General features: G+C 68.8%; 19 protein-coding genes (1 of these 19 running past the window's edge). 6 read left to right on the top strand and 13 right to left on the bottom strand.

Annotated features, from left to right (window positions below; translation table 11 throughout):
• From uvrA to AC6LJ5_RS10595, 3 genes are all read left to right on the top strand, one after another.
• Nucleotides 1-3,387, top strand: the 3' portion of a protein-coding gene (gene uvrA, locus AC6LJ5_RS10605; protein ID WP_498140438.1) for an excinuclease ABC subunit UvrA. It extends 2,385 nt beyond the left edge of the window; the window shows 3,387 of its 5,772 coding nt (coding positions 2,386-5,772); the start codon falls outside the window, past its left edge; its stop codon occupies nt 3,385-3,387.
• Between the two features lie 6 nt (nt 3,388-3,393).
• Nucleotides 3,394-4,530, top strand: a complete 1,137-nt coding sequence (locus tag AC6LJ5_RS10600) for an aminodeoxychorismate synthase component I (protein ID WP_498140437.1) — start codon at nt 3,394-3,396, stop codon at nt 4,528-4,530.
• Nucleotides 4,531-4,604: 74 nt separating this feature from the next.
• The gene (locus tag AC6LJ5_RS10595; RefSeq protein WP_498140436.1) at nt 4,605-5,237 is read left to right on the top strand and encodes an aminotransferase class IV family protein; all 633 of its coding nucleotides are present in this window, start codon (nt 4,605-4,607) and stop codon (nt 5,235-5,237) included.
• Nucleotides 5,238-5,274: 37 nt separating this feature from the next.
• Here the strand turns inward: AC6LJ5_RS10595 and AC6LJ5_RS10590 are convergent, their stop codons facing one another.
• From AC6LJ5_RS10590 to AC6LJ5_RS10580, 3 genes are all read right to left on the bottom strand, one after another.
• Nucleotides 5,275-6,852 (bottom strand): BCCT family transporter, encoded by a 1,578-nt coding sequence (locus tag AC6LJ5_RS10590; protein WP_498140435.1) that lies wholly within the window; start codon nt 6,850-6,852, stop codon nt 5,275-5,277.
• Nucleotides 6,853-6,961: 109 nt separating this feature from the next.
• Nucleotides 6,962-7,948 (bottom strand): dipeptidase, encoded by a 987-nt coding sequence (locus AC6LJ5_RS10585; protein ID WP_498140434.1) that lies wholly within the window; start codon nt 7,946-7,948, stop codon nt 6,962-6,964.
• A gap of 12 nt (nt 7,949-7,960) precedes the next feature.
• Nucleotides 7,961-9,391 carry an aldehyde dehydrogenase family protein gene (locus tag AC6LJ5_RS10580; protein ID WP_498140446.1) on the bottom strand — a complete coding sequence of 477 codons (1,431 nt, stop codon included), beginning with the start codon at nt 9,389-9,391 and terminating at the stop codon, nt 7,961-7,963.
• 104 nt (nt 9,392-9,495) lie between these two features.
• Between AC6LJ5_RS10580 and AC6LJ5_RS10575 the strand changes: the two genes are divergently transcribed.
• The 3 genes from AC6LJ5_RS10575 (at nt 9,496) to AC6LJ5_RS10565 (ending at nt 13,021) form a co-directional block, all read left to right on the top strand.
• Nucleotides 9,496-10,395, top strand: a complete 900-nt coding sequence (locus tag AC6LJ5_RS10575; RefSeq protein WP_103272621.1) for a LysR family transcriptional regulator — start codon at nt 9,496-9,498, stop codon at nt 10,393-10,395.
• Nucleotides 10,396-10,571: 176 nt separating this feature from the next.
• Nucleotides 10,572-12,290, top strand: a complete 1,719-nt coding sequence (locus AC6LJ5_RS10570; RefSeq protein WP_498140433.1) for a hypothetical protein — start codon at nt 10,572-10,574, stop codon at nt 12,288-12,290.
• Nucleotides 12,290-13,021 (top strand): DUF3726 domain-containing protein, encoded by a 732-nt coding sequence (locus tag AC6LJ5_RS10565; RefSeq protein WP_103272619.1) that lies wholly within the window; start codon nt 12,290-12,292, stop codon nt 13,019-13,021. Before AC6LJ5_RS10570 ends, AC6LJ5_RS10565 begins: the two co-directional genes overlap by 1 nt.
• Nucleotides 13,022-13,057: 36 nt before the next feature.
• Here the strand turns inward: AC6LJ5_RS10565 and AC6LJ5_RS10560 are convergent, their stop codons facing one another.
• The 10 genes from AC6LJ5_RS10560 to AC6LJ5_RS10515 form a co-directional block, all read right to left on the bottom strand.
• Complete coding sequence (locus AC6LJ5_RS10560) at nt 13,058-13,849, bottom strand: efflux RND transporter periplasmic adaptor subunit (protein WP_103272618.1); 792 nt, start codon at nt 13,847-13,849, stop codon at nt 13,058-13,060.
• A gap of 12 nt (nt 13,850-13,861) precedes the next feature.
• Nucleotides 13,862-15,844: a preprotein translocase subunit SecA gene (locus AC6LJ5_RS10555; protein WP_498140432.1), complete on the bottom strand. Its 1,983-nt coding sequence runs from the start codon at nt 15,842-15,844 to the stop codon at nt 13,862-13,864.
• Between the two features lie 154 nt (nt 15,845-15,998).
• The gene (locus tag AC6LJ5_RS10550; RefSeq protein WP_498140431.1) at nt 15,999-18,152 is read right to left on the bottom strand and encodes a hypothetical protein; all 2,154 of its coding nucleotides are present in this window, start codon (nt 18,150-18,152) and stop codon (nt 15,999-16,001) included.
• 10 nt (nt 18,153-18,162) lie between these two features.
• Nucleotides 18,163-19,986 (bottom strand): efflux RND transporter periplasmic adaptor subunit, encoded by a 1,824-nt coding sequence (locus AC6LJ5_RS10545; protein ID WP_498140430.1) that lies wholly within the window; start codon nt 19,984-19,986, stop codon nt 18,163-18,165.
• Nucleotides 19,979-51,862, bottom strand: a complete 31,884-nt coding sequence (locus AC6LJ5_RS10540) for a DUF4347 domain-containing protein (RefSeq protein ID WP_498140429.1) — start codon at nt 51,860-51,862, stop codon at nt 19,979-19,981. The genes AC6LJ5_RS10545 and AC6LJ5_RS10540 overlap by 8 nt, the downstream gene beginning before the upstream one ends.
• Before the next feature lie 100 nt (nt 51,863-51,962).
• Complete coding sequence (locus AC6LJ5_RS10535) at nt 51,963-53,525, bottom strand: TolC family outer membrane protein (protein WP_498140428.1); 1,563 nt, start codon at nt 53,523-53,525, stop codon at nt 51,963-51,965.
• 34 nt (nt 53,526-53,559) lie between these two features.
• Nucleotides 53,560-54,414, bottom strand: a complete 855-nt coding sequence (locus AC6LJ5_RS10530) for a hypothetical protein (RefSeq protein WP_498140427.1) — start codon at nt 54,412-54,414, stop codon at nt 53,560-53,562.
• 14 nt (nt 54,415-54,428) lie between these two features.
• A complete protein-coding gene (locus AC6LJ5_RS10525) occupies nt 54,429-55,220 on the bottom strand; it encodes a SapC family protein (protein ID WP_498140426.1) in 792 nt (263 codons plus the stop codon).
• A gap of 239 nt (nt 55,221-55,459) precedes the next feature.
• Complete coding sequence (locus AC6LJ5_RS10520) at nt 55,460-56,137, bottom strand: LuxR C-terminal-related transcriptional regulator (protein ID WP_392410083.1); 678 nt, start codon at nt 56,135-56,137, stop codon at nt 55,460-55,462.
• Nucleotides 56,138-56,655: 518 nt separating this feature from the next.
• Nucleotides 56,656-57,573 carry a LysR family transcriptional regulator gene (locus AC6LJ5_RS10515; RefSeq protein ID WP_498140425.1) on the bottom strand — a complete coding sequence of 306 codons (918 nt, stop codon included), beginning with the start codon at nt 57,571-57,573 and terminating at the stop codon, nt 56,656-56,658.
• Nucleotides 57,574-57,671 lie beyond the last annotated feature (98 nt).

Raw genomic sequence — 57,671 nt, 5'->3', positions numbered from 1 at the left:
CAGTTCCTGTCGGACGTCTACCTGCGCTGCCCCGACTGCGACGGCAAGCGCTTCCGCCCCGAGGTGCTGGAAGTACGCGTCGAGCACCTGGGCAAGAGCGCGTCCATCGACGAAGTGCTGGAAATGACGGTCAGCGAGGCGCTGGACTTCTTCAAGGGCCTGCGCGACGTGCAGACCGGGCTGGCGCCGCTGGGCGACGTGGGCCTGGAATACGTGCGCCTGGGCCAGCCCGTGCCCACGCTGTCCGGCGGCGAGGCGCAGCGCCTGAAGCTGGCCGGCCACCTGGCCGAGGCCGCGCGCAGCGGCATCTCCACCGCCAAGGTCGCCAAGAAGGGCAGCCTGTTCCTGTTCGACGAACCCACCACCGGCCTGCACTTCGATGACGTGGCGCGGCTGATGCGCGCCTTCCGCAAGCTGCTGGCCGCCGGCCACACGCTGCTGGTGATCGAGCACAACCTGGACGTGATCCGCGCGGCCGACTGGCTGATCGACCTGGGCCCCGAAGGCGGCGACGCCGGCGGCCTGGTGATCGGCACCGGCACGCCGCAGGACCTGATGGACAACCCCAAGTCGCATACCGGCGCGGCGCTGCGCGATTATGAAACCAGCATCCTGCCGACGCCGGTCGCCGACGTGGCAGCGTCCAGCGACATGGCCGCGCAGGAAGCCGAACAAGCCGGCCTGAGCGCGCGCATCGCCGAGCCGGACGCGCCCTATGGCGCCGGCGAAGGCACGCCGCTGCAATCGCTGATGCGCGCGCGCCGCCAGAGCGCCATGTCCATCGAGATCCGCAACGCGCGCGAGCACAACCTGAAGAACGTCAACGTCGAGATCCCGCGCGACAAGTTCACCGTGATCACCGGCGTGTCCGGCTCGGGCAAGTCCACCCTGGCCTTCGACATCCTCTTCAACGAAGGCCAGCGCCGCTACCTGGAATCGCTCAACGCCTACGCCCGCGCCATCGTGCAGCCTGCCGGCAAGCCCGACGTGGACGCCATCTTCGGCATCCCGCCCACGGTCGCCATCGAGCAGCGCACCAGCCGCGGCGGACGCAAGTCCACCGTGGCCACGATGACCGAGATCCATCACTTCCTGCGCCTGCTCTACGTCAAGCTCGGCACGCAGTACTGTCCCGACTGCAACGTCGCCGTCGAGCCGCAGAACACCGACCAGATCGTGGCCCGCCTGCTGCGCGAGCGCAGGGGCGAGCACATCGGCCTCCTGGCCCCGCTGGTCACCGCGCGCAAGGGCTACTACACCGACCTGGCCAAGTGGGCCGGCGCGCGCGGCCACTCGCACCTGCGCGTCGACGGTCAGTTCATTCCCGTGGCGCCGTGGCCGCGCCTGGACCGTTACAAGGAACACACCATCGAGCTGCCGGTGGCGGACGTGGTGGTCGATCCGGCCAACGAGGCCGAGCTGCGCGCCGCGGTCAAGAGCGCGCTGGAGAACGGCCAGGGCGTGATGTCCGTGGTCTGGCCGGTGAACAAGCTGCACGAGGCGCTGGACAGCGACCTGCAGCAACAGCACTTCTCGGTCAAGCGCGCCTGCCCGTCCTGCGGCATCAGCTTCCCCGAACCCGATCCGCGCCTGTTCTCGTACAACTCCAAGCACGGCTGGTGCACCGGCTGCTTCGGCACCGGCCTGCAACTGCAGGGCTTTGACGAGGAACAGACCGGCGAGGAAACCGCCTGGAACGCCTGGTACGAAGGCGAGGCCAAGGTCTGCACGCAGTGCGACGGCCAGCGCCTGAACCGCGTGGCCCGCGCCGTGCGCTGGCGCGACAAGTCGATCGCCGAACTGGCCTCGCTGCCGGTGTCGGACGCGCACACCTTCTTCACCGGGCTGGTGGCGCGCGGCCGCGAGGGCGAGATCGCCCGCGACATCCTCACCGAGATCCGCGGCCGCCTGAACTTCATGCAGGAAGTCGGCCTGAACTACCTGGCGCTGGACCGCGCCGCGCCCACGCTGTCCGGCGGCGAGGCGCAGCGCATCCGGCTGGCCGCGCAGCTGGGCTCGAACCTGCAGGGCGTGTGCTATGTGCTGGACGAGCCCACCATCGGCCTGCACCCGCGCGACAACCGCATCCTGCTGGACGCGCTGGCGCGGCTGGAAGGCAACGGCAACACGCTGGTGGTGGTCGAGCATGATGACGACACCATCCGCCGCGCCTCGCACATCATCGACATCGGCCCCGGCGCCGGCGTGCGCGGCGGCCGCGTGGTGGCCCAGGGCAGCGCCCAGGACCTGATCGACGCCCCCGAATCCGTCACCGGCCGCTACCTGGCCCATCCGCTCAAGCACCCGCTGCAGGGCCGCCGCCCGGTCGAGGCCGATACGCCCATGATCCAGATCCGCGGCGCGCGCCTGCACAACCTGCGCCATGTCGACGCGCAGATCCCGGTGGGCCGGCTGAGCGTGGTGACGGGCGTGTCCGGCTCGGGCAAGTCCACGCTGGCGCGCGAAGTGCTGCTGGACAACCTGATGCAGGCCGTCTCGCAGGGCAAGGCGCCCGGCTGGGCCGGCTGCGACAGCATCACCGGCTGGGAGGCCATCGACCGCGTGCTGGAAGTGGACCAGACGCCTATCGGCAAGACGCCGCGCTCCTGCCCCGCCACCTACGTGGGCTTCTGGGACGACGTGCGCAAGCAGTTCGCCGACACGCGCGAGGCCCGCATGCGCGGCTGGACCTCGGCGCGCTTCTCTTTCAACACCGGCGACGGCCGCTGCCCGATCTGCGAGGGCCAGGGCATGCGCACCATCGAGATGAACTTCCTGCCGGACGTGAAGGTACCCTGCGACGCCTGCAACGGCGCGCGCTTCAACCAGGACACGCTGAGCGTGCAGATGCGCGGCAAGAACGCCGGCGAGCTGCTGTCCATGGAAGTGGACGACGCCATCGGCTACTTCGCCGCCCATCCCAAGATCCACCGACCGCTGCAGCTGATGCAGGACGTGGGCCTGGGCTACCTGACGCTGGGCCAGCCCTCGCCCACGCTGTCCGGCGGCGAGGCGCAGCGCATCAAGCTGGTGACCGAGCTGTCCAAGGCCCGCCTGACCGACGGCCTGATCAAGACCGGCCGCGCCTCGCGCATCCCGCACACGCTGTACGTGCTGGACGAGCCGACGGTCGGCCTGTCGATGGCGGACGTGGAGAAACTGATCCACGTGCTGCACCGGCTGGTCGAGGCGGGCAACACCGTGGTCGTGATCGAGCACAACCTGGACGTGATCGCCGAGGCCGACTGGCTGCTGGACCTGGGCCCCGAGGGCGGCACCGGCGGCGGCCAGCTGGTCGCCCAGGGTTCGCCGGAACACGTGATGACCCTGAAGGACAAGTCCCACACCGGCCGCGTCCTGACGGAATTCCTGGCTCATCAGCAATAGGCAAGCATGCTTTGTCGCTTTGAAGACCGGCTGGCCGGCCGCGCCCTGCGGCTGGACGGCTTGCGCCGCCGCATCGAGGCGCGCGCCGCCGCCGAGGTCGGCCCGGCGCTCCAGGCCATCGAGGCCGAGCGCCGCCAGGGCCGCTGGGTCGCGCTGATGCTGGACTACGAGCTGGGCGAATGGCTGCTGCCCGAGGCCGCGCGGGCCGCGCCCGCCGGCCCCTGGACGCCGCCGGCCGACGACGGCCGGCCACGGCTGCGCGCGCTGGTCTTCGACGGCAAGACCGACGAAGCGCCCTGGGACTCGCCTGGCCCGGACGCGCCCGCCGCCACGCTCACGCCCGCCGCGCCACGCATGGCCGAGGCCGACTACCTGCGCCGCATCGACGAGATCCGCGACCTGATCGGCGCCGGCGAGCTGTACCAGGTCAACTACACCCAGCCGCTGGACCTGCGCCTAGCCGGCGATCCGGCCACGCTTTACCGCCGCATCGCCGCGCGCAATCCGGTGGCGCACGCCGCCTTCATCCAGGACGGCGAGCGCAGCGTGCTGTCCTTCTCGCCCGAACTGTTCATCCGGCGCGACGGCGAGCGCCTGACCACCCGGCCCATGAAGGGCACGGCGCCGCGCCATCCCGACCGGACCGAGGACGAGCGCCTGGGCCGCGAGCTGCTGGCCAGCGAGAAGAACCGCGCCGAGAACCTGATGATCGTGGACCTGCTGCGCAACGACCTGGGCCGGCTGGCCGAGCCCGGCTCGGTGACGGTGGACGCGCTGTTCTCGCTGGAACGCTATCCCACGGTCTGGACCATGACGTCCACCGTCTCGGCGCGCGCCCCCCGCGCCTCGCTGGAAGACGTGCTGCGCGCGCTGTTCCCCTGCGGCTCCATCACCGGCGCGCCCAAGATCGCCGCCATGCGCCGCATCCGCCAGATGGAGATCGCGCCGCGCGGCCTGTACTGCGGCAGCATCGGCTGGCTGGCGCCGGACGGCGATTTCTCGCTGAACGTGGCGATCCGCACGCTGGTCGTGGACGCGGCCGGCGCCGGCGTCTACGGCGTGGGCGGCGGCATCGTCCATGACTCCGATCCGGCCTCCGAATGGCAGGAATGCCACTGGAAAGCCCGCATTCTCAAGGCCTGAGGGCCCAAATTCCCCGGGCCGGTAGTAGGATAGAACGCGGCCCGCGCCCGTCCCCCCTTCCCCAGGAGCGTCCCATGCAACCCGAACTGATCGAGACCATCCTGGTCGATGCCCAGCGCCGCATGCCGCTGCTGGCGCGGCACCTGAAGCGGCTGGAAGCCTCCTGCAAGGCGCTGGACTATGCCTGGGCCGGCCCCCCCGTCGAGGCCGACATCCTGGTCGCCGCCCTGGCCCTGTCCGCGCCCGGCCCGCACCGGCTGCGCCTGCTGGTGGCGCGCGACGGCGGCCGCAGCATCCAGACCGCCCCCCTGCCGCCGCTGCCGGCCGTGCAGGAAGTGATGCTGGCGCCCGAGGCGCTGCGTTCGTCCGAACCGCTGCTGCGCTACAAGACCACCCACCGCCCCTGGTACACCAAGACCATCGAGTGGCTGCCGTCCCACCCGCACCTGTTCGACCTGCTCTACCTGAACGAGCGCGGCGAGCTGTGCGAAGGCAGCCGCAGCAACGTCTACCTGCGCCTGGGCGCGCACTGGTACACGCCGCCGGTCGATTGCGGCTGCCTGCCGGGGGTGCAGCGCGCCGAGCTGCTGGAAGCCGGCCAGGCGAAGGAAAAGGTGCTGACCCTGGCCGACCTGCACGCGGCGGACGGGATCCGCCTGTCCAACGCCTTGCGCGGCTGGATCGACGTGACGCTGCGCGCGGCCTGAGCCGACGCCGGCGCCAGTCGTCCACCCGGACGGCACACTAGACCGCCTCGCCCACGCCGCGCCGCTGGCCCAGCTGCTCGCGCGCCATGGCCAGCGCGATGCGCGGCGCATCCCACAAGGCCGGCAGGATCAGTAGCGAGACCGGCACGGCGGTGATCACAATGAACGATTGCAGCGCGCTCACGCCTCCCGCTCCGATCGTGATCAACACCACGGCGGCCAGTCCCATGCCGACGCACCAGAAGGCGCGCAGCCATTTCCTGGGCGTGTCGTTGCCGGACATGGCCATGGCCACGGTATAGGCCATGGCGTCGCCATTGGTGGCGACCGAGATGAAGCTCAGGAAGATGAACAGCGCGGACACCAGCCCGGCCCAGGGCAGATTCTGCGTGATGCCCAGCAGCATCGCCTCGGGTTCGCTGCCATGGGCCGTGACGCTGCCCGGATTCTGCAATTCGAGCCCGATGCCCGCGCCCCCCACCACCGTGAACCAGAACATGGTCACCAGCGGCGCGACGATGGACAGCGTGCCGATGATCTGGCGTATGCTGCGGCCGCGCGACACCTTGGCGACGTACAGGCCCATCATCGGCGCATAGCCGATGAACCAGCCCCAGTAGAAGATGGTCCACCAGTCCAGCCACTTCGGATCCGCGCGATACGTCGTCATCGGCAGGAAGTACTCCAGCTGCAAGCCGAACGCCGTGGGAAAGGCCGACAGGATGAACAGCGTCGGCCCGGCCACGATCATGAACAGCGCCAACCCGATCATGAGCCAGACATTGATCTCGCTGACCACGCGGATGCCATTCAACCCCACCAGGCAGGACGTGGTGTACATGGCCGTCACCAGGACGATGGTGATGGACTGCGTGGTCAGGTCGTTCGGCAGGCCCCACACGGCGTGCAGCGCATTGCTGATCTGCAGGCCCAGGAAGCCGATCGGGCCGATGGTGCCGGCCACCACCGCGATGATGCAGGCGGCGTCGACCAGGCTGCCGATCATCCCCTTGAGCGCGCGCTCGCCCAGCAGCGGATACAGCAGCGTGCGGGGCGCCAGCGGCAGGCCCTTGTCGTAGTGCAGGTGCATCAGCACGATGGCCAGCAGGCTGCCAAGCACGGCCCAGGCCAGGAAGCCCCAGTGCACGAAGGACTGCGCCAGCGCCACGTGCGCCGCCATTTCGGTCTTCGGCTGCACCTGGGCAAACAGGGGCGGCGGACTGGCGAAGTGCATCAAGGGCTCGGCGGCGGCCCAGAACGCGCCGCCGCCCGCCAGCAGCGCGCACATGATCACGGCGATCCAGTTGAAGGTGCTGATGTCGGGCCGTCTGTCCACGCCGCCCAGGCGCACGCGGCCGCAGCGGCTGAAGCCGATGCCCAGGCTGATGACGAAGGTCGCCAGCATCAGGATCTGCCAGTACAGGCCGAACACCTTCGTCGACCAGGCGAACAAGGCGCCGACCAGCGCCGACACGGCGTCGATGTCCACCAGGGCCGCCGCCAGGAAGCACAGCAGGAAGCCGCCGCTGACGGCCAGCAGCGGCCAGTCCATGCCCTGCATAAGCGCGGGCCGCGCCTGCTCGCCGCCCGCTGCGCGGGCCGGAATCTCGTTCATGATTGTCTCCTCGTTATTTTTCCCCAAAGCCGCCCCAGACCTCATCGGGGGGCTGCCAGCCCGCGTGAACGGGCGTGGCGTGGGGTTTTCTTCATGGCCCCGCCGGCTCTCAAGGCCGTGGCGCGGTGCCCTGCTCCAGCTGATGCAGCCAGTTCAGCCCCATGATCCTGCGCAGTTCATCATCGACGAAGCCCCGCTCGCGCAGGCCCGCCGCGATCACGGGAAAGTCCCGGCTGTCGCGGAACCATGGCAGGGGCGCCGGCCAGTCCGCGTTGGCGGCCGATCCCTCGCCATAATCCTTGGCCTTGCTCCAGCGGCCGTTGCGCATCCATTCCAACACCTGCAGCGGCTGCTGCTGGCACAGATCGGTGCCGATGCCGATGTGGTCCACGCCCATCAGGTCCGCCGTGCGCGCCACCATGTCGCAGAACTCGTCCAGACGGCAGGCCGGGCCGCCGCGCAGATGGAAGGGATAGGTGCTGAATCCCAGCAGCCCGCCGGATTGCGCGATCGCGCGCAACACGGCATCGGACTTGTTGCGCCGGGCAGGATGGAAGCTGCTGGGGTTGGCGTGGGAAATGATCACCGGCCGCACGGACAGTTCAATGGCCTGCAGGGTGCTGCGCTCGGCGCTGTGCGACATGTCGATCAGCATGCCGACGCGATTCATCTCGCCGATCACCTGCCTGCCGAAGCGCGAAATGCCGTTGTCCTCGCTTTCGTAGCAGCCCGAGGCCAGCAGGCTCTGGTTGTTGTAGGTCAGCTGCATGACGAAGACCCCCAGCTGGCGAAACACCTCGACCAGGTCGATATCGTCCTCGATGGGCGAGCAGTTCTGGAAGCCGAAGAATACGCCTACCCGCCCCTCCCGTTGCGCCAGCGTAATGTCCGACGCCTGCCGCACGGGGCGGATCAGCCCGGGCCAGGCCTCGAAGCGGCGATTCCATTCCCCGATGCGCGACAGTGTCTCGCGCGCGGTCTCATGGTAGGCGATCGTCGCGTGCACGGCGCTCAGGCCGCCCTCGCGCATCTGGCGGAACAGCGCCTCGCTCCAGTTGGAATATTGCAGGCCGTCGATCACCAGCATGTCTTGCATGATCATGTTTCCTCAAGGACGGATGTAGACGGTCTTGACCGCCGTATAGAAATCGCGGGCGTACTGCCCCTGCTCCCTGGGGCCGAAGCTGGAATCGCCACGGCCGCCGAACGGCACGTGGTAGTCGGTGCCGGCGGTGGGCAGGTTGACCATGACGCAGCCGGTGCGGGCGCGCCGCTTGAAATCGCTGGCGTGCCGCAGCGACCGGGTGACGATGCCGGCCGTAAGGCCGAAACGCGTGTCGTTGAGCATGGTCAGCGCATCCTCGTAGTCGCGCGCCTTGATGACGCAGGCGATCGGACCGAAGACTTCATCGCGGTTGATGCGCATGTCATTGCGCGTGTCGACGAACAGCGCGGGACGCATGTAGTACCCGGGGCGCTCATCCTCAATGCGCTCGCCGCCGCAGGCCAGTCGCGCGCCCTCGGCCCGCGCCAGCTCGATGTAACGCAGGTTCCGCGCCAGCTGGCCCTCGTCGATCACCGGACCGATGTGCACGCCCTCGCGCAAGGGATGGCCGACCTTCAGCTGCCCGATGCGTTCCACCAGCGCCTGCACGTAGCGGTCGTGTATGCCCTCGGTCACGATCAGTCGGGATGAGGCGGTGCACTTCTGCCCGGTGCCGAAGAACGCGCCATTCACCGCGCATTCCACCGCCAGGGGCAGATCGGCGTCGTCCAGCACCACCAGGGCGTTCTTGCTGCCCATTTCCAGTTGGCAGCGCACGAAATTGGCGGCCGTCGCGGCCGCGACCCGGCGGCCGGTCTCGACCGAGCCCGTGAAGCTCAGCGCCTGGATCGCCGCCGACTGGATCAGCCGCTCCCCGACCTCGGCGCCGCTGCCCATGACCAGGTTGAAGGCGCCTGCGGGCAGGGGCTGGCGCGCGATGATCTCGGTCAGCGCCCAGGCGCTGGCAGGCACGGCGTTGGCGGGCTTGAACACGACCGCGTTGCCAAAGGCCAGCGCCGGCGCGATCTTCCAGGCCGCCGTGGCCATCGGGAAATTCCACGGCGTGATGATGGCGACCACGCCGACCGGCTCGCGGCGCACCTCGATTTCCACGCCCGGACGCACGGAGTCCGCCGTCTCGCCCAGCTGCCGCAACACTTCGGCCGCGTAGTAGTGGAAAAACTGGCCCGAACGATGCACTTCGCCCACGCCCTCGGCCAGCGTCTTGCCTTCTTCGCGCGACAACTGCTCGCCCAGTTCTGCCTTGCGCGCGATCAGCTCGTCACCGATCGCCATGAGCACGCGCCAGCGTTCCTCCAGCCCGCTGCGCGCCCAGGCGGGCTGGGCGGCGGCCGCCGCCGCGATGGCCCGGTCGACCTGATCGGCGTCCGCCTGCGCATAGCGTCCCACCACGTCTTCGGTGTCGGCGGGGCTGCGATTGACGATGCTGGAAGCGCCCTCGACCCAGGCGCCGTTGATGTAGTTGCTGAATATGCTGCTGGCCATGCCTGCCTCCCTATGCTGTTGATCGCATGGTAGGAGCCGGCACATATAAAATAAAGTTAGTTCCAACTATTGTTTGATAAGTGAAACTTACCATGCTGCCAGACCTCAGGATCGTCCAGTTGCGTCATTTCGTCTGGGTCGTGGAACTGCAGGGGTTCCATGCCGCCGCGGAACGGGCGCATCGCACCCAGCCCGCCATATCCCTGTCCATCCGCGACCTGGAAGACAAGCTGGGCCAGCCCCTGTTCGAAAAACGCAATGCGCGCGTCGTCAAGCCGGACCTGACGCCCTTCGGCCAGCAGTTCCTCGCCTACGCCAGGGAATTGATCGACCATCACGACCGCGTGATGCGCGAGATGAACCTGGTGGCGCAGAACAAGTCCGGACATCTGCGCATCGCCTCGGTGCCATCGGTCGCCAGCCGCCTGCTGCCGGATATCCTCACGCGCTTCATCGGCCAGGATGCCGGCCTGCATGTCAGCCTGTTCGACGACAGCTCCGAGGCGGTGCTGGCCATGGTGAAGAACCGCCAGGTGGATTTCGGCATTTCCAGCGTCTGGGAGCCGGAAAGCGATCTGCGCTTCACGCCGATCTGGAAGGACAGCATCGGCGTGGTCTGCCACCGGGACCATCCGCTGGCGGCCAGGAAAAAGCTCGACTGGCAGCAGCTGCGCGGCCACCGGCTGATCGCCAACGGCACGTCCCGGCTGCTCGCGGGGACCAGCGCCGGCGAGCTGATCGCCGAATCGCAGATCTACATCTCGAACATGATTTCACTGCTGGCCATGATCGAGGCCGGCATGGGCATCACCACCCTGCCCCGCCTGGCGTTTCCCGCCGAGCCCGGCGCATTGCGCTTCATTCCGCTGGCCGCGCCCCTCGCCAGCCGCGACATCGGCCTGGTGCGCCTGGCCAATCGCTCGCTGCCGGTGGCCGCCCAGGCGCTGTTCGACTTCATCCTGCGCGACAACGGCCTCGCCTCCCGGAACTGAGCAGCCCCACTCATCAAAAACAGTCTCTCCATAAATTCCGCTTATCAAGCAATAGACCGATCTGAATTGCGCCGCCGGTCAGCCTGTCCCAATATCGACGGCACATCGACGCCTCGCATCCTGCTGTCCGCCATGCTGTCGCGGACGCACGGCGCCATTCCATTGAGAGTCCGAGTATGAACACGCTTAGCACCGGGGAAGCCAGCCAGGCCGAAGCCGCGACCCTGCCCATGCGCCCGGCCGGCCAGGTCATGGATCTGGAACGGCTGGGCAGCCTGCATCAGAGCCGCCTGAGCTTCATGCGCGCCCTGGTGCGCCGGATCATGCGCGAGCGCTGGCGGATCGACGCCTCGCGCTTCGAGCTGGACGCCGATGGCCACGGCACCGCGATCTACCGCATCCACACACCCAACGGCCTGTTCAGCTTCGTGCTGTTCTCCCAATACCTGGCGCCGGAAAAGCGCAACGACCGCGTCATCGCCAGCGAATGGGACCTGACCATGGCGCTGTGCGAAGGCGAGGTCGATCCGGACCAGTTGGACAGCCTGCGCCGCAACGTGCCCTTGCAGGAAGCCGGCAGGCTGGACGCCCGCACGATGGTGCTGTCGCGCGCCAACCGGAGCGTGCGCAACTTCGACTATGTCGTGGACGCGCTGGCCCGAGGGCGGCAGCCCGACGCGGCCCGGATCACGCGCGTCGGCTACCTGTACCGCACCACGGCGGTCTACGGCAGCGGCAAGCTGGGCATGGCCGACTGGGAAAAGATCCGGGACAGGCATCCTGATTTCGCCCGCCCCTTCGCCGCGGAAATGTTCACCTGTTTCATGCTGCGCAACTTCAGCCTGCGGCAGGCCGAGCATATCGCCCGCCATCGCGCGCCCGCCACGGCGGTGGCGCTCGAACCGGCGCTCAAACGCTACTTCGGCATCGGCAATTCGACGGGCCTGGGCATGGCGCCCTACCTGATCAACCATCCGCAGCTCATCAGCCGCTGGGTCGAGATGCGCGAACTGGCGCTCGCCCGCATCGTCGCCGCGCCCGCCCCCGCCGCCGCGCGCGCACGACTGCCGCAGCTGCTGGACCGCGCCATCCGCCATCTCCGGGAGACCCATACCGAGGACGAATGGCAGACCGGCAACAACCAGCGCACCCTCGCGGACATGCAGGCCCTGTCCGGCTGGCTGGAAGGCGCGCGGCTGGAATCCTGGAATCCGCTGCTGGAGTGGGCGACGCGCCATTGCAGCCTGCAGGGCCAGGAACTGCTCAACTGCATCCTGCTGGAACTGCACCCGGAGCGGGTGGATGACCTGGATGAACGCCTGGCGCTGCCCGAACGCCTGGAACTGAGGCCGGACATGCCGGCCGCCGAGCTGCGCGCGCTGATCGAATCCGCCTACCGCTGGGCCCTGGAGATCGACTTCGACGCCGACGGCGCGCAGGCGACATTCTGGTACCGGTCGCAGGAAAAGCAGGAACCCCGGCTCGGCCTGTGCGGCATCGACGCGGGCCGCGAAAAACAGATGCCGCTGGGCATCGCCCTCTTGGCGCAGCAATGCCACCGGCGGCTGGTCCGTGACCTGGCCACGCATCCTCACGACCGGGTCGCGGATTTTCTCTTCCGCCATCCCGAGGATCGCGGGATCGTTCGCCGCATCCAGACCATGGCGGCGACGCGCTACGGCGAAATCCGCGCCAACCTGCTGGACCGCGACGTGCTGCCCATGCACCTGCTGCGCTGCAAGCTGTCCTTCTTCGGAGTGAGCAAGTTCGACCCGCGCTCGCGCCTGTGGGTCCGCAACACCATGTTCCAGGGGGCTCCCTTGCTGGAAGATATCGGACACCCCTTTGACGACGACTGGTTCCTGCCACTCGCACCCGCCCAGGAAACCGCCTGATGCTGATCTCCGCCAACGAACTGGCCGCCCTGCTCAAACGCGTCTTCGAAGGGCTTGGCTACCCGCAAGGCCAATACGAGGATGCCGCCGCCATGGCCGGCTGGCTGCCGCTGCATGGCGAAGACGGCCTGGACGCGCTGGCGTGGCAGGCCGACCCCGCGCTGCCCGCCACCGAACTGAGCGTCCCGGCCCCCGGCCGCCTGGTAGCACGATGCCATGGTCGCAGCGCGCTGGACGCCCTGCCGTCCCTGCTGGACCTGGCCTGCCTGCGCGCGTCCCGGCAAGGCCGGATCCAGCTGGAAATCCTGGACTGCCGCGATCGCAAGTGCGTCCTCAAGCTGCTGGCGGATTGCGCCCGCAAGGGCTGCTGGGCCCAGGCGCGATGGGACGACGGCGATGCGCCAGCGCATCGCCACACCGCCTGGATCGAAAGCGGCGCCGATTATCCGAGCTACCAGACGGCGGCCCTGCCGGAACGCGGCGCTGCGGAATCGCCACGCTCCCTGACGCTGACGCTGGATATCGAGCCCCTGCCTGCTCCCGCCCTCGAGGCCGACGCCGCCCGGATCGCCCGACGGGTCACGCCGGCGGACTACGCACAGGCCGGCCGGCGCGCGCTGGAACACGGTACAGAGGTGTCCCCGACGCTGTGGCAACGCCTGAACCGGCTCGCCGAAGCGGTCTTGGTGGAGAACTCGGAACAGTCGCGCAGCGGCGCGGGCGGTCGATGAGCCTGTAGGCCGGGGAGCGCGAAGCCTTCCTGGTTCTCAGAACCGGATCGAGCAGCGTATCCCCGCCGGGATGGCGTTGCCCTTGTTCTCGACCTTGAGCAGCACGGTGAAGGTGCCGCTGGCGGCGTCCATCACCCGGTCGATGCGCCAGACCTTGGCCTGAAGCGGCTTGTCGCTGATGGCCGCGTTGACCGTGACCTGGGCGCCGGCATCGGCCTTGATCTGGCCGTAAAGGCCGTCGGGCACGACCACCTTGACCACCAGCGGATCGATCTGCGCGAGCTTGACGATCTTGTTGTCGTTGATGCGGTCGCCGGGGCCGGCGTAGCGCTCGGCCACCACGCCGTCGAACGGGCTCTTGATGCTGCGCTCGGCCAGGATGGCCTGCTGCAGGGCGACCTGCAGCTGCGCCTGACGGCTGCGCGACGTCATCTCGTCGTAGTCGCCGGCGGGCAGCAGCTTGCGCTGGTACAGGTCGGCGTTGCGCTCCACCACGCGGCCCAGGTAGGCGGCCTCGGCGCGGCGCAGTTGCAGCGTGGCCTCGTCCACATTGGTGTTCAGCTCGGCCACCACCTGCCCCTTCCTGACCTCGTCGCCGCGCTGCACCAGCACCTTGTTCAGCACGCCGGCCGAGGGACTGCCCAGCTCCGACACCTGGAACGGCTCGATCAGGCAGGCCATGGGATGGCCCAGGCTGTCCGCCGGCGCGCCCAGGCCGGTCAGCGGCGGCAAGGCGGCATCGGGCGGCAGGCCCTGGGCCTGCGCGGCGCAGGCCAGCGCGGCGGCAAGGCCAAGGCAGGCGGGACGGAATGCGGCGGAAATCTTCATCTTCGACGGACCTCAGTCTCCCTGTCCGGAAAATGACAGGGAATTCTCCAATTCTTCGTCCGCGGACACCATGCTGCGGCGTTCGCGGGCCAGTTTTCTTTCGGTGCGCGCCTGCGCGTGGCGCAGCCAGCGCGCCGCGACGGCGCGCCAGCCGGGGAAGCTCATCGCCAGCAGCGCGTCCATCGGCCGCGACCAGAGGCTGTTCCTGACGCTGTCCAGCACGGCGTCCTCCAGCGACAGGATGGCCTCGGCATGGCCGGGATCGCCCTGGCGGCCGCTGCGGCCTTCGAGCTGGCGGTCGATGCGGGCGGACTCGTGCCGCTCGGTCAGGATGACGTGCAGGCCGCCGGCCTCGCGCGCGGCGTCCGACAAGGGAATGTCGGTGCCGCGCCCGGCCATGTTGGTGGCGATCATGATGCTGCCGATCTCCCCGGCGCGCCCGACCAGCGCGGCCTCGTCGGCGTCCTGCTTGGCGTTGAGCACGACCGCCGGCAGCGCCGCCTCGGCCAGCACCCGGGCCACCTCCTCCGACGCCGCCACCGAGCGCGTGCCGATCAGCACCGGCACGCCGCGCGCATGCAGCGCGCGACAGCGTTCGCGCACGGCCGCCCATTTGTCCGCCATGGTCCGGTGCACGCTGTCCGGCGCGTGGATCCGGCGCGACTTGCGATGCGTGGGAATGCGGACCACGGGCAGGTTGTAGACGCGGCCCAGCTCCGCCCGGATCTCGGCGGCGGTGCCCGTCATGCCCGCCAGCAACAGGTAGTGCTTGAAGAAGCGCTGGTAGCTGATGCTCTTGAGCGTGGCGCGCGGATCGCTGAGTTCCAGGCCTTCCTTGTGCTCGATCATCTGGTGCAGGCCCTGGCCCCAGGAACGGTCGGGCATGACGCGTCCGGTGAACTCGTCCACCACCATGACCTTGCCGTCGCGCACGATGTACTGCTCATCGAGCCGGTACAGGTGCAGCACGGTCAGCGCGCTCAGGATCAGCTCTTCGCGCCGGAACGGAATGCCCCAGGGCGCGGGCAGGGCCGCGCAGGCCAGGCGCAGATGCTCGCGCCCGGACTCGGTGAGCGCGGCCCGTCGATGCTCCCGCTGGATCAGGTAATGTTCCTCGCGCATGCCCGCCGCCAGCTCCATGGCCTGGGCGGTGACGGCGCCGCCGTCCTCTTCCTGCACGCCCGAAATGATGAGCGGCGTGCGCGCCTCGTCGACCAGCACGCTGTCGGCCTCGTCCACGATGGCGAAGCACAGGCCGCGCAGGAACAGCTCGCCGACGCGCCCCTCGCCGCCGCGCAGCCATTCCAGCCGCAGCCGGTCCTCGTCCTTGTCGTCGTCCAGCACGATCAGGTCGCGCAGATAGTCGAAGACGAGGGTCTTGTTCGAGCAGTACACGATGTCGGCCCGATAGGCCCGCCGCCGCTCGGCAGGATCCATTTCCATGCTGACCCAGGCCACGCTCAGGCCCAGCGCCTGATACAGCGGCGTCATGATCTGCGCGTCGCGCTCGACCAGATAATCGTTGGTGGTGATGACATGCACCGGCAGCCCGGCCAGCGCCGCCGTGGCGGCCGGCAGCGTGGCGGTCAGCGTCTTGCCCTCGCCCGTGTTCATCTCGGCCACCATGCCCTGCAGCATGGCCCAGCCGCCCAGCAGCTGCACATCGAAATGCGCCTTGCCCAGCGCCAGCCGGCCCGCCTGCCGCACCAGCGCGAAGGCGCGCGCGGCGCCGGCCTGGGTGATGCCGTTGCAGCGCAGGTCGAACGCCACCTCGTCGGCGCGCGCGCGCACACCGGCAAGATCCAGCCCGGCCAGCCGGCCGGCCTCGCGATGCACCTGCGCCAGGATGCGGCGGGTGCGCCACAGCGGCTGACGCCGCTTGCGCGCCAGCCAGCGCAGCGCCGCCGTGCCCCAGGCCTCCAGCTTGTTGGCGTGCCGCTCGCTCTCCCTTTCGGGATAGAGCGGGTCGGGCGCCAAAGCAGCACAAATATCCATTTCAGTCATATCCACGAAGTGGAACGTCACAACTTGGCAAAACCGTCACGACCAGGGCCACACGGATCCGGCTATGCCGGTCCGTAGTGGCGCCCCCTTGAGGGGGGCCGCCCAGGTGGGAAGCGCGCAGCGCTGCGGGGGTGGGTTTCCTCCATTAGAGTTTTAGCTGGCGCAGCACCATCTGGCGCACCATATCGTAGGCCTGCAACGCGATCGGCCGGGGCTCGTGGGAGAACTTCACATAGACGCGCGCGCCCACGTAACCGCGCGGCGCGTCCGGCGGCAATTGCAGGTCCATGACGAACAGGTTCTCCGCCGACTTGGCCCGCCCTTCCTGCGACTTGCGCGGATCCACGCCGATGCTGCCGCCGCCCTGCAGGCTCAGCGCCATGCTGGGCAGCTCGTCGGTGGCCGACGGCACCTCGCGCAGCACGCGCGCCTCGAACTCGCGGCCCGCGTCCTGCACCAGCCGCACGCGCACGCCTTCCAGCGAGCGATGGATCCGCTCCAGGCTGGACTGCGGCACCACCACGCGCACCGTCTCGGCCTCGGTCAGCACATAGCCCAGCAGCTCGCCGCGCTGGACGTAGCGGCCGGTCATGTCCTCGGGCTGGGCCGAAACGTAGCGGCCGGCGTGCCGGCTGCGCACCTGTTGCGACTGCACCTGTTCATCGACCGCGCGCTTCTCGGTCAGCAGGCTCTGCCATTGATGGCGCGTGATGGCGGCCTGCACCGGATTCTGGGCATGCGCCTGCACGTAGCGCGCCTGGTACTCGTCGACCTGGGCGGCCAGCATGGCGTCGCGCCGCTGCAGTTCGTCGTTCTCCAGCGCCAGCAGCGGCGCGCCCGCCTCCACGAGCGCATCGTCCGCCGCCTGGCGCTCGCGGACGAAGCCGGCCACCGGCGCGCGCACCTGGGCCGACGGCGGCACCCAGACCACGCCCTCGGTATCGGTCGAGGACGGCATGGGCACGGCGCCCGCCAGTCCGGCCGCCGCCAGCACGCAGAGCGCGGTGATGGCATAGGACCGCCCCCGGCGCGCCTGGATCTGCGGGTCGGTGAACAGCTGCCGCGCCAGCCGCCACAGCGGCATGACAATGGTGTTCAGGATGGCCCAGCAGGCCAGCAGGACGCCGAAGAAAAAGAACTGCCCCGCCACCAGGAAGATGGCCAGGAACATGATGAACATGCGGTAGACGAAGGACAGCAGCGCATAGCCCACGAACCACCACTGCTCGCCCCGGCTGGCGCGCGGCGCCTCGACGGCGGCCAGGCCCAGCACGTAGCGCTTGAACAGATACCCGAGCCAGGCATTGGCGCGCTGCCCCAGGTTGGGAATCTCGATGGCGTCCGACAGCACGTAGTAGCCGTCATAGCGCAGCAGGGGATTGCCGTTCATGAAGAGCGTGGACACGCCGCACAGGATGATGACGTTGTAGGCCACGGACCGTCCCAGGCCCGGCTCCAGCTGCGTCCAGGCGATCATGGCCAGCGCCGCCAGGAACAGCTCCACCAGGATGCCCGCCGCCCCCACCAGCATGCGCCAGCGCTTATCGGCGAAGCCGGCCGCCGCCGACGCGTCCACATAGGGAATGGGCACCAGCAGCAGGAACATCAGCCCGATCTCGTGGACCTCGCCGCCGCGCGCCTTGACCGCGCAGGCGTGGCCCAGCTCGTGGACGGCCTTGACCAGCGGATACACCAGCGCCATGGCCAGCACATTGCCGGCCGAGAACACCTGGTCCCAGACGTTGTGCGTCAGCGCCTTCCAGTGCATGGCGCCCAGCGCAGCGCCGTAGAGCACCACGGCCAGCCACAGCAGCCCACCCACCCAGGTAAACAGCCAGCGGTAGTACGGCAGCGCGGCGCTCAGCCAGCGGTCGGGATCGAGCAGCGGCAGCTTGAGCGCGCTGGGATTGCCGACGTACTGCTTGATCTTCTGCGCGCGCTGGCGGCGGCGGCGCTGCACCAGGTCGCGCACGTCCGGCGCGCGATCGGTCATCAGCACGTCGGCGCGGTGCAGCTGGGACATCAGGCGGATGACCTCGTCCTGCGGCATGGCGTCGTCGTCCAGCTGCGCGCAGGCGATCTCCCAGATCTGCTGCACGCTGCGGCGTCCGTCCATCAGGCTGATCAGCAGGTTGGCCTCGGGCGTGTAGCGGTGGAATTCGCCGTTGCTCTGGTCCTGCATCACATACCAGACCTGCCCCCGATAGGTGTGGCGCTGGATGTGGATGTGCGAGCGCAGGCGCGGCCGCAGCGCGCTGACGCGGTGCCAGGAATTGCTGTAGAGGGCGGTGGCCGTCATGTTCCGCTTCCTACCCGAACCAGGCCCACCACTTCAGGCGCAGCCAGTCCATGAAGCCATGGGTCCAGATCCAGGCGTAGCGGCGCTCGCCGATGTCGATGCGCCCCACGCCCTCCATGCCCGGGCGCAGCGTGGCGCTCTCGCCCGGCGTCAGGCTGGCCTCCAGGCGGAACACCGTCTTGCCTTCCTGGACCTGGGCCAGCGGCACGATGCGCGTGACCGTGAAGGGGATCTGCCGGTCGGGCATGGCGGCCAGCGCCACCCTGCCGGTCTGCCCCACCGCCACGTCGTCGATCTGGCGGTCCTCCACGTCCAGCCACAGGCGGTAGCCGTCCAGCGGCGAGAGCTTGAACAGCTCCTGACCGCGCTTGACCGCCTCGCCCAGCTGCTGGCTCAGGTCGCCGCTGACCAGCACGCCGTCGAACGGCGCGCGCAGGCTGGAACGCTGGATCTGCTGCCGGTAGAACTGGATCTGGGCCATGGCCTGGCGCGCCTGCGCCTGAGCGATGGCGGCGGCGGCGCTGTCGCCGCGCGCCATGGCCTCCTCGCCCTGGCGGCGGTACTGCACCTCCAGGTTGCCGGCGCGCAGCAGCTCCAGCTCGGTCTCGCGGATATCCAGCACGGCCAGCACATCGCCCTGCCTGACCTCGTCGCCGGCGCGGCGGGTGGCCTCGGCGATATAGCCCTCGAACGGCGCCGCGACCACGCGCTGCACCACGCCCTGCACGGTGGCGGACGCGCCGACGCGATAGGGCCCGTGGGCCAGCGCGGCGAACAGCGCCAGCGCCGCCACCGCCAGCACCAGCAGCTTGCGGCCGATGTAGCGCGCGCCGAACAAGCGGCCCGCTTCGCGCAGCAGCGCGTCGCGGCCCTTGCGCCACAGGGGCCGTTCCTGGCGCAGCCGCTGGTACAGCACCCGGCCCGCCAGCAGCGCCACGCTCTGGCACAGCTCAATGTCCTGGCGGTCGAAACCGCGCCCGTCCGGCCGCTCGAACAGCAAGGCGCCGCGCGCCTCGGCGTCGGGCGCGAAGGGCACGGTCAGCACGTGGCGGTTGCCGAACTCGCGCGCCAGCTTGTGGTGGGCGCGCAGCTGGATGGTGCGGCCCTCGTCCTGGGGCAGGCAGAGCGTGGTGTTCTGGTCCACGGCCTCGTCCATGGCCTCGGCCACCGCCTGCACCAGGTTCATGTTCTGCACCAGGCGGCTGCTGTGCGACAGCGCCTGCACCTTGATGCGCCCGTCCTGACGAAAGCCGATGCTCACGCGGTCGCATTCCAGGCGGGTCGCCAGGTCGGTCACCAGCGTCAGCGCCACGTCCTTGAAGCGGCCCTCCTTCAAGGCGCGCGCGACGCTGTTGACGACGTACATCAGCCGCTCGATGGTCAGCGCGCTGTCGTTGCGCTCGCCCTGCAGCAGCCAGGCCTCCAGCACGCCCGCGCCCCAGCGCAGGGCCTGCACCACGGGCTCGGGCGGCTGCGGCGCGGTCTCGAAGGCGGCCACGCCATGCAGGCGGCCGCCCAGCACGATGGGATAGGCCACGGTCAGGGCGCGGCCGTCGGCGGCCACGGCCGTCTCGCGGCCCTGCAGGCAATCATCCACCAGGTTGTAGAAACCCGGCCCGGGACGGCTGCCGGCGGGCGTGGCGGCCGCCACCTCGAACGGCCCGGTGTCCGGCTCGCCCAGGATCAGCGCGCCATGGCGCAGGTCCGCGAGCTGGCTGGCCTGCAGGGCCACCCAGGCTTGCAGGAACGCCTGCCGGTCGGCGCTGGAAGACAGCGCCGCCCCCCAGGCCAGGTCCGCGCGCTTCACCTGCGCGGCGACGATCGGATCATTCATCCTCGCTCAGGGCCTGCGCCTCCTCCAGCGGCATGTCCTGGCGGATCATGCGCACACCGGTCTTGCGACGGGCCTTGTTCTCCCATGTATTGGTTTTGGAATTGAACACCACCGAGCCGGTCGCGCCCAGCGCGCCGGACAGGCCCAGCACGCCCACGCCCGCCGCCAGGGCCGCGCGCTCGTCAGGCGCCCGATCCGGCGCGGCGAACGGCTGGAGCGCCGCCTCGCCGGCGGACGCCCGCGGACGCGGATCCTGCTCCTGCCCGTCGGCCTGCCGCCCTTGCTGCTGCTCCTCCTGATCCTGTTCCTGATGCGAGCCGTCCCCCGGCGCTTCCGTCCCGGCCGGGCCGGACGGCGCCATGCTTCGGCCCGCGTCCGACGCGTCCGCGCCACCACGCATGCTGACTACGCCAGGCGCGGCATCGCCGGCAGCATAGAGCGAAATGCCGCCATCGTGGCGTTCGATGACGATATCCGGACGCTCCGGCGCCACGCTGACGCGGCCGCCATCCTGCGCGGCGTGGCCGGCGGACAGGAAGGCCACGCTGCGTTGCGTCCAGGCGCGTTCGAAAACCGGATGCGGCGCATGCCCCAGCGTGCCGGGCCAGGAATACAGCGCTTCCAGCGAGCGGGTGATCAGGTCGGGCGAGTTGCCGCCCGGGCCGAAGCGCGTCAGGTTGACGACGCGGCTGCCCGACAGATCGAAGTAGATGGCCGCGAAATCGCCCACCATCACGTCCTTGGAGAAGCTGCCTCGGAACATGTCGGAACCACGGCCGCCCAGCATGAAATTGCCGCCGGTGCCCGCCAGCAGGATGTCGTCGCCGCCATAGGCGATATCCAGTGTCTCGGCGACGCTGAAACGATCGTTGACGAAGGTCACCCTGCCGTTGTCGCCGAACATGACGTTGGATCCCGCGCCGCTTTCCAGCACGTCGTTGCCGACGCCGCCGATCATCACGCCTTCGCCATTGTTGTAGAGCGAATTGTTGCCGCCCTGCGATGGGAAGGTGGAAGCGAAGGACAGGATGCGCCCCGCCGCCGTGTACAGCGCCTGCGCCGCGTTGCCGGCCATCAGGTTGAAGCCGCCGGCCGCCCGGATGCTGTCGTCGCCCATGCCGCCGAACAGCACGTTGCGCCCGCTGCCGACCGAGATGGCATTGCGGCCCGCCGTCGGCACATTGATGGTTTCCAGCGCGAGCAGGCCGGCGCCCGCCAGGTAACGGGCCTCGCCGCCCGGCGCGGCGGGATCGATGAAATCACCCCGATCGCGCAGGTAGTTGACCGGCGTCACCGTCACGATGCGGCCGAAGTTGGCAAACACGATGTTGTTGCCGTCGCCCGCGGTGATGGTGTTGCCGCCGACGGCCAGCCGGTCCGCCGCCGCGCCCACCGCCTGTCCGGCGGCCTGATCCGGACTCAGCACCAGCGTCAGCGCGTACAGCGAACGCAGGTCCGGCGAGCTGCGCATGTCCATGGGCGTCCCCAGGTCGATGTTCAGGCCGGCATTGCCGAACACGATGTTGTTGCCCTGGCCGGCATGGATCGTGTTGTTGCCGCCGCCGCCGGCGATCAGGTCCTTGCCCGAGCCGCCGTAGATCAGGTCGTCGCCGGCGCCGCCGTACAGGATCACGCCCTGGGTCGCCCCGCGCGCGTCCAGCACGTTGTTGCCCGCCCTGCCGAAGGCCAGCGCCTGGCCCGCCACCCGGTGGCCGGGCGTGGCGGTGTAGTAGCGGTCGTCCTGACTGGTGGAGCCGAACAGCAGCACCGGCCGGCTGGCGCCGCCCACGGTATCTCCCTGGACCACCAGCGTGTTGCTGCCGCCGCCGCCCTGCACCAGGGTCACGGTGCCCACGGGCGCATGGCGCACGGTGTAGGTGTCGTCGCCCTGGCCCAGCATGGTGTTGACCGACTGCACGCCGTGGAAGACGATGCCCCGGTCATAGCCATGGATGCCGGCTTCGCTGGCCTGGAAGATGCTGCCCGCCGCCGCGCCCACGCCCGGCGTCATGCCCAGTCCGGTGATGCGGCCGAAGTCGCCCGCCTGCGGGTTGTTATACAGCCTGCCCAGGCCGCTCAGCTGCGCGGCCATGTCCTGCATGCCCACCTGGCCGGTGAGCGTGCCGTCGTCGAACAGGCGGATGCGGTTGTTGGCCGCGGCCGTCGGCGCCTGGCCGGTATTGCGCGCGCCCAGCGGCGCGTCGGTCTCGCCGGGCAGGCCCACGCCGGCGCGCAGCGCGCCGTCGTAGTCCGGCTTGTCCAGCGCGCCGCCCTCGATCAGCAGGCTGCCCTGGATGCCGGACACGTCGTGCGGCTGGTCGGGATAGTTGGCATAGCTCACGCCCGTGACCGGATCCACGACGATCGTTGGCTGGTCGGTGGCGCGCGGCGCGCGCACCTTGCCCGGATCGTTGGGCGGTCCGGCGTGACCCGGATCGGCCACCGGCACGACGATGGATGGCAGGGCCACATCGTGCATGCCGGGCAGCGTGGTGAACAGCGTGGCCGACAGCCGCAGGTCGCGGCCGGCCAGGCTCACCGGCGGCAGGCCGATGCCCGGGCCGTCCTCCAGCTTGACCAACACCTGCCGGGTCGTATCCCAGCCCTGCCCGCCGACGCCATTGGCGTCGAACGCCAGCACCACGCTTTCATGCCAGGTCTGACCGCCGTCGGTCGACAGCAGCAGGCCACGGCCCTGCAGGCCCTGGCGCACGGCCGCCAGCCCATCGGCGGCGGACAGGCCCGTGCCTTGCGTCAGCGAGCCGTAGAGCGCGGACGCCAGCATGGCGCTGGTCAGCGACACATAAGCCTGGCCGCTGGCCGGACGCGGCAGGATGCCCATGTCCAGGCTCACCGACAACGCCAACGGCGCGCCGCCGCTGCCGTTCAGCGCGCCCGGCTGGGCGGTGACGACGACGGGCTGCTTGCCGTCCAGCACGCCGCGCGAGCCGTCGCGGCCGCTGACGATGGTATTGCCCGTCACATCGCCCGACAGGTCGAAGGTATTGCTGCCGCTGCCGCCGATCAGGGTGGTGATCACGTTGCTGCGCGTGGACAGCACATAGATGTGGTCGTTGCCCTCGCGCGCGTCCAGGTTCACCCTCTGGATATTCTGGTAGCGGGTGTTCAGCCCGGCGCCGCGCAGCCCTTCCTGCGTCAGCACGAAGGCATCATCCTCCTCCGTGCCCAGCGTGGTGTACGTGTTCACGCCCTCGCCGCCATCGATGGACAGTTCGCCGTTGAGCACGTAACCGCGCGCGCCGCCCGCCTGCGCCTGATCCTGCTTGAAGGCGTAGACCATGAAGGCGTCGTCGCGCTTGCCGCCATGCAACGCCAGCGGCGCGGCATTGCTGTAGATGCGGAACACGTTGACGCTGTTCTCGGCGCCGTAGATCGTCATGCCATGGCTGTTGCCGCGCGACAGATAGCCCTGCGTGGTGCGCACGGTATCGATCCGGTCGCCCGCCGCCACACTGGGCGGCAGCCGGTCCAGCCCGTACAGCTGGCCGATCTGGAACTCGTTGCGCTTTGCCGGATCGCTGCCGCGGCCGCCGTCGATGACGACCTGCGTGCCGGTGTCGTCGATGTAGAAGCGATTGCCGCCGTCCACCGCGTTCAGGCGCAGCCCGCCCGTGCTGGTCCGGTCGTAGTTCACGCGCTGCACCGCGTCGGCGTAGCCCGCGCCCTGCGGCGTCAGCTTGGCCAGATAGCCGGCGCGCAGCAGGAAGGTCTCGTCCTGCGCGGTGCCATTGATGGTCAGCTGGTTGACGCCCGCCAGGTTCTCGCGGCCCTGCCCGTCGGAATGATGGACATTGATCAGCACGGAGGTCAGCGCCTCGGCCAGATTGACGATGACGCGGTTGGAGCCCGCGCCGCCGTCGACGTCGACGCGATCGACCTGACCGGGAACGGTCTGCCGGCTGGTCAGCGACGGCAGCTTGTCCAGCACGATGAGGTCGTTGCCCGCTCCCCCGGAAATCGACACGCCGCCCGCCAGCGCCCGCGCCGACAGATAGATGTAATCGTCGCCATCGCCGCCCAGCACCGTCGCGCCAGCCCCCAGCAGGATCTGCGACATCCAGATCTTGTCATTGCCGGCGCCGGATTCGACGTGCAAACGGCCCAGGAAGTCCGCCATCGACAGGCTGATGAGATCCTGGCCGTTGCCCGTCAGGATCGTCGTCGCGCCATGCTGGACGGTCTCGGACAGCAGCACGCGGTTGTCGCCGTCGCCCGCGTCTATCCTCAGCATGCCCTGGCCGACGGTCCGCGTCAGCGTGATCTGGTCGGCATCCCTGCCGGTGACGATGGACGTATCGCCGCCCACCGTGACCGTCTCCAGCGCGACGACGTTGCCGCCGTCGCCGGCGTCGATCGTCAGGCCGCCGGTCAGGCCGCCGTTGACCAGCGTGATCTGATCCGCGTCCTTGCCGGTCGTGATGCGCGTATCACCGCCCACCGTCACCGTCTCCAGCTTGACGACATTGCCGCCGTCGCCGGCGTCGATCGTCAGGCCGCCGGTCAGGCCGCTGTTGACCAGCGTGATCTGATCTACGTCCTTGCCGCTCGTGATGCGCGTGTCGCCGCCCACCGTCACCGTCTCCAGCTTGACGACGTTGCCGCCGTCGCCGGCGTCGATCGTCAGGCCGCCGGTCAGGCCGCTGTTGACCAGCGTGATCTGATCCGCGTCCTTGCCGGTCGTGATGCGTGTAGCGCCGCCCACCGTCGTGGTATCCAGCCTGACGACATTGCCGCCGTCGCCGGCGTCGATCGTCAGACCGCCGGTCAGACCGCTGTTGACCAGCGTGATCTGGTCCGCGTCCTTGCCGCTCGTGATGGACGTGTCGCCGCCGACCGTCGCCGTGTCCAGCGTGACGACATTGCCGCCGTCGCCGGTCAAGATGGACAATCCGCCGCCGACGCGCGTGCCGATCACGGATACCGTGTCGTTGCCCGCGCCCGTCTCGATGCGCACGCCGCCCGAGGTTTCGGTCGACTGCAACACCACGCGGTCATCACCGTCCTGCGTGGACACCGTCAGCAGCTGCTGCGCGATCAGGCGCGCGCGGATCTCGATATCGTCCTGGCCGGACCCGCCCAGAATCTGCATCGTGTTGCCCTGGGTCAGCAAGCCGTTGCCGTCCAGCGCGCCGCCAGCGTCGGCGGTCGCGCCGAAGCGGACGGTGTTGGCGCCGGTCTCGCTGCCGTGGATGACGATTTCCGGCGCCAGCAGGCGGCCGTCTATCGTGATGGCCGAGGCCTTGCCGTAGGCGCCGCGGTCATCGCGGTCCACACGCAGGTTCATGCGCTGTCCGGCCGAGATCAGGCCGCCGGGCTGACCATTGGACGGAGCGGCGACATACAGGTTGTTGCCGGCCAGCAGGCTGGCCACGCCCACGGCGCTGAGCGCCGAGCCGGCCGCCACATGAATGTCCCCGCCCACGCCAGCCGCGCTGGAACGCGCCGCCAGCCAGACGTTGCGCGCCTCGATCCGGCCCACGTTGAGCGCCAGCGTCTGCGTGGCGCCCAGCGCATCGTCAGCCTGGGCCACCTGCACCAGCGCGACGTCGCCGCCGGCCGTGGCGTTGAGCGTGGCCTGCGGCCCGATGGCCGCCACGATCAGCGCGTCGTTGACCGCCGCGCCCGCGGCGTCGGACTGGCCGTAGCCGCCGACCGAGCCGGCCGCCGTGAAATACAGGCTGCCGCCGATGACGACCGGATCGGCGCGGCCGGCGGACAGGCCCGGATGCGCGGTCTTGTCGTTGACGATACTGGCCTGGCTGCTCAGGCGGATCTCGTCGCGGTTGCGCGATTCCACGTGCGCCAGCGCCAGGTCATGCGCGCCCAGCTGGCTGATCGCCACGGCCCCCTGGGCCAGCGCGATCAGATAGCCGGACAGATCGGTCAACAGCGGCTGCGCCGCCACGCCGATGCCGCCGGACAGGGTGCCCAGCCAGGCATTGCGCGCGGTCAGCGCGGCCTGGCCCGGCGCCGTGCCGTTCAGGATGTCTTCCAGCGCGTAGATCCGCGCGTCGCCGCGCAGGCCATTGCCGTCCGCCACCGTCACGCCGCCCAGGCGCAGGCCATGCAGGCCATAGACGTTCAGGCTGGTTCCGGCCTGCGCCTTCAGCACGGCCTGACTATCGCTGGCCGACAGATTGACCAGCACGGGCGACCCGTCCGCCGACAGGTCCGCGCCCAGCTGGCCGACGGACTGCCCCGCGATCAGGACCACCTCCCGCGCATAGCCCAGCGCCGCAAGCGCCTGCGCGCTCAGTTCGCTGAGCGTGACGTTGGCGTATTGGCGCTGGCCCGCCGCCGTGGCGTTCAGGATCGACTGCCCCGCCTGCAGCGTGACGTTGCCGGCGGCGATCACCTGGCCCACGCGCAGGTTGGCGTCGGCCTGGTAGCTGGAGCCGGCCTGGGCCGTGCCCTTGGTATTGGCCAGCACCAGGTTCAGGTCGACGCCGCCCTGCTGCGCCACCCGCGCCACGCCGCCCGCCTCGACATAGAGCGCATGGCCCGCGCCCAGATTGAGTTGCAGCGCCTTGGCGCCGTCGTACTGGTAGATGCCGTTGGCGTCGCGGGTGCCCCCCACGATGTCGCGATTGGCGACCAGGCTGACCTGGCCCTGGCTCTCCAGCGTGCCCGCGTCGGTGCCGATGATGGAACCGCCCTGGGCGCTGACCGTGATGGTGATGCCCTTGGCGGCATGGATGTCGCCCAGGCGGATGCTGCCTTTGGGCGAGTCCAGGCCCACCGTGGTGTCGCTATAGGCCGACACCACGCCGTCGACCGCCTGCACCGCCAGCGAGCGGGTCAGGTTGATGGTGAGATAGCGCGGATCGCGCATGTCGCCCACCAGCGCGCCCGTCTTCAGCTGCTGCGCGCTGGCGCCGTCCTGCACCACGAATGGCACGTCGACGGCCTTCCAGACCGGGTCCAGGAAGCCGCTGCCGATGTCCACCACCTGCAGGCCGGCGGTCCGGGCCGCGGCGATGTTCGCCTGCAGCTGCGCCAGCTGTCCGCCGGTCGCGCCTTCCAGCATCCGGCTGTTGTAGACGAAGACCTCGCGGCTGTTCTCGAACAGGCCGAAGCGGTCGGCGAACAGGAATTGCAGTTCGGTGCCCGCCGCCAGCCTGGCGCCGAGCTGCAGCGCGGCATCGTTCGAGAACATGGGATTGACCGCCCGCCACAGGCTGGCGTCGGTGAAGTCCACGTGGGCGCGGTCCAGCGAGACCGTGCCGGCGGGCCCGATATAGCGGTACAGCGTGTGATAGACGCCCGCCAGGTTGGCGGCATTGGCGCGCGACAGGATGGCCTTGTCGGCCTCCGGCAGCGCGTCGAAGATGTTGGCGCGCTGGTCGCCGCTGATCGTGCTCAGGTCGGGCAGCTTCAGCGTGTATTCGCCCAGCTGCGCGCCGATCGAGCCCTGCCCCGAGGTGCGCAGCGTAATGCCCTGCCCCGCCTTCACATTCAGGAAGCGATCCGCCGGCGGCACGCCTTCGGACTGGCTGTCGATATCGAAGACCTTTTCGTTGATGGTGGCGGACACCGGATACAGCAGGTTGTTCTCGATATTGCGCAGCGTCGCCGCCGAGAAGTAGAAGAAGTACCCGGTCCGGTAGCTGCTGCCGTACAACGCGATCTCGTCGGCCGTCTGCGCCGGCGCGTCGGTCTTCTGGACATAGTTGCGCACATAGGCCTGCGCGCTCGCCAGGTCAGCGGCCTTGAAGTCCACCGTGACAGCCTTGCCCATGCCGGGATACAGGGCCAGCAGGGCATCGTTCTGGCCCGCGCCCGTCTGGTAGAGCATGGCGTCGGCCAGCGTGGCCGCCAGGCGGATGCTGCCGTCGGCGCCGACGATGGCGTAGTACGCGGTGTCGGCCCGCAGTCCGCCGACCGCGTCGCGGAAGTAGATCTCGTCGCCGGTCGCCAACGCGCGCAAGCCGCCCTTGCCGTCATCCACGATGAACATGTTGGCGAGCTTGAAGCTGCCGTCGGCCAGCCCCGTCAGCGCCGAAGACGCGCCCACGGTCGAGGTCAGGCGCTCGCGCCAATAGTTGTGGTATTCGGCCGTCTGCGCCAGTTCCTTGTTCACGGCGTAGTCATAGACCACCTGGTTGCGCACCGACTTCACCAGGTCCTGGACGCCCGCCAGGTTCAGGCTGGACGGCAGGTGATTGGGGTCGTAGGCCTGGTTCTTGAACTGCTCGTGCAGGGCCTGCATCTGCGCGCTCAGGCTCGCCGGATCCGCCACGGCCTGGGCCTGGAACAGATGCGTGCTGACCGTGAACATGCCGCGCAGATTGGCAGCGGCGAATCCCGTCAGCAACTGCGGCATGATGCCCGCGTCGGTGAACAGCGATTTAATCAGGGCCTGCCCGTCCGGCGTCTGCCTGAGCTGCTCGAACTGCTGGTACAGCATGGCCTGTTCCTTGGACGCGAACAGACGAACGCGGTTGCCGCTCTCGACCAGCACGTAGTAGGCCACGTTGTTCTGCAGGCTGATGGTCTTGCCATCCTTGGCCAGCGCGTCGTTCAGGTAGACCCGGTCGTAGTTCTGCAGATTGCGGTAGCCGGTCACGTTGCCGGCGGCATCGAGCACCGGCACGATGTCGGTCTTGGTCAGGGTGATGACGTCGTCCGTGGCGACGGACGCGCCGCTGGCCGAGGCGTCCAGTAGCCTGACCGAGATGGCGCCGGGCGTGGCGCCCACGGCCTTCAGGATCTGCTCCAGCGTCAGCGCCTCGCCATTGGGCAGGAAGGCGTTGTCCGCCGTGTCGGCCAGCGTCACCACGCGGCCGTTCACGCTCTTGATGTAGTAGACCAGCGTCTGGCTGGAGCCGGCGAAGCTCAGCTCCACGCGCTGGCCGCGCGTCAGCGCGTCGTTGCCGGCCAGCGTCAGCGAGGCCGCGCCCTTGGCGGCCAGCGACTGCTGCGCGAAACCGGAATCGACCAGCCGGATGCCCGCGTTGACCACCATGCCGCCCAGATCGATCGGCTTCTGGCTCCAGTTCGGATCATTGGTGTCCAGATTGCGGTAGGCGTACAGCGCCTTGAGCTGCGATTCCTCGGCGTAGACATCGCCGGCGAACACGATCCGGCCCTTGAGCCAGGCGCTGTCCGGGCTCTGGGCCGTCAGCGGATTGCCGAACTCGTCCACCACGGATACGATCTTGAGCTTGCCGTTGTCGTAGACGCCCAGCTGATGGCCCGTGCGCGTCGTGCCGTCGTTGGTCATGAACAGGTCCAGGCCGGTCAGCGAAATGTTCTGGCCGCTGGCGAGCAGGGACTTGATCGCGTTGAGCATCTGGATGCGCGCGCCGTCGCTCAGGTTGGACGCGCTCAGGTCCCAGCTGAAGCCGTTGCCCAGGCTCACATAGTTGCCATACCTGGCCGCGCCGCCCGTTGTCGTCTCGGTGTACTGGTAGAAGGTGAGGTTCTGATTGCCCCACCAGCCCCAGGCCGAGCGGCTGTCCACCGCGAGCGAGCCCTGCATGAGCGCGGTCGCGCCCAGGCCGCGCCGGATCGCGTAGGCGATCTCGCCCTTGTTGTCGCCCTTGCCCAGGCCCGTCAGGCCGAAGCTCAGTTCGGACGGCAACTGCTGGGCGATGACGGCGTCGCTGCCGTTGCGCACGTAGTAGTTCTTCAGCGTGACGGTATCGTCCAGCACCAGCGACAGGTAGTTGTCCGGGTGGTAGATCCCCATGGACGTCGAGCCGTCCGCGCGCTTCAGGTCGAAGGACTGGATCCGGCGCGTGACCTCGACGCCGTCGATGGTCAGCTTGATCTCGCTGCCCACCAGGCCATTGGCCGGGTCGTTGAGCCAGGCGACGTATTCCTGCACCGACGAGACGTTGGCCGGAATCTGCCACCCCAGGGCGGCCCCGGCGAGCGCGATGGTATTGCTGGTGACGCTGCGCTGGATCACCGAGCCGGCCTTGCCCAGCGAGGTGTTGGTCAGCAGGTCGTACAGCGAGCCCGGGCCGGTCGGGATCTTGGCCGAGGGATGGGCGGTGTTGTAGGCGTTGATCGCCGCGATGACCGCGTTCGTGATGTCGCTGTCGCCAGCCGGCGGGTTCGCGACCTGCGTCCCGTTGGCCGGCACCCCGGGCCGCGCGGCCTGGACCTTGTCGGCGTAGTTCTCGCCGCCATACTCGCCGCTGCCGCTGCCCAGCACCACGTTGAGCGACACGTGGCCGTTGGTCGACGCGGAGATGCCCACATAGGGCGTCTTCAGCGTGATCAGCACCGTGTCGAAGTCCTGCGATCCCCAGTATCCGCCGTTCTTCATGACCGGCAGGATCTGGTCGATCAGCAGCTTCTGGCCGCCGATCTCCGCGTAGGTGTACTTGCGCAGCGCGGCCAGCACGTCCGCGCCATTGCCGCTGGCGGCCAGCTGGTTCAGCTGCGCCTGCGTGAACGTCATCTGCAGGACGCCGGACCCAAGGGTCGACGCCGGCAGCGTCGCCGGCAGGGTAAAGCGGATCGGCAGGTTGGCGTTGGACGTGTCGGTGGCGCCGGCCAGGCCATAGGCCGGGCCGAACAACACGCCCTGGCTGCCGGCGGTGTAGCCGAGCGAGGCCATCGACACCGGCGCGGCGTACAGGCCGGTCGCCGAATCGTAGACCGAGAACTGGAAGCGGTAGTTCAGGCCGTCGTTCGAGACCGCGATCAGCTTGCCCAGGATTTCCTGGCGCGCGTTGCCGTTCAGGCTGTTGTTGTACGCCAGGCGCACCAGGCGCCCGCCGTCCACCGCCGCCTTCAACAGGGCCTCGTAGTCGCCGGCGCGCTCGAAGGCCACGGCCAGGTAGCGTCCATCGCCTTCGAGCTGGGTGCTCAGGAAGGTCCCGGCGCCGCCCAGCGTGATGCTGGCCACCTGCAATGCCCGCACGCCCGACCAATAGCCTTCGTACCGCGCGATCTGCGCGTTCAGATCCGCCAGGATCCTGGCCGTGACCGTGGGATAGGCCTTCTCGGTCGCGGTGCGGGTATCGGCCTTCTCGCCGTCCAGCAGCGAGCCGCCGTTGAGCGTGATGCTGACGCTGCCCAGCTGCGAGTACACCGAAGCCTGCGGATTGACCCAGTTCACCGGCTTGACCAGCACCAGGTCGGCGTTGGCCACGTTCTGCGCGATGTAAATGCTCTTGTCGGCGCCGGCCACGCCGCCGGCCAGTCCGGCCTGGGCCGCGAAGCCCTGGCGCGCATGGATGGACAGCGCCTTGGCGGCCGAGCCGATGGCGCCATAGCCGGCGTTCAGCTCGACGCGATTGCCCAGCACCACGGTGTCGTTGCCGGCCGAGGCGTGCGCGTAGATGCCGTTGAGAGCCTCGATATAGACGGTCCCGGCCGACGAGGCCACCTTCTGCAGCATGGCCCGGGAGCTGGTGCCGCCCTCGGAGAAATATGTCAGCCGGATATCGTTGCGCGCCTCGGCCCGGGTATAGCCCGCCGAACCCATGACGTTCAACTGGATGGAACCGCCCAGCGCGTAGGCCTCGACATTCACCGAGGCGGTGCCCGGCTGGATCTGCCCATTGGGATCGCGCGCCAGGATGCCGACCTCGCCGCGAGTCGTGATGGACGTCGACTTCGACGACGACACGGCCTCGATGCGCACGGTCTTGCCATTGCCGACGATCACGTTGCCGCCCAGCGTCACGTCGCCGTTGCTGCGGATATAGACCGCGTTCGGCTGCGAGCTGGAGCCCAGGAACGTCAGGTTGATGTCCTGCGAGGCCGGCACGTAGAAGGTATAAAGCTCCTGCTGCTTCTTCTCGACCACCTGCGTCAGCGTGGTGGTCTTGGTGCGCAGCCAGCCGCCGCCGCTGGAATGCGGTCCGTCGTTGCGCACGATGACGCTGGTGTTGTACTTGCGGTAGGTGACGACGAAGTCGGAACTCTCCAGCTGCTGGCCGCCCACCGTCACCACGCTGAAGCGGCCCAGGCCCGGGATGTAGATCGGCCCGTTCGGGTCCGCCCGCAGCTCCTGCTTGCCGCTGCCTTCCACGTAGTTCGGCAGGACCACGTCTTTCAGCTTGCCGCTGGCCGCGAGCTGGTCCCGCAGCACGCCAGGCACGGAAGATTCACTGGTATAGGCCACCACGGTCGACACCAGCACCGGGCGCGACTGCGCATAGGTGACGTAGGGGCCCTTCTTGGTAGTGTTCTTGTTGGTCAGCCAGCCCAGCGGATCGACGCCGTCGCCGATCAGGTTGAGCTGCTTGGTGACGTAGGTGGTCGTGGTCGTTTCGCTGGATTCCCAGCCCATGACCCAGACCATCACCTGGCCTTGGGCCGGCTTGTAGGTCGTGGTCAGCTGGCCGCCCAGGTTCCCCACCACGGCGCTGGAGCCGGCCGTGTTGCCCGGGCCGCTGCCGTTGTCGTAGACCCAGACCCAGCCCGGCTGCCCCACGCCGGCGTTCGTCACCTGGACGAACTTGTTCCAGACCGTGTGCACCACCTGGTCCGCGCCGTTGAGCTCGTACAGGTCGCGCTGGCCGCGCGCGGTGTCGATGATCTCGATGCGGCCCTTGCGGTAGGTGCTGACGTCGATGTCGCCGGTCACCAGCGCATAGGTGGTCTGGTTGTCGATGCGCACCGAGGCATAACCGTTGGCGACGATCAGGTTGCCGTTGCCCACCGAGATGATCTGGCCCGTCAGCGTGATGCTGCCGCCCGCCAGCCGGATCGGATCCAGGATGATGGTCTGCGTGGCGTAGTCGAAGCGGCCCGTGATCGCGCCAAAGCGATTCATGGATCCGTCGGCGCTGTACGACACGCCGCTGCTCGCGTAGCCATTGTTGTCCTGCAACGACTTGTTCTTGTCGCCCCGGAAGGACGAATCGATGCGGATATAGGCGTCCGTGACCCCGCTCTGGATCTTGCCGTCGATGTTCAGCGTCAGGGCCGATATGTTCACCGCGCCCAGCGCGAAGATGCGCGAATCGCTGGCCGCCTTGTCTCTGGCGATGTAGGAGGAGAAGGAACCGAGGTTGCGGTAGCCCCACTTCAGCAGCACGTCCGAGGCCGTTTCACTGGCGCCCGTGCTGGCGGCATTGTTCTTGAAATAGTCGACGATGAACTTCCAGCTGTTCTCCAGCACCGTGGGATCGGCGCCGGTATTGAACCAGCCGTCGCTCTGCAGGCTGAAGTTGCCCTTGGCCTGGATGTCCAGGCTCAGCGCCGAGATCGTGCCGGTGACGTTGATGCTGCCCAGCGTGTTGACCACCGAGACCTTGCCCAGCGGATTGACCACCGCGCCCAGCAGGTTCAGGTCCACCGGCGCGTTGCCCACCAGCGCCATCATCTCGGCGTCCAGCGCGCCGCCGAATGGATCGGCGGCCCAGCCGTTCTTCAGCTGCAACACGCGCACTTCCGCCACGTCGGAACCGGTCGCGCCCTTGACCGACGCGTCGTTGATGTACAGATGACCGGACTTGAAGATCTTCATCTCGCCGTCGGAGCCCGGGCGGATGATGGTGCCGTCCATGACGACGGCGTCGTTCACGTTCATCAGCATCGGCGAATCGTTGACGATGTTGATCTGTGTGTTGGCGCGCGCGTCGATGCCGCCCGTCTTCACCCCGCTGGTATCGGCCGCGCTCACATAGACCGAGCCGCCGGACGCATACAGGTTGGGGATATCGACGTAGAAGGTGTAGAACGAATCCAGGTAACGGCCCTTGCTGTCCGTCAGCTGCAGGCTCTTGAGCTGCTGCTGCAGCGCCGCGATGTTGGCCTGGTAGCGCGCCACCGCCTGCGGGTCGGAGGCGTGCTCGGACTGCATCTTGGTCAGCGTGCGGATCTGCTGGCTGATGATGTTCTGCTGGCTGGCGTAGCGCAGCACCGGCTGGCCCAGGTCCACCGTCTTCAGCACGTAGTAGATGCTGCCCACCTTGTCGGCCGCGAAGCTGCCGAAGTCCCAGTCCAGCGCGCCGTCCTTGTCGTCCTGCGTCAGCGAGGGCGGGTTCTTCTTCCAGTAGCTGTTGCCGTAGTTTTCCGTGGCCAGGTTCAGGTTGCGGCTGTCCAGGCTGTCGTAGTAGTAATAGTCGTTGCCCTTCTTGATGATCATGCCGGTCGTGACGTTGACCTCGATGTCCTGCGCGCGGAACGCCGTCAGCTCATAGCGCACGTCGATGTTGACCGTGCCGCCGGCGCCGTTCAGGCTGGTCGAGTTGGCGCCCAGCAGCTTTTCCAGGATGGCCTTGACGGCGGGCGAATTCGGGTCGAACGAGACCGTCGGGTTGGCCTGCGTGGGCAGCACCAGCACGCCCGCCTGGGCCAGCGCCTTGAGCAGCTCGGCCGGGATCACGAATACATTCGCCGCGTTATTCACGCCGGCGATGATGCGCGTGGCGGACGAGGTCGCGACCTTGCTCGATGCCTTGTCGACCACGCCGGCGGCCAGCTTGACCGTCGGGTTCAGGTTCAGGCCGATCACCTGCACCGAACCGTTCACCTTGGCCTGGTCCAGCATCGACGGGTTGGTTTCCAGGCGCACGTTGCGCTGCGCCTTGATCAGCGAGCCATTCGTCGCCACGCCGTCGATCAGGATGGTGTTGATCTGGCGCGCCTTGGCGCCGCTGTTGACCAGCGGGATCTGCGCCACGCCCACCATCGTGAACGAGACGTTGTCGTTGGCCAACAGATAGCCCGTGGACAGCGGATCCGAGACCTTGCTGTTGCCGGCCAGCGCCAGGATGTTGTCGCCCTCGATCGACGAATTGTCGATCTGGATGCTGTTGCGCACGGTCAGGTCGTTGTTGCTGTCGGTCTTGCTCGCGCTGGCCACCGAGATGATCAGCATGTCGCTGATCGTCGTGGTCACGCCGCGCGTATTGGCCGCCAGCGTCACGTCGCCGAAGGTGTTGCGCACGAAAGCGCCGTTGATCTTGACCTGGGCCAGCGCGCCGTCGGTGCTCAGGTGGTTGGTCGACAGCGTGACGGTGAATCCCGCCACGCCGGTGATCTTGTTGCGCTGGGTGTAGATGATGTCGTTGGTCGCCACCATGTCCAGCATGCCCGGAGTGCCGTAGTTCCCCCTGGCCTGCACCACCGTCGCGCCGGCCGTGTCGATGGTGTCGCCGGCCGCGCGCGCGCCGCTCACCTCGATGACGGACTGCGGACGGATCTTGACGTCATGCTTGCTGACGTCGGCGCCCACCAGCTTGACCGAATAGGCGCTGAGCGCGGATTCGCCGCGCACCGTGTTGCTGGCGCGGATGTCGACCTTGTTGCCGATGACCCGCGCCCCGCCGCCGATGCCGACATAGGACGAGCCGCCGATGTCGGCCTCGATCTTGCCCTGCCGGCCCGCCACCAGGGCGATGGTGCCGGCGTCCATGCTGACACCCACCGACTGCGCCTGGCTGGCCGAGATGTTCAGCAGCGTGCCCTCGATCTGCGCGCGGTTGGAGATTTCCACGCGCGCGTCCAGGCTGGTGCTCAGCCTGGCGCTGTCCACCGAAATGGTGAGGCCGCCCACTTCCAGCGAGCGCGCCTCGGCCAGCAGGCCGGCCTCGCCGTTGCGGTCGGTCGTCGCCCTGGCCGTGACGCCGATCACGTCGCCGCGCAGGCTGGCGTTGTCGACCACGGCCTTGAGCGAGCCCTGCAGCACGGTTTCGGCGCTCATCACGCCGACGCCGATCACGCCGCCGGTGATCGCCTTGGAATAGGCCTTGCCATAGTACGTGCCTTGCGCGTTGACGCTGACCAGGCCGGGCGTGCGGCCGGACGCCGTGGTCACGCCCACGCCGTTGAGCACGGCGCCGTTGCGCGCCTCGGCCAGCGTGGTCGCGCCGATATCCACCTTCGCCTTGTTGACGTTCACGGCCAGGCCCGTCGTGGCGGCCACGCCGGCGGTCTGGGTACGGCTGAAGTCCACCGCCACCAGCGCGTCCACGCTGACGCTCGGCGCCGACACCTGCGCCTCGGACACCGAGGCCGTGGTGGTGTCGCGGGAGATGTTCTCCGCGATGCCCACGCCCACCGCCGCGCCGATCACGCCCACGGCCACGCTGACCTGGGTCAGGTCGATTTCCGCCAGCACATTGGTGTCGGCCTTCACGGCCAGCGCGCCCAGGGCGCCGACCTTGCCATTGCCGGTGATGCGGGCGCTGACGTTGTTGCGCGTGTTGTTGGTGACGCGCACGCCTGCGCCAGCGCCGGCCACGCCGGCGCTGGCCGCGACCGAGGCCGTCACCGCCTCCAGGTTCTTGAACTGCGTCTTCTCCAGCGCCAGCACCGACAGATTGTCATAGGCGCCCACCTCCTTGCCACCGGCCGTGCCGATGTAGGCCGACACGGTGTTTTCCGCCGTGGTGTCGACCAGCGACACCACCAGCGACACGCTGGCGCCGGGCGCCAGGCCCAGCGACGCCGCCACGCCATAGGCAGCCGAGCGTTCGATGATGCTGTCGTCCTTGGCCCGCACCGTCAGCGAGCCGCGCTCGCCGTCGATGCCGACGGTGATCGTCGAGCCGTCTATGTAGGCCGAGGTGTTGCTGGCATAGCGGTTACTGACCTGCACGCCCGAGCCGGCCACCGCCACGCCCGCGCCGACCACGGCCAGCGCGCCGGCGAAGTTGACGCTGTTCAGGGTCTCGCTGGACGTCGCCAGCACATCGAGATTGCCCTTGGCCACGGTGACGGTGCTGTTGGCGATGTAGGCCTGCGCGCCGTTGGTGCGCGTCACGCCGTCACCCGAATAGGCGCCGAAGGTATTGCTGGCGATGGACACGCCCATGCTGGCGCCCAGGCCGGCGCCGGTGACGCTGGCCGCCACCGCGCCGGTCACGGCGGTGATGGTCGACGTATTCTCGGCCGTGACCGACACGCCGGTGCCGGCCGTCACGGTCGAGCCCGTGAGGCGGCTGCCCGTCTCGTTCGCCACGACCTGGGAACTGCCGGCGCCCGCGCCGGAAACCGCCACGCCCGTCAGCGCGACCGCCGCCGAGGCCGCCACGGAGACGCTGTCCACCGTGGCGGTTTGCCTGGCCGTGACCGATACGCCGTCGGACACCGTGATCGTGGCGCCGCTGACGCGCGCCTGCACGCTGGCCGCCGCCACATTCTTGACATCGGTGGCGCCCACCGCCACCGAACCACCCTGCATGGAGAAGGCCAGCGAGGCGCCGACGGCCTTGGCCTTCAGGGTGCTGCCGTCCTGCGCAGCGACGCTCAGGCGCGCCATCTGCGCGCCCGTGCCGCTCACCGACAACACGCTGTTGTCGACATAGGCCTCGACGGCTCCCAGGGTCTTGTTGCCGGCCACGGCCGCGCCCACCGACAGGGCCAGGCCGGAACCGGTGCCCGCCGCGCTGGCGCCGACCGCCGTCGCCTCCAGCGTCGAGGTATTGGTCGCCTTGACCGTCAGGCTCTCGGCCGCGCGCACGGCGGTGTCGACCTGGGTCAGGCCGTCCACATAGGCACGGGTGACCGCCTTGCTCGTGTTGAAGGCCGCCGCGCCGGCGCCGGCCAGCGCCACGCCGCCCATGGCCACCGCCACCGCGCCGGCCCCAACCTTGGCTTCCAGCCGCTGCACGCTGTCGGCCGTGACCGACACCGCGCCCAGGTTGGACAGCTTGCTGCCGGTCAGTCCGGCGCGCGCGCCGGCCGTTTCCGTGATGCTGTTCTCGGCCAGCGCCGAGCCAATGGCCAGCGAGGCGCCGGCCGCCGTGAAGCCCACGCTGGCGACCACCACGGTCGCCTTGATGGTGCCGCTCATGTCGGCATCGATATTCAAGGCATTGCCGGCATTGCCGTCGATGCGCGAGCCGTTGACCAGCGCCGTCGCGGACGAGCCGATCAGGTTGCGCGCATTGGCGCCGCCGCCCGCGAGCGAGACGCCGCCCAGGCCCGCGCCCACGCTCACCGACACCGCGACCGACACGGTCGTGATGGCGGCCTGGCTGTCGGCCTTGACCGTGATCGCCGGCGCGCCGGCGATCCGCACGCCATCCATGGTCGCCAGCGTGGTGTTGCCGATCTCGTTCTGCGCCAGCGAGGCGGCCACCGACAAGGCGGCGGTCGCGCCCAGCGACACCGCCACGGCGATCGCCACCGCGGCGATGGTGCTGTTGATCTCGGCCTGGTCCAGCGCCCTGACGGTCACGCTGCCCGCCTCGAAGCGGTTCTGCTGGTTCTGGTCGCTGATGCGCGCCGTGATGCCGGTCTGGATCTTGTTGACCGCGCGCGCGCCAGCGCCGGCGCCGGAGACGGCCAGGCTGGCGCCGTCGACGACGGGCGGCGCATAGGCCACCGACACCGCCACCGCGCCGGCCACCACGACCGCGTCGATGCTCTGCTTGCGGTCCACATCGCCGTTGGCCTTGAACGAGACGTTGCGCGCGTCCACGCTGACCGCGCCCGCCGTGACGGCGCTGCGGTCGATGAAGGCCACGATCTCATTGACCGGACGGCCCGCGCCCAGCGCGACCACCTGGCCGGCGCTGTTGACGTCGTAGCCGATGACGTTCTCGGCCATGGCCACGCCGATCGAGGCCGAGGCCGCGGCGTACTGGCTGACCGAGACCGAGGCCGACATGCCCAACACCACCGCGTTGATGCGCGACAGGCCCAGGGCCAGCACGTCCACCGCGCCCGCCGCGCCGCCCGAGGCGCGGGTGTCGATGATGGCGCCGCTGATGCCGGCGCGCACGCTGGCCGAAATCACGTTGCGCGCCAGCGCGCCGCGGGCGCCGATGGCGGCGTTGGCGCTGCTGCCCGCCGACACCGCGACGGATGCGCCCAGAACCACCGACAGGATATCCGCCTGCTGGGTGGCGCTGAGCGTCAGCTTGCCGCCGCCCGTCTCGATACGACCGCCCGAGACCGTGGCCTCGACCGTGTTGAATACCTTGTTGACCGCGACGCTGGTGCCGACCGCGATGGCCACGCCGGCCGCGCCGGCCTGCACCGCGACCGCGCCGCCGATGGCGATCGCCGTGATGCTGGCCTCGTCGCTGGCCTTGACGGTGACGCCGGCATTGGCCACGCGCAGGACGGAATCCTCCACCCGCGCGCGCACCGTGGTGGCGATGCTGCTGATCGCCACCGACACGCCGATGGACGCGCCCACGCCGGCGCTGCCGGCCGATACCGCCACGCCCAGCGCGCCGGCCACGGTCACGATGCTGCCCGTGTTCGCGGCCGAGACGCGCACCGCGCCTTGATTCAGCGTGCCGCCGGACGGCGTGTCGACCCGCGTCAGGCGCGCCTCGACCGAGCCTTCGATGGTGTTGCCGCTGCCGGCGCCGGCGCCCGCGCCGGCAAAGCCCTGCCCCGCGGCCACCGCCGCCGCCACGCCGATGGAGACGGAGACGATGCGCGAATTGTTGACCGCATCGACCGAAATGCCGGTCTGCGTGCGCACCAGGGTGGTGGAGCCCGCATTGGTCTCGCTGGTGCCGTCGATGTAGGCCAGCGTCTGGTTGCCGATCCGGTTGTCGGTCGCCGCGACCCCGGCCGCGATGCCCGCGCCGCTGCCCGGCGACACCGCCACGCCCAGCCCGCCTGCCACGGCCAGCACATAGCCGTCGTCGCGCGCCTGCACCGCCACGCCCGCCAGCGAGCCGCCGGTCGCGCGCGATTCGATCTGGCGGGCATTGCGGATGCCTGCCTCGTTCCGGCTGTTGACCCGGTTGATGGACACGGAGCCGCCCACCGCCACCGCCACGGTGCCCACGGCCACGCTGCCTGCGACGGTGATGTTGTTGATCGCGCCCTCGAAGCGCGAGGACACCTGCACGTGTCCGCCGCTCACCAGGCCTTCGGTGTCGCGGATCAGCGCCTTCACGGAATGCGAGCGCGAGATGCCCAGCGGCGCGCCGCCCACGTAGTTGTACGACAGGCTGGCGCCCACGGCGACGCTGGCGCCCTGGCTGCCCAGGCCCAGCGCCACCGCGCCGGCCAGGCTGTTGATGGTGGAGGCGTCGCGCGCCTGGACCAGCAGGTCGCCGCCCGCCGTCACGGCCTGGCCGCTGGCGGTGCCGGCGATCTCGGCCGTGATGGTGTTGGCGATCCAGTTGAGCACCGCCGAGCCGCCGAAGCCCACGTTGGCGCCGGACCCGCCGGCCGCGACCGCGCCGCTGACCGCCATGGTGGATATCTGGGCGTCCAATCCCGGCGGCATGTCGTCGGGCCGGGCGAAGGTCGCCTGGACCACGATGTCGCCCGCGGCGGACAGCGCCGATCCCACCGCGCCCGCGTAGACGGTGTCGAACACCCGGTTGACCGCGAAGGCCATGCCGGCCGCCACGCGGCCGCCGATGGACACGGACACGTTGCCGGCCAGCGCCGAAATGCTGGCCGTGTCGCGGGCGGTGATGCGGATGTCGCCCGTGGTGGCCGTGATTGTCGATCCGTCCGTGACGCCCGCGTACACCGTGTTCTGGATGGTGTTGACCGCCAGCGAGCCGCTCACGGCCACGCCGGCGCCGCCGGCCAGGCCGACGGAGACGTTGTAGATGCTGGCGCGTTCTTCCGCGCTCACCTGCACGGCCTGCGCCGTCACCTGCGCGCCGCGGATGAGGGCGCGCACGCCGTTCTGCATGTCGGCCACGCCGACCGAGGCGCCGATAGCCGCCGAGGCGCCCTGCGTGGTGGAGATGCCCAGCGCGCCCGTGGCCGTGACGATGCGGCTGCTGTCCTGGGCCGAGACCGAGACGCGTCCGGCATCGGCGCGCAGCTGCGTGCCGGCGGCCGCGCCGCTGTTGTCGATGACCGCCTGCACTTCGGTGCGCGACAGGTTCACGCCGATGGCGCCCGCGCCGCCCAGGGACTTGCCGCCCGCGCCGGCCACGGTGATGCTGAGCATGCTGTTGGTCAGGCCATGGCCCTGCGTCAGCGCGCCGATGTCCAGCGAAATCATGCCGCCGCCGCTGTCGAGCTTGTCGACCACCTTGCGCAGCGTGACGCCGCCCGAGCCGCTGGTCGCGCCCAGCTGGATGGCGATGCCGTCCTTGGCGTTCTGCAGCGAGGTGGCCAGCTGATAGCGGTAGCTGCCGTTCTCGGACACATTGATGACGTAGTAGCGCTGGCCGTCCACCAGGCCGGCAATGGCCGTGCCCTGGCTTTGATAGACCACCAGGTCGCCGGTGGCCAGTCCGCCGTCGGTGGCCAGGCCCAGGCTGTTCTCGGCCGGATTGCGCGCATTGCCCGAGGCGGCGCTCAGCGTCGCGTCCTGGGCCGGGCCCTGGCTGATGACGGTCTGCTGGGTGCCATCGGGCTTGGTCGTGGTGGTGGACTGCGAGGTCTGCTGGTCGAGCTTGACCCGCGTGATGCCGATCATTGCATCCGGATTGACGGCGCTGGGCTTGCCCTGGCCGTCGAGCAGCTTGTTGCCCGCGGCATCGGCCAGGTAGTACTGGTAGCGTCCCGTGGCGGCGTTGAATTCGGACACATAGCCCAGCTGGGCCAGCGTCACGGCGCTGCCGTCGACCTGCTTGAAGCGCAGCGTGTTGCTGTCGATCACCTCGACCACGTAGACGTGGTTGTCGGTCAGCCCGGTCAGCACGCCCTGGGCGCCCAGGTTGACCACCACCTTGTCGCCCGTCGCCAGGCCATGCGCCTTGGGCAGCGTCAGGCTGCCATTGGCGTTGAGCAAGGCGCCGGCGGGATTGTCCACGCTGAAGCGCTGCATCGCGCCGCCCGTCGTGGCGCCGCTGAAGTTCACCAGATTGCCCTGGCCGTCGCGCAGCTGGAACGACACCTGGCCGTTGACGGACCGGTCCAGATTGACCACGTAGTAGGTCACGCCGACCTTGAGCACGTCCTGGCCCTGGCGCAGGATGCGGTTGGCCAGCACGTTCTCGATCTGGCCATTGGCCAGCGAACCGCTGTAGACGATGGCCGAGCCTTCCTGCACGCCATCGAACGGGGCGTTGACCACCAGCCGGTTGTTGGCGCTGTCCACGCCCACCGTCGCGTCCGCGCCGTGGTACGGCTGCAGGTTGACGCGCGTGGCCTCCTGCATGCGCACGTGGGCGAAGCGGATGCCGGCGATGTTGCTCACCGCGCCGAACGCCAGCGCCTTGCCGCGCAGCGCGTCCTCCTGGGTGTCGGCCAGCTGGATGATGGCCTTGCCGTCCGGCGCCGCGCGCCGGATGATGTAGTAGATACGGTCGCCGCGCAGGCTGCTGCCATCGGCCAGCGTGATGTTGCCGGCGCCGGCGCTCAGGTAGATGCCGTCGCCGGTCTGCCAGCCCGAGAACTCCTTGCCGGAACTGCCTTGCGGCGCGCTCATGCCGGCGTTGCCGGTCGTGTCCTTGCCGTTGATGATCTCGGCGGCCGCGCCGGTGAAGGTCAGCGAGCTGCCGCCCTGATTCACCGTGATGGCGCCGTCGTTCACCGCCAGCACGCTGCCGCCGTTCAACTGGGCGTTGCCGCCCGCCGCCAGCGGATCCACCAGGCCGGCGTACACGTTGATGTCGCCGCGAGTGACGCGCACGTCGCTGGCCACGATGGCGGCGGTCACCTTGGGATTGGTCGCCGGCGAGCCGTTGCCGGCCACCTCGGCGATCTGCACCTGCGCGCCCGAATCGGCCAGCTGCTTGCTGTCGAAGCTCAGCAGGTTGCGGTCGAAGGCGGTATTGCCGCCCATGATGTTGACGGCCACGGCCAGGCCCACGGCCGCGCCCTCGGTCGCCACCGCGCCCGCCACCGTGATGGCGTACAGCGCCGACGCATCCGAGGCATTGACGCGCACGGCCTGCCCCGAGAAGCCGGCCGCCTGGCCCGCCTTGACGGTGCTGTTCGAGATGCGCGCCTCGGTGGCGCCCCGCATCATGTTGACGTTGACCGCGCCGGCCAGCGCGAACTTCTTGGACAGCGCGCCCGCCGCGCCCACCGACACCATCAGCGGCGAGGAATGCGCCGACAGGTCCAGCTTGCCCTGCACATCGATCGCGCTGTTCTCGATCAGCGCGCTGGTGCGCGAGCTGAATTCGTTGACGCTCACCGAGGCCCCCACGGCCACGGATCCGCCCAGCGTCACCGCCACGCCGCCGGTCACGGCCACCAGCGTATTGTTCTCGGTGGCCTTTACCGTCAGCGCGTTGGCCGTGATGGCGCTGCTGCCGGCCACGGCCGCGTTGTTGACATAGCGCGGCAGCACATAGGCCGCCACCGCCGAATGCACGCGGTTGACCTGGATCGAGCCCGCGCCCGCGAACATGGCCTCGCCCATGCCCACGCCGACGCCCACGGCGCCGCCGCCCAGGGCCGAGTTGTCCTCGGCGGTCACGCTGACCGAGCCGCCCTTGTTGTTCACGACCGAGCCCTGGATGCCGGCCAGCACCGCGTTGCCGATATCGTTGTAGCTGATGGCGATGCCCACGCCGGCCTTCTTGCCCACGCCGGCGGCGCCGGTGATGGCGATCAGCGTGGTCTTGTCCAGCGCGCTGACGTTGATGTCGTGGCCGCTGCTGTCCGTGCCGTCATAGCGGACCTGGCTGTTCAGGATATAGCTCTCGATGCGGTTGGCGATCACGTTGACCGTCACCGAGCCGCCCACGCCGGCGCCGTCGCGCGCCACGCCCAGCGCGCCGGCGAAGCCCACCGCCACCTGGCTGGATTCGGCCGACACGTCGAGCTTGCCGGTATAGAGCAGTTCGATGGCCTGGCGGATGCCGGCCTCGACCCGGGTGCTGCTGATGTTCACCGCGACCGCCGCGCCCACGCCGGCCTTGCCGTCCGTCACCGCGCCGGATCCGGCCACCGTAGCCAGCACGCTGCCGTCGCGCGCCTCGACCTTCACGCCGCGCGCGCTGATCTTGGTGGCGTTGCCCAGCAGGGCGATGTTGCCGTAGTTGGCCGTCGTCACCGCGGCCGAGCCGGCCAGGGCCACGCCCTTCTGGCCCTTGGCGCCGGCCATGCCGGCCGCCAGCGTCACCGCCACGCCCGTGCGGCGGGCCGACAGGGCCAGGTCGCCGGCCACCAGCAGGCTGCCCACCAGGGCAACCTCGGCGCGCGCCTCGCCGCCCAGCCCGTTCATGCTGTAGGCGCCGGCGATGCCGACATTGGTCTTGGCATTGTCGGACTGCGCCAGCGCCACCGCGCCGGACAGCGCCAGCGCATGGGTGCCGTTGGTCGCGCTGATGGTGGCGTCGCCGCCGATGGTGATCGTCAGACCGGCCGCGTTGATGTAGGCCTGGGCGAAGTCGTTGACCATGTTCACGGCGACCGCGCCGGATATCGCCACGCCCGCCTTGGACTGCTGCTGGCTGCCGCCGCCGCCCGAACCCGAGCCCGAGCCGCTGTCCTGCGTCAGCGTCGAGGTCGAGTTGCTCAGTTCCTTCAGGATGTCCGACAGCGACAGCAGCTCGTCGGGATCCGGCGCCGCGCTGTCCTTGCCCGGCGTCGCGCCGCCCTGGCTGGCCGGCGCCTTGGTGCCCAGCACATCGGTGCCGCCGCCGGCCGTGCCGCCCGCGCCGCCCGCGCCGGTCCCGTCGCCCGCGCCCGCCACCGGGCTGGATACCCGCGAGCCGGAGACGGCCAGATTGCCGACAAAGCCCTTGTTCTCGCTGCCGATGAGCAGCTTGCCCGCCGAGAACGAACCGGCGGCGCCCGTCACCGGCGTGGCGTCGTCGCGCCGCTGGCCGATCAGGGCCTGGGTATCGCGGTTGACGTCATTGATGGCCACGCTCATGCCCACGCCCACGGTCTGGGAGCCGGCGGCGGCGCCGGCCACCGTGCCGACCCAGGTCGCGTCGCGCGCCTGGATCGACGCCGTGCCCGTGGCCGCCACCGTGGCGCCGCGCGCCACCTGGGCGACGGTGGTGGCGCTGGTCACGTTGACCAGCACCACGCCGTTCACGGCCACCGTCTTGGCCTGCCCGCCCGATGCGCCCAGCGTCACCGACACCAGCTCGTTGCCGGCCTCGACGTTCAAGTCCTTCGAGTAGATCCTGGCCGTGTCGGCGACTACCGCCTGGGTGTCGTGGGTCGCCACATTGACATAGACCGACACGCCGATGGCCGAGCCGTCCTTGGATTGGCTGCCGTAGTCAAAGCCGTCCACCTTGGGCGTGAGAAAACCCTTGGCCAGATCCTTGCCGTAGGCCAGCCGGCCCTGCGTCTTTTCGCGGTCGGGCGCCTGCTTCAGCGATTTCTCGCCGCCGATCGACATCGACGGCAGGATGATGTTGCCCACCAGGTTCATGCGCTGGGTCGAATTCAGCGCCTTGATGTCGACATTGCCGGCCGCGCCGCCCGTGCCGCCGCGCGTGTCGATGAGGCCCGCCACGGTCGTGCGGGTCTGGGTCGATTGCACGTCGATGGAAAAAGCCCCCGACAGCGCCAGCTTCTTGCTCTTGGCGGTCGCGCTGACCCAGCTGCTGAAGCTGGACGAGATGCCGCCCGTGCTGCTCAGCGTGGCCTGGAGATTGTTCAGGAAGGCCTTGGCCGCGCCGGTCGCCACGCCCATCTTGGCCGAGGTGCCGTCGGCCGCCTTCCACTTGGCCTCGATGCCGTCGAACGGCGCGTACAGATTGACCAGCCAGAGCTTGTTCGGGTCGATCTGGTTCAGGCTCTGCGCCGACACGGAGACGGCGCCGCCCTTGGTGGAAATGCTGGCGTTGGCGGCCACGCTCGCCGTGGTCTTGATGTCGTCGATGCTGACCACCACCGCCGCCGCCGCGCCCAGGTCGGAACCGTCCGGTCCGACATTGCGCTTGACCTGGTCGGTGGTGACGTCGTTCTTCTTTTTCAGGAACGATTGCTTGTCGGCGACAACCTTGTCGTCGACGCCGCTCATCACCGTGAATTTGGTGTTGTAGTTGCTGCGCGCCTCGACCTGCACGGCGCCGCCCGCGGTCGTGATCTGCGCGGCGTTCTGGCCGTCGCCGATACGCACCGTGGTGCTGAAGTTGTTGATCGCCATGCCCAGCGCGGCGCCGACCTGGAACTCGGTCGACGGCTTGTCGATCTCCTTCTGGATATCCTTGTCGTAGTCGATGATCTTCTGCGCGTCCTTCTTGGCCTTGACGTCGCGCAGCTTCTCCTTGAAGGTCCGGCTGTTGCTGTCCTCGACCAGCGCGCCGAAGAATGACTTCACGTACTGCGTGCCGGTGCCCAGGCCCTTGGTCACCGCGCCGGAAATGGGCGTGGCGACCTTGCCGATGACGGCCGACTTGGCTTCATACTGCACCTTGCTGGCATAGTCGCCGCCCGTGGCGGCGCGGCCGCCCAGGATGGTCTTGACCGAGATCGCGCTGCCGCCATCCAGCGTCAGCGCCTGCACCAGCACCTTGCCCGCGTCGCGCGCGACGATGACGCCGTCCATGAAGACTTCGGTGTTGACCTGGCTGTAGGCGAAGCCCACCGCCGCGCCAACCTTGGCGTACTTGGCGTCGTACTTGCCAGACTCCTGGGCGGGGCCGGTCGACGTGCTGCCCGACGCCGGCGGCACGACCTTGGTGTCGTCGCTCTCGGCCATGCTGCCCGAGACAGAGATGCTGATGCCGACCTTGTGCTTGGTCTGGGCCGCGACGGTCACGTCGCCGCCCACGCCGCTCGCGACGTAGGTGTAGGGATCGACGGTGGCGCGCAGCCCCGTCTCCAGCCTGGCGCCGCTGCCGATATGCACGGAGGCGTCGCTCAGCACCACGCTCACGCCCACGCCGATCACGGCCGGCACGGCGCCGATCTGGCCCGGCGTCAGCGAGATGGTCAGCGACTGGTCGCTGTCGGCCCGCACGGTGATGCTCTTGGCCGCCACCAGCCTGCCGTCGATGGTCACGCGGGAATAGCTCTCCAGCACGCCGACGGCGATGCCGGCGATCTTGGCCACCAGCGGGCTCAGCTCCACCTTGACGGTGTTGCTGGCCTTGACCGAGATGTCGCTGTTGGACACCAGCCTGGCATTGCTGCCGACATTGATGGACGTGCTGTACTTGATGCCGGCCCAGGCGGCCATGGCGCCGGCCGTGTCGGTGAAGGCCTTCACCGCCTCCAGCGCCTTGCTCGCGCCGCCGGTGATCTTGCCCCAGATGCCGCTCGACGCCGGACCGTTGTCGGGCTGCTTGTACAGGGCGCTGTCCAGCTTGGCGTCCAGGCTGATGCCGCCGCCGTTGGCGTTGGTCGCCCAGAGCGTGGCGTTCTTGACCGTGATGGCGGCCTCGACCGTGTAGATCTGCGCGACCGTGCTGCGCCACGGGCGATAGCTCTGCGCCACCACCTGGATCGCGCCGGCCGTCAGCAGGATGTTGGCACCCGTGTCCTTGCCGATCGTGATCTGCTGGCCTTCCAGGCGCAGCGTGTGCTGGTTGTCGACGGTGATGTCATGCTCGACCGTGTAGGTCCCGCCCTTGACGGTCACGTTGCGCCCGGCGGCGGCCTTGCCGGGGTCGATGTCGACCACGCCCTTGTCGCCCAGGTCCAGCACGTAACCGACGTTGTCGGTGTTGGTGTCCATCTTGACGCCGACCAGCGCGCCGTTGGCCTGCAGCAGTTCGGACAGCGAGGTCGAGACGGCCGGAGCCGAGCCGGTCGCCTCGGCGGCGTACTTGAAGATCTGCACCGTGTTGTTGCTGCCGCCGGCCTGCGCCAGCGACAGGACGACCTGCGCGCCGCCGGTGACGGCCGGCTGCTGCACCACGAAGCTGACGTTGCTGGTGTTGCCCTTCAGGATGTTGAAGCCGCCGTGGCTGGCCAGCGTGACGGGCGCGTTCCAGGCCGTGGCGTCCAGTGTCACCGATCCGGCTTCGTTGCGGGCGTACAGCGCGGCGTCGTTCATGGCGCCGGCGGTGAACAGCACCTTGCCAAGCTGAGTGGCGCCGCTCAGGTAATAGACACTGTCCGTCGCGCCGGCGCCGGACGCCAGCACCACGCTCTGCTTTGTGTTGACCACCAGATGATGGGTGCCGGTTCCGGCCTGTGTCTGGATGCGGTTGCCTTCGCCTGTATCGCTGGCGCCCATGCCGTAGTTGACGATATAGGTGTTGTCGCCGCCGCCCGAGCGCACCAGGGCATTGCCGCCGGCCAGCGTGAACTCGGTGCGGTGGCCGACGGCCAGCGCGTCGCCCCGCAGCACGCCGTTGGCGTCGGAACCGCGCTGCAGCGCGCCTTGCGCGATCAGGCCCAGCTGCCAGGCGGCCTGCGACACGACCACCGTGGAACTGGATGTGGTGCCGTCGGGGTTGAGCTGCGCCTGCATGCCGGGCAGCAGCGTATAGGCACCCGACAGGCCGGCGTTCAGCGCATCCTGGCTGTAGCGGATCTCCAGCTGTCCCTGGGCATTCAGGCTGGCGTCCAGCGCATACAGATAATCCCAGCGCGTGCTGGTGTCGGAGGCGGCCAGCAGCTTGCCGGCATTGGGGCCTTCCACGGCGACGCGCAGCGGCGCGCCGGCGGCGTCCACCATCACGCTGGCCTTGATCGCGTCGATCAGGTCCTGGATCGTGCGTATGCCTTCCAGGCCCACGTCCACGCGGGCGTTGCCGGCGGTGGGAAAGAGCAGGCTCAGCGCGGGACCGTTGCTGGCCTGGTAGCCGCTCTTCAGGTCGCTGAGATAGGTCTTGGTGGTGACGCCGGTGAAACCGGTGGTGTCGACGACGCGGCCATTGTCCTGCACGGTGATGGCGAAATCGTTGACGTTGGTGAAGGTCGAGACCAGCGTCTGCCCGCCGCTCGCGGCGAAGGTCAGGCGGCCGTTGGTGACGGTCAGGCTGTTGGCGCCCGTAGCGACGCGGATGGTGTTGTCGCCGGCCGAGCCAATGACGTCGCTGACGTAGGCGTTGCCGATGATGAAGGTGTTCGCGCGGCCGGCGCTGCCGTCGATGCTGACCCGCCCCCTGAACTCGGAGGTATCGATCCAGTTGCTGTAGTCCCCGCCCACCACCTTGGCGGACGTAATGTTGCGGAACTTCGATCCGGTGATGTCGGTGGCGCCGCGCTGGATCCAGCCGTCCCAGCCCGCGCTGGCGTTGCTGGTGCGCAGGGCCAGCCAGCCCGCGCCCTTGCGGGCGTCGGCATCGGCCTTCAGTTCGGCCGCCGTCGCGCCCGTCAGGCCATCGGCCATGGCCACCAGTTCGGTGCTGGCGTTCAGGCCGGTGCCGCCGGTGATGTCGTAGACGCCACCCAGCAGGATGATCTGGTGCTGGCGATTGGCGCCATTGCCAGCCTTGATCACGCCGCCGGACATCAGGCCGCTCACCAGCACGGTGTTGCCCGAGAAGGCCGAGGCGTCGATCAGGGTGGCGTTCAGGCCGCCGTTCAGCATGGCGTCGGTGAACACGCCATGCAGCGTATTGCTCAGGACCGCGCCGGCGCCGCCATTGGTGCCCAGGCCGTCGTCCACATGGGTGGCCTGCAGGCCCGTGTTGGTCAGGACGAAGTTCCAGCTGCCGTTCTCGGACAGCTTGTTGCTCAGGGCGCCCGCCTGGGCCCAGAGGTCGTTGTTCCCTTGATAGCCGGTGAACGTGTTGTTGCCCAGGCCGCCGCGAAGCACGTTGGCGCCGGCGCTGCCGATCAGGGTCAGGTCGCCGGAGTAGCCGGAGCCGTCCAGCGTGACAAGGGTGGCGGCGTGATAGACGCTGCCCGGCGCCGCCGCGCTGTCGATGGTGCGATAGTCCTGCAGGGTCACGGCGGCCACGCCGTGCAGATCGACCCGGGTGGACGCCGTCGCGCCCGGCGGCGTGTTGGTCAGCACCGCCGTGGTCCTGTCGCCCGTCAGCGTCGCGTCGCTCTCGACGCCGCCAATGTACTCGGTGGTGCCGCCGTTCAGATTGCCGTTGCCGTAGATGACGTCGTTGCCGCCGCCGCCGCTGATGCGGTTGACGCCTCGGCTGTTGGCCACGGTGATGATGTTGTCGCCCAGGCCGCCGACGATGTCGTTGCCATACTTGCCGCCCGCGCCGATCACGTTGGCGATGTTCAGCACGCCGCTCAGGCCGCTGGCGTCGTACAGGGCGGTGGCCTCGTCCTGGTAGTTCAGGTTGACGCTGACGTTGTCTTCGTAGGCCGAGTAGTCCAGCGTGGTCTTGCCCGCCACGCCGACGAAAATCTGAATGTCGAGATTGCTGACGAGCGCGGTCGCGCCCGCGAAGCTGTTGATGCTGCCGTCGCGCGCCACGCCGGCGCCCAGGTAGACGCTCACGCCGCCCTGCGTCTGCACGCGGGCGGTGATGTCGGCGCCGAATTGGGAGAGGTCCAGTGTGTTGCCGCTTTGGCCAGCCTGCTGGGTCAGGGTGAATCCGCTGATGCCGGCGCCGACGATGTAGGTGTTGCCGCCGCCGCTGCCCTTGATGATGTCCTGCGCGTTGCTGATGGTGACGGTGGTGTCGCCCACCACGGTGATGCGGTTGCCACCTTGGGCCGAGCCCTTCACCGCGCTGATCGCCCGCACGTAGCCGAATCCGGTCGGCGGCGGCGGCGGCACGGCTTCGCCATTGCCGCTGGCCGTGGGACCGGACAGGTCCACCGTCACGCCGGTCGCGTAGCCGCTGTAGTCCAGCAAGGTCTTGCCGTTCTGCGAGGTGCCGACCAGGTTGAAGGTCTTGTCGCCGATCTTCAGGCTCTGGCTGCCGTCGGCCGACTTGAACACCACGTTGACCGTGCGCTCGGTCCAGTTGTTGTTGGCGTCGACCGTGGTGTAGCGGATCTGGTAGCTGTCGTTGTTGCTGATGATGGCGGTGACGTTGCCCTTGATCGCCGAGAAGTCCAGCGTGTTGTTGTCGTTGCCGTCGTCCTGGTTGCGCACCCAGACCCCGTTCTCCTGCTTCATGCCCTGGCGCAGTTCGATGGTCGTGGTCGCGGCGGTGGAACTGTTGTTGAACACGAAGGTGTTGCCGCTGCCGTAGGCCACCAGCTTGTCGTTGGTCGCCACGCCGACCAGCGTGGAGCCGCCGGTCTGCACGCCGGTGGAGGTCGCCATCACGCCATCCCAACGCGCCACGGTCAGCGTGGTGGCCTCGATGGCGCCGTGACGGTAGTCCAGCACCCAGTCGCCGCCCAGCGCGGCGCTGCCGACGGTATGCGTGGCCGCGGCCACGTCGGCGCGCGTGATGGCGGACAGGCTGTCCACGAAGGCCACGCCGCCCTTGCCGGCGGCCACGTTGCAGCCGTAGAGCAGGATGTCGCCCTGTTCGGCCATCGCGTCGCCCCAAGCGCGCAACTGGTCCTTGTAGGAATCGAGCTGGCCCTGGCCCAGCGTCGCCGAACCGAGCGTGAGCGAGCCGGCGCTGCCGTGGCTCATGATCTGCACGGCCGCCAGGTCCTTGTGCTGCCCCAGGATGCGGGTGATCTGGTCGACGCCGTCATAGCGGCCGTCCAGCACGATGATCTCGGTGTCATGGCTGCGCAGCACCTGCAGCTGCGGGCCCTCGCCCGTCGGCCGGGCCAGTCCGCCCAGTCCTTCGGTCTTGCCGCTGACCAGGCTGTACAGCCCCTGGACCATCTGCTCGGCGTTGTCGATGGACGGATCCACGAAGATGATCTGGCGCACCGGCGTGCGCTCGGACTGCGTGGTGTAGCCCTCGATGGCGGTCAGGGGCGCGGGCTGGCCGGCCGCCTGGCCCGGCAGCCAGGCCTTGGCGTCGCCCTGGCGCGCGGCGTTGGCCTTGGCGTACTGATCCAGCGAAATCTGTTCGCCCAGCACGCCCTGCTTCTGGAAGGCGGCGCGCTCGACCAGGTAGGGATGCGCGCCCGGCGCGCTGGTCTTCTTGGCCTGCGGGCCGGCCTGCCCGGGCTGGGCCGGCATGGTCACGGGCGCCTCCTCGCCAGCCGGCGGCGGAGGCGGCGGCACCAGTTCGGCCGACATCAGGTAGCGACGCTCCAGCGCCTCGAACAGCGGCCGTCGCCGGAACAGGGATTGCTGCACCTCGCGGGAGGAACGGCCGGTCCAGAGTTTGCGCGCCAGTTTCTTGATGCTCATATCGCTACCCGATGTTCAATGTCGCCGGATCCGTTCCGGCCTAGATCGGAAATGGCCATCCCGCCGGGATGGCCCTGTCTGTTCATGCCGCCAGGCAGGACTACAGGATCTGCTGGCTGATCGCCGCGATGTCCGCCGCGTTCAAGGTTCCCGCCGCCTGCTTGAGCTTCAGCCCGTCCAGCACGAAGTTGTATCCCGCCTCGGCCTGCTGCCGCTTGGCGTTGTAAAGATTGCGCGTCGCGTCCAGCACGCTGACGACGTCGTTCAGGCCGGCCTTGAAGCCTTCTTCCTTTTGCCTGAGCGCCAGCTCGAACGACTGCACCGAGCTGTTCAGCGCCTTGATGCGGTCCATGCCGATGACGATGTTCTGGAACGAGGAAAACACCTGGCGCTGCACCTTGCGGCGCGCCAGGCTGAGTTCGGACGAGGCCGCGCCCAGCCGGCTGGCGGCGGCATGGCTCATGCCGTAGGTGTAGCCGCTCTGGAAGATGGGCACGCTCAGGTTCAGCGTGACGCGGGTGTCGCCGACGGTGCTGCCGCCGCCGAACAGGCTGCCGCCGGTCTCGTTGCGGCCGGTCGAGGCGCGCAGCGCCATGCTCGGGTAGTAGCCGGCGCGCTGCACCGATACTTCCTTCTCGGCCACGGCCACGGCGGCCGAGGCCGCGCGGATCGACCAGTTCTGCTCCAGCGCGGTGCGCAGCCAGACCTGCACGTCGTTGGGCTGTGGCACGGCCATGGGCAGGTCCTTGCGCACGCGATGCAGTCGGACGTTGCCGTAGCCGATGATTTCCTGCAGGCCCTGTTGCTTGTCCAGGTAGTCGTGGCGGGCCAGCAGCGTGTTGGCCTCCTGCAGGTCCAGGCGGGCCTGCACCTCGCTCACACCCACCTCGGTTTCCTGGCCGCTGCGGTAGCGCGCGCGCACCAGCTCCATCTGTTTCTGGGTGGTGTTGCGCTCGGCCTCGGTCAGCTCGATCTGGTCCTGGGCGGCCAGGATGCTCAGGTAGGCGGTGGCCGTGCGCAGCATCAGGTCCTGCTGGGCATAGGCGTAGCTGGCCACTTCCTTGCGCTCGGCTTCCTGCGACTGGCGCCACTTGTGGAAGGCGCCCAGGTCCAGGATGGGCTGGGTCAGGGTCAGCGCCCAGCCGTTCTCGTTCCAGTTGGCCTGGCCGGTCTGGTAGACGGCATTCTGGCTGTTGATCACGTTCTGCTTGACGCGCGAGCGGTTGGCCTCGCCCGTCACGCTGGGCAGCAGCCCGGCGCGGGCCGCCATCACGCCATAGCCCACCGCCTGCAGTTCCTGGTAGGCGCCGCGCAGCTGCGGATCGTTCTGCAGCGCCATCATGTAGACCTGATCCAGCGTCATGGGATCCGCCTGCGCCGGCAGCTCGGCGGCGTTGTAGGCAGGCATCTCGTCGGCCCGGTACGCGGCCGGCGCGGGCAGCTGCGTCTTGTCGTCGAAGCGCGGCGCCGGCAAGGCCGCCACCTGGTCCATGCGGGCGCTGGGCGCGGGCAGCGCGTGGTCGCGCTCCTGCGGCCCCACCGGATCGGTGCGCAGCAGGCCCGCGTCGGTCTGTATCTGCGCGGGGGTGGCTTCGGTCTGCTGCGGCGCGCGCGCGGCGCAGGCCGTCAGCCCCAGCATGGCGGCCAGGGCTGCCGGCGTCATCCAGCGCCGGCGGCGCATGGTGTATCGATGGAGATCAGTCATAGTAAACAGTGAGGAACTCATGTCCGTCCCGCGCCGTGCCGGCCGCCAGGCTGTAGAGGCTGCGCGGCTCGTCGGGCACCAGCAGGGCCAGCACCTCGCTCTCGGGCAAGGCGAGGCTCCCGGCCAGGCGCAACAGATCGGGAATGAAATCGCGCAGCGGCAGATGCGCGCCACGGAAAGTCACGGTGAAGGAGTCGCGCCGGGTGTCGGCCTCGTCCACTTCCAGGAACATGAAGCCCGCCGGATCGGCGGCCTCGGCGGCGCGGGCGATGACGTCCCGGGCCGTTCCTCGGAGCACCGGCAGGGCCAGCCGCTCCAGATAAGCTTGCAGATGCCCTTCGAAGGCGGCGCGGCTGTCGAGATGCCGCATGCGATAGGCCGTGACGGCCGCCACGCTCTCATCTTCCGGATGCCACTTGTAGCCGCAGCCCAGCGGCAGCGCGCCGTGCTGGCGCAACGCCTCGGGCGCGGGCATGAATTCCAGGTAGATGCGATAGGTGCCGCCGTCGCCGATGTCCGGCTCGTAGGCGAAGAACATGGCGCGCGCCTGCTCCATGTCCTGCATCACCCGCAGCCACAGGGACTGCGGAATGGCCAGCTGGCGCGACAGCGTCGAGAAATCCAGCTGGCGCCAATGCTCGCGACGCACGCCGAGCAGGAAGCGGTTGCCGACCAGGCCGGCGGCCGAGAACTTCATCGACCATTCGACGCCGTCGATCTGCTTGTCCTTGAACAGCGACAACAGGCGGTCCGCCCAGAGGCGGCGCTCCCCCCGCAAGGTATGCAGGGGGATGTGCACCTGTTCGTCGCCGGCGCCGGGCGCCGGTGTCAGCGTCGCGGTCGTCATGCCAGCCGCCAGGCTCAGGCCGCCGCTTGCCGCGGCGCGGCGTCGGTGGAGGACGAGACTTCCTCCTGCTGCTGGGCGCGCTGGCGACGCTGGTCGTCCAGCATCGCCGCCAGGCGCGGCACGTTGCCGAGCGAAGCGCGGTGCAGCTCGATCAGACGCAGGATGCCGGCGCGCTGCAGCTCGACCACGCGCACGTCGTCCAGGCCGGCGAACTTCTGGTCGTCCACGACCCAGAAGCCGCTCAGGTAGCGCTCGCCGTCGGCCTGCGAGATGGTGATGGTCTTGGCCGTCAGCAGGCCCAGTTCGTTCAGGCGCTGCGCCATCTGCTTGGTCAGCTCCATCTCGCCCTGGAAGACGCGCAGGAATTCCATCATCTGCGTCAGGTAGCCGGTTTCCTTGCCGTCCACGAACAGCGCCACGCCCTCGGCGCTGTTGATGCCGGGATAGGACTCGTCGATGCACACCGCCAGGCGTTCGGCCTCGGACGTGGTGCCCAGCACGAAGGGATAGCGGCGCGCGAAGGCCGGCACATAGGTGTCCGCCTGCCACATGCCGTCCGGCGTCACGAAGAGATTGGAGCGATCTTCCAGGCCCAGCAGCACGGCGACGTGGAAATTGTTGTGCTCGTCGCCCACGAAGACGATGGGATAGTGGCGGCCGGCGTCGGCGAACTCGCTGGCGGCGATGGGCAGCGCGTTGGTGTCGCGGGCGAAGGCATAGTGATCCGGCTGGATCTGGATCTTCGTGTCTTGGTGCGCGGCGCGGTCCAGCGCCACGGCGCGTTCGTAAAAAGCGGTTGCGGACATTTGGTAAACCCCCTGTAAAACTGTTACGTGTCTTTTCGCCGACATGAATGTGGCGCGCGCCGCGCGATTATTGGAAACCCCCGGATTTCCGCCATTCCCACGCGCAAGACTGCCGCCCGAATCTCACCGGGCCTCATGAAATTTAGAAACAATTAGAACGAATCCTGTCGCCAGCCGTCTATGCCTGAAATTGGGTATTTCTGCTCAGACTGGTCTTTAAATTCGAATAGGGAATGTGCTTAATCCAACCAGCCGTGCGCGCGTGCGGCGTGCACGGCTTTCGTGCGGGACGACACCAGCAGCTTGCGGTAGATGTGCTTGATATGGCGCTCGACGGTATAGCGCGACAGATGCAGCTGTTCGGCGATCTCGCGGTTGCCCAGGCCCGCGGCCACCAGGCTCAGGATCTGGCTCTCGCGCGGACTCAGGGGCCCCGCCGCGTCGGGCAGTTCCACCGGCGGGCCCCGGAATTCCTGGATCAGGCGGCGCGTCACGAAGGGATCCAGCGGCGCCCCGCCGCTCAGCGCGCTGCGGATGGCGGCGCCGACCTCGATGTCGTCGCGCTCCTTGAACACATAGCCCGAGGCGCCGGCGCGCAGCGCGGCCAGCACGTCTTCCTCGAAACGCCAGGCCGACACCACCACGATCGTCATGTCGGGATTGGCCGCGTACATCTCGGAAATCAGGTCCATGCCGTTGCCGTCCGGCAGGTCAGGATCCACCAACGCCACGGACGCGGGCTGCCGGGAGAAGCTGGCCCGGGCCTCGGCCATCGACCCGGCGGAACATAGCGATTCCGGCTCGTAGCCGAACTGCAGCAGGATGCCTTCCAGCCGGCGCCGCGCAAGCGGCTCCGCACCGATCAACAGTACGGGCTGGCGCAGCACGAAGTCGAAGGTGGACGGTTGCACGGACATGAATCAAGACGGAAACGACAAGACCATATGGCGCCGCGCATGGACCATGACAGCCCGTGGCGGATCAGATTCTTACGGAAAGCGGCGTATCAGTACTGCAAATTCCGGGAGCGGAGCATAGCACCGGGTATTTTCAGGAACACTCGAATCCCAGCCGGTGTTTACCCTGCGTTCCATGGAAAACCCCGAGGCCGAAATTAATTCAATTTATATGGACACAAATTCGATATATATTGAAATCTGTGATGAAATTAACTTCGCGAATTCTTTTTCATAATGCGGCCGCGCATCAGCCAGGCGCGCAAACCGCAGTCCGCGGCGGACGCACGATAGCAGCATTGCCAGCCCGCGACATCAGACTTTAGTCGTAGGACCACTCCAGGTCGCCACCTTATTAGTATGTCCCCGGCTTATCCCCCGACTTATCCCCATTAATGTCGAGATAATTAATAATTTTGTCGAGACAACCGGGATATCCGCCGTCGTACATGGCCCGGCTCCGCGCGCCGGACCCGACATCAGGCCGCGCCGCCCTGGTCCGCGAACTCGTCCACCACCACCTGCCGTAGCCACTGGTTGGCCGGATCGCGGTGATTGCGCGCGTGCCAGAACACATTGATGACCGACTCCGGGATCTTCACGGGACAGGGCGCGGTGGCCAGCCCGAAGGGCTTGCAGGCGCAGTCGGCGAAGCGCCGGGGCACGACGGCGATCATGTCGGTGGCCTGCAGCACCGGTCCCACCGCCATGAAATGCGGCACCGTCAGCCGCAACCGCCGCCGGATGCCGGCGCGCTCGATGACCTCATCCACCACGCCATGGCCGGTGCCCTCGGACACGATGGCCACATGCTCGGCGGCGCGGAACTGGCGGATCGACACGCCCGAGCGCGCCAGCGGATGATCGTGGCGAAAGATGCAGACATAGGGCTGTCGAAAGAGCCGGCGCTGGAAGAAGCCAGCCTTCAAGGCCGGCAGAAAGCCCATCGCCAGGTCCACCCGGCCGCGCTCCATCTCGTCCTTCACATCCATCGAGGTGGTGCGCACCGTGCGGATGGTGACGCCCGGCGCCATGCCTTCCAGCGTGCGCATCAGCCTGGGCAGGAAATAGGATTCGCCCACGTCGTTGACGCCGATCACGAAGCCGCGCTCGCTGCCGCGCGGGTCGAATGACGCGCGCGCGTTCAGCGTGCTGTGCAGCGCGCCCAGCGCGTCGGCGATGGGCCGGGCCAGCGATTGCGCGTAGGGCGTGGGCACCATGCCGCGCGCGGTGCGCAGGAACAGCTCGTCGCCCAGCAGCTTGCGCAGCCGGCCCAGCGCGTTGCTGACGCCGGGCTGCGAGATGCCCAGGCTTTGCGCCACGGCCGCCACCCGGCCGTGCTTCTGCAGCTCGTTGAAGACGACCAGCAGGTTCAGGTCCAGGTCTTTCAGGTCCATGCGCATGTCTCCACCAATATTCATTCTGGTGATCTGTTTAATTTTCCAGATTCTATTTATTAATTTGCCGGACTGCCGGATCATGCCCGGATAACAAG

Source organism: Achromobacter sp. 1011791174, assembly GCF_059760925.1.
The sequence above is the reverse complement of the archived record's forward strand: the minus strand, read 5'-3'. Positions and strand labels throughout refer to the sequence as shown.

Bases quoted from the DNA above. Each gene is read 5' to 3' on its own strand.
- AC6LJ5_RS10535 (WP_498140428.1), bottom strand. From the start codon at position 53,525: ATGACGCCGGCAGCCCTGGCCGCCATGCTGGGGCTGACGGCCTGCGCC.
- AC6LJ5_RS10550 (WP_498140431.1), bottom strand. From the start codon at position 18,152: ATGACGGCCACCGCCCTCTACAGCAATTCCTGGCACCGCGTCAGCGCG.
- AC6LJ5_RS10600 (WP_498140437.1), top strand. From the start codon at position 3,394: ATGCTTTGTCGCTTTGAAGACCGGCTGGCCGGCCGCGCCCTGCGGCTG.
- AC6LJ5_RS10555 (WP_498140432.1), bottom strand. From the start codon at position 15,844: ATGGATATTTGTGCTGCTTTGGCGCCCGACCCGCTCTATCCCGAAAGG.
- AC6LJ5_RS10590 (WP_498140435.1), bottom strand. From the start codon at position 6,852: ATGAACGAGATTCCGGCCCGCGCAGCGGGCGGCGAGCAGGCGCGGCCC.
- AC6LJ5_RS10545 (WP_498140430.1), bottom strand. From the start codon at position 19,986: ATGAATGATCCGATCGTCGCCGCGCAGGTGAAGCGCGCGGACCTGGCC.
- AC6LJ5_RS10540 (WP_498140429.1), bottom strand. From the start codon at position 51,862: ATGAGCATCAAGAAACTGGCGCGCAAACTCTGGACCGGCCGTTCCTCC.
- AC6LJ5_RS10570 (WP_498140433.1), top strand. From the start codon at position 10,572: ATGAACACGCTTAGCACCGGGGAAGCCAGCCAGGCCGAAGCCGCGACC.
- AC6LJ5_RS10525 (WP_498140426.1), bottom strand. From the start codon at position 55,220: ATGTCCGCAACCGCTTTTTACGAACGCGCCGTGGCGCTGGACCGCGCC.
- AC6LJ5_RS10515 (WP_498140425.1), bottom strand. From the start codon at position 57,573: ATGGACCTGAAAGACCTGGACCTGAACCTGCTGGTCGTCTTCAACGAG.
- AC6LJ5_RS10530 (WP_498140427.1), bottom strand. From the start codon at position 54,414: ATGACGACCGCGACGCTGACACCGGCGCCCGGCGCCGGCGACGAACAG.
- AC6LJ5_RS10585 (WP_498140434.1), bottom strand. From the start codon at position 7,948: ATGCAAGACATGCTGGTGATCGACGGCCTGCAATATTCCAACTGGAGC.
- AC6LJ5_RS10575 (WP_103272621.1), top strand. From the start codon at position 9,496: ATGCTGCCAGACCTCAGGATCGTCCAGTTGCGTCATTTCGTCTGGGTC.
- AC6LJ5_RS10520 (WP_392410083.1), bottom strand. From the start codon at position 56,137: ATGTCCGTGCAACCGTCCACCTTCGACTTCGTGCTGCGCCAGCCCGTA.
- AC6LJ5_RS10560 (WP_103272618.1), bottom strand. From the start codon at position 13,849: ATGAAGATTTCCGCCGCATTCCGTCCCGCCTGCCTTGGCCTTGCCGCC.
- AC6LJ5_RS10565 (WP_103272619.1), top strand. From the start codon at position 12,290: ATGCTGATCTCCGCCAACGAACTGGCCGCCCTGCTCAAACGCGTCTTC.
- AC6LJ5_RS10595 (WP_498140436.1), top strand. From the start codon at position 4,605: ATGCAACCCGAACTGATCGAGACCATCCTGGTCGATGCCCAGCGCCGC.